The organism is Paenarthrobacter sp. PPS72 (genome assembly GCF_048537125.1).
GTDB lineage: Bacteria > Actinomycetota > Actinomycetes > Actinomycetales > Micrococcaceae > Arthrobacter > Arthrobacter nitroguajacolicus_E.
Map to the genome: position 1 here is coordinate 55,987 of NZ_JBLYIE010000025.1, position 55,646 is coordinate 111,632.

Below are 55,646 nucleotides of genomic sequence, written 5' to 3' on the forward strand. Positions count from 1 at the left end.
ACCTATCCCGTGAAGTCATCGTTATAAAATCGAGATGCCCGCAATGGCGCGCGCCACCTCCACTTACTGACTTCAGGGGATCATTTTCTTGCTTACTTTGCAGCCGCGCCAACGCGTGGGACACGACATCCTGCTTGCCCGCCATGGCAACCACATCAGCACCATGCGCTATGACCGAATCAACGATCGCATCATCGCCATGCTCGACGACGGCTCCTGGGACAGCGCTCCGAACATGATCTCCCCCAGCCTTGAGATGCCGGAGACGATGGGCAGCGTCTTCCGCAAGGATTGGCGCTTCCTGTCCCTGGCTTGCGTGGCCATGGTCACCGTTGCCGCCGTCGCCATGGGCATCAGCGTCGAGATGGCAAACCAAATGTCGACGACGGAACTTCAGGCGCTGCTGGTCAGTTACCCGGCGTTCTAGCTCCTAGAGCATCCACTCCCGCAGCAGCCACCACAGGCCGGCGATCACAATGCCGCCAAACAACGAGCCTGCAATAACCTGAGCGAGAGTGTGGGCGCGCAATACCAGTCGCGACCAGCCAACCGCCGGCACCAGGAGCAACAAAGGGAGCCACGCCGGCCCAAACATCATCACGGTAATCACGACGGCCGCCGCAAGAGCGGAGGCATGACCGCTCATTTTCCAGAATGCACTAACGACCGCCAGTACCCCGATCCCTCCGATGAGGGCGAGGATCATCACCGTGACACTCACCGGGCCACCGAGCAAACGCAGCACGAGCAGGCCAACCAACACGGACGCCAAGGTCAGCAGCAGCAACGCCGGCCGCTGACGTCTGTCGCTGACATGGTGATCCGTGATCTTGCCGAGCTTCACCATCACCAGCACATAAGCCAACGGCAGGACGCAGACGAACATCGCGGCGAGCAACCCGAACCAGACGGTCCCCGGGAAACCGGGTTCGCTGGCCGGACTGATTAGCAGCAGGACCAAAACGACAACCGGCGGCTGTAAAACTTCCGTCAGCACCCGGGCCACCGTGCGCCATGGTCCTGTCAATAGTTGTGGGGGCAGATGGCCGCGATCCTGGATTATTGTTTCTGTGCCACGGGCAGCGCCCGAGTCGGGTTGCTGGTCAGTCAAGCAGCAGGGCCGGTTCTTCAAGAATGGATGCGACGTCCGCCATGAAGCGGGCGGACAAGTCCCCGTCCACCACGCGGTGATCGAAGGAACCTCCAAGTGTGGTGATCCAGCGCGGGATAACTTCGCCGTCCAAGACCCAAGGTTTCTGCTTGATGGTTCCGAACGCAATGATGGCTACTTCGCCTGGGTTGATGATGGGTGTTCCCGTATCAATGCCGAGCGCGCCGATGTTGGTGATGGTCAGGCTTCCACCCTGCATCTCAGCCGGCTGCGTCTTCCCTGCCCTCGCTTTGGTTGCCAACTCGTTGAGGGCCAAGGCCAATTCCTTGAGGGAAAGGTCCTGGGCGTCCTTGATGTTCGGGACCATGAGCCCGCGGGGCGTGGCGGCGGCGATGCCCAGGTTCATGTAGTGCTTGACCAGAATCTCCGCGCTGCCCTTAGCGTCGGCGTTATCCACCCAGGTCGCGTTGACGCTGGGGTTGCGGGCTGCGGCCCAGATAACGGCCTTGGCAAGGATGAGCAGCGGCGAAACCTTGATGCCTTCAAAGTCGCGGGAGACCTTCAAGCGTTTGACGAATTCCATGGTGCGGCTGGCATCCACATCAACGAAAATGCTGACGTGGGGAGCCGAAAAAGCTGAATCCACCATGGCCTTCGCAGTGGCCTTACGGACGCCCTTGACCGGCATCCGTTCCACCCGCTGATCCTGGGGTTTCTTTGATGCGCCCCAGAAACTGTCCGCTTGGTCGTGCTCGGCATCGCGCTGGGCCTGATAGCTCACCAGGTCCTCCCGGGTCACTTCACCGCGTTCCCCGGTAGCCACGACGTCAGCGAGGTCAATGCCAAGGTCGCGGGCAAATTTACGCACGGGAGGCTTGGCCAGGACCCTGTTCACCAGACCGCTGATGGTTCCGCTGATGGCCGAGCCGCGTGAGGCCGCAGTCTGCGGCGCCTGCGGTTCGGGCGCGACGACGACGGGTGCCGTGGCCGTGCGGTGTGAAACCGGCGACTCGGCTGCCTTGGCCTCCACTACTGCTTGGTGGTCCTGAACGGTACCTTCGGCACTCTCGGCGACCGTAGCTGCCTCAACCACGGCCCCGGCCGGGCGTTTGCGCGCACGGCGCTTGACGGCGTCGGCCTTGGGTCCTGAACCGACCAACGGACCGCCGGCCGGGCGGTTGTCCTCAGCGTCATCATCGGCGGGCAGCTTGCCGTAAAGAGGCATTTCGACGGCGGGTGCTTCCGGCGCGCGGGGTGTCGCCGGCACTGCTTCACCATCCTGCCCTTCCGAAACGGCAATGATCGCCGTGCCGACCTCAACCGTGATGCCTTCCTCAACCAGGAGCTCCGTGACGGTGCCCGCAAAGGGCGAAGGGAGCTCGACGAGGGACTTGGCGGTCTCGATCTCGCACAAGACATCGTTGATGGCGACGACGTCGCCCGGCTTGACCTTCCAAGCCACTACCTCGGCCTCGGTCAGGCCTTCGCCGACGTCCGGCAGGTTGAATTTCTTTACAGTCACAGTGGTCCTCGGTTTCCGGTCACCCGGCGGCGAAGCCGGGCTGGATCAGGGCGGTTGGTAGGACGGCGGATGAGTAGGACGGTTTGGTAAGACGGTTTAGTAAGACAACGAGCGGTCGAGCGCCTCGAGGATCTTGTCGATGTCCGGCAGGTAGTCCTCTTCCACCTTGGCAACGGGGTACGGCATGTGGAAACCGCCAACGCGAATGACCGGCGCCTCCAGATGCAGGAATGCCCGCTCGCTGATGCGTGCAGCGATCTCGCCGCCGATGCCGCCAAAGGTGGGGGCCTCGTGGGCTACGATCAGGCGGCCCGTCTTCTTGACCGATGCTTCCACGGTGTCAAAGTCCAAGGGCGAGATGGAACGGAGGTCGATGACTTCAATGCTCCGTCCGTCTTCAGTGGCAGCATTGGCGGCTGCCAAGGCAACCGGCACCAGCGGACCATAGGCCACGATGGTCGCATCCGTGCCTTCTCGGACAACGTGCGCCTTGAAAGGATCCTCAGAAAGACCGGCGTTCTCGACGTCCACTTCGCCCTTGAGCCAGTAACGGCGCTTGGGCTCGAAGAAGATGACGGGGTCTTGGCACTCGATGGCCTTTTGGATCATCCAATAGGCGTCATGGGCGTTGGAGGGCGAGATGATGCGCAGGCCCGCAGTGTGGGCGAACAACGCTTCAGGAGACTCGGAGTGATGCTCGATCGAGCCAATGCCGCCGCCGTACGGAATACGGATGACCACGGGGACGGTCAGCTTGCCAAGGCTGCGGGAGTGGATTTTGGCCAGCTGGGTAGTGATCTGGTTGAAGGCCGGGTATACGAAGCCATCGAATTGGATCTCGCACACCGGGGAGTATCCGCGAAGCGCCAGCCCAATGGCGGTACCGACGATGCCGGACTCAGCCAGGGGCGTGTCCACCACACGTTCGTCGCCGAACTCCTTGATGAGGCCGTCAGTGACGCGGTAGACGCCGCCCAGGTGTCCAATGTCCTCGCCCATCAGTAAGGACTTCGGGTTGTTCGTCAGCGATGCACGGAGACCTTCATTGATGGCCTTCGCAATGGTCATGGTTGCCATCAGTTAGCTGCCTCCTCGTCGCTTTCGAAGCCCGCCGAGTATTCCTCGAACCAAGCCAGTTCCTCCGCGATCAGCGGGTGTTGTTCGGCATAGACATTGGCGAAGGCTTCGCGGATATCCGGGACCTCAAGGCCATGTGTTGTGCTGCGGACGTACTTGGCGAGCTCATCCCCGTCAGCCTTGACCTGGTCGAAGAATGCTTCATCCGCCAGCCCTTCGGCGCGCAGGTACTTCTCCAGCCGGTCCAGTGGGTCCTTCTCGCGCCAGGCAGCTTCTTCTGCGGATTCCCGGTACTTGGTGGGGTCATCGGCAGTGGTATGTGCGCCCACCCGGTAGGTGTAGGCCTCGATCAGCACCGGTCCGCGGCCCTCGCGGGCATGCTCAAGTGCCCACTCGGTAACGGCGTGGACGGCGATGACGTCGTTACCGTCCACCCGAATCCCAGGGAAACCGTAGCCTTTGGCACGGTTGGCCAGAGGAACCTTGGTCTGGACTTCAGTGGGCACGGAAATGGCCCAGTGGTTGTTCTGGCAGAAAAATACAACGGGGGCGTCGTACGACGCAGCAAAGACCATGGACTCGTGGACGTCGCCTTCGGAGCTGGCACCGTCACCGAAGTAGGCGATGACCGCAGCCTTGGGGTCAGTGGAGTCCGCGGCAGCCGCGAGCTTCTGGTCCCTTTGGATACCCATGGCATAGCCAACAGCGTGGAGTGTCTGCGCGGCGAGGACCAAAGTGTAGAGGTGGAAGTTGTTCTCCCTGGGATCCCAGCCACCGTTGGACACTCCGCGGAACTGCTTAAGCAGCTCAGCCAAGTCCACGTTGCGGACCAGCGCGACGCCGTGTTCGCGGTAGGTGGGAAAAATGTAGTCCTGGGACTGGCTTGCGTGGCCGGAACCGATCTGCGCGGCTTCCTGGCCGGTCAGCGGCACCCACAAGGCAAGCTCGCCTTGGCGCTGCAGGGCGGTGGCCTCCTGGTCAAAGCGGCGGATCCTGGCCATGTCCGTGTAGAAGACCCGGAGCTTCTCCGGGTCAATCCGCTTGGCGTAGTCCGAGAAGACAGGATCGGAACCCAGCTTCCCGTCGGGCCCGAGCAACTGCACCATTTCCACTGGTTCGCCTGGCGCGGCTGCTGCCGCGGTGCTTGCCGCGAGAGTTTCTTCCGTCCCGGGGGGCAGTTGTGTCGAGCCCATTCCGTCTCCTTGCTTGCCGTGGCGGGTCGCCAGGCAATGTCTGTCGCTGGGATATATGCCCGCTTCGGAATGCATTCCGAAGCGGGCATATATTTTGGCTTTCGTCCCTTACTTTATCGGCAGTAAGTAGTGAAGGCGCATTTGTTAACCGCTAGGAACCTTGCGGAGCCTTTGTATAACCTGCACAGAGAGCCAACAAGCGGGTGTTGGCTTCCTCCTCGCCGATGCTGACTCGTACACCCTCGTTTCCAAAGGCACGAACGGATAGGGCTTGTTCGGCCGCCAAGGCAGCAAACTCCGCGCTGTGCTCACCGAGATTCAGCCAGACGAAGTTGCCTTGAGCCTCGGGAACGAACCAGCCCAAGTCCTTCAGGCCCGTCGCCACGCGATCACGTTCATCCACCAGGCTTTGTACCCTTTCCACAACCTGATCGAAATTCTCTAAGGACGTAACAGCGGCGCGTTCGGCAATTTGGGAAACGGCAAAGGGAGTGGCCGTCACCCGGAGGTGCTGGGTAAGCAAAGGACCGGAGACGCTATAGCCAACGCGCAGGCCAGCAAGGCCGTGAGCCTTGGAGAATGTCCTCAGCACCACCACATTGGGGTATTTGCGGTAGAGCTTGATGCCGTCCACGGCGTCAGCATCCCGCACGAATTCCTGGTACGCCTCGTCGATGACCACCACCACGTTCGGCGGCACGGCCTGGATGAAGCGTTCCGTTTCCTCGGCGGTGAGGATCGGCCCTGTGGGGTTGTTCGGCGTGCACAGGAGGATCACTTTGGTCCGCACGGTAACTGCAGCAGCCATGTTTTCCAGGTCGTGCCGCCCGTCGGACAGCAGGGGGATTTGGACACTGGCCGCACCGGCAAGGCCGACGCAGATGGGGTACGCCTCGAAAGAACGCCAGGCATAGATGACCTCGTCCTGCTTGCCATCGTCGTTCTGTCCGGCGAACGTGGCCAGAATCTGGTTCAAGGCCCCAAGGCTCCCCGCGCCCGTGACGACATCGTCAGCGGGTACATCAAGGAAGCCGGCCAAGGCGTTGCGTAATTTTGTCGCCAGTGGGTCCGGGTATCGATTTATGTCGGTCTGGTCTGCGATTGCCTGCAACACTGCAGGAATCGGAGGCAGAGGATTTTCATTGGACGACAATTTGTAGCTGGTGAGGCCCTCAATTGCAGCAGGGGGTTTTCCAGCCGCATATTTGGGGAGCCTGTCCACGACCGGACGAGGGAGTACGCCCTCCGGTACGTTGTCAGTAGTAGTCATGGCTTCAAGCCTACTTGCCCATCCACGGCTGGCGCCGAGCTCTTGAAGGGGCACGTGTGAAAGCATGGCCACATGGGTTCCTTCATCATTCGTGTCCTGATCAACGGGCTTGCCCTATGGGTTGCCACCTGGCTCCTGCAAGGCATGGACATCTCCACAAGTGCCACCGAGTCGGCCGCCGCTAACGCAGGACTTACCCAGGGCGCAGATACAGCGGGCATCATTTTGGCGTATCTGTTCATCGGCCTGATTTTTGGAGTGGTGAACGCTTTCGTCCGTCCCTTGGTCAGGTTGTTATCCCTCCCCGTGACCATCCTGACGCTTGGCCTGTTCACCATCGTGATCAACGCAGCGATGCTGTACCTGACGGCGTGGCTAAGCTCTTTCACACCTGTGCACCTCACTATCGATTCCTTCTTCTGGACAGCCATCCTTGCGTCCATCATCATCAGCATCATTTCCATGGTGGCGGGCCTGATTCCGGGTACCAGGAAGCGCTAGCAGCTCCGGATCCTCGTCGCCTCCTCCTTTAGGGTTTTACCTTGTTCCGGCTCAAGCCCTCGTATCCGGAGCTCGGTGGAGCTGCGGGACGGATCACCGATGCTTGAACGGGGAGCGGCGCTCTTTCGAGCTTGAACCGAGTCACTTTGGCTACTCCGCCAGCCCCGACCACACCCGCGAACACCGCAGTGGATGCCGCGAGTGACTCGTCACTGCTTGCCTCAACCAGTTGCGCTCCTGCAGCGTAGTTCTCCTGATCGTGCCCAGGACCAATGCCGGGATCTTCCCCTTCGGGGGGCTTGACCTCATTGGACAACGTGACCGTCACCCTGTCCTTTGTATCGGCATTAACCCTCCCGTCGGCTCCGGGTACCCAATCTTGGACGTGTTCCAAATGGAGTGAACTGATGCCCGATTCAGCGGTGATACTTCCAACGGGAGCTCCTGCTGTCAGGACATACTTGAGATCGAATTCGCTGAGGAACGCCTTGTCCTGGCTCAAGTTCATGGCGTGGACACCTCCCTGGCTGTGTCCCACTGCCACAACCTGATCGCCAGCCGAAGCACCGGCTTCACGGAGGGCGTCACCAACAGCCGGGACAACTTCTTCAGAGTCATACCCCAGCGCTTCACCTATTCCTTGGATATCGAACGGATTCGTAGTGGGCGAATCAGGCTGTGTTCCTGGGATCAGCACCATCCATGAAGCAGAGCCGTTCTTGTCAAAGCGAATAACTTCAATCTCACCGTCGTTCCGGGCGTGAAGCCTCTCGAGACGACGAAGGCTTTCCGCCATGGACGGTTGCACGTCCTCGGCGGTCTCCTCCATCTTCTCGATGCTTATCGGGCGGGGTTGATAGGTGGCCAAAAGTGGTGAATCAAGAAAAGTCTGCAGCACGTCGGATACCTGATAGCCAACGGGGATGAGGCGGTTGTAGCCCTCCTCCGTGAGGTCCCGCCCCAACGCCAAAAGGCCATTTGCGCCAGAAAGGCGGTACTGGTCAAAAGCCAGTGCGTGCGGCAGGGCATTCCTGGCCTCCGCCAGCAGATAATCCCGATGGCTGGCACGCACGCTTCGGCTGACTTCCACCAATTCCTGCCGGACCTTTCCCACCTCACTCTGACCCTGGGCCACCGCGTTGAGGGCATTACTGCCGGTGTCATAGGAGTCGTAGAGAAATGGCTCCAGCCCCTCTTGTACCCGGCGGGCTTCTGCTTCGATGCCCAAGAGCTGTTGGACAAGTTCATCAAGGGTGCCTGCACCCCTCAGTAGCTCGTCCAGCTGAAAAGACATTCCTCCTATCCCTCCCCTGATAGCGAGAATCCCATCATTGGCCGGGAGAGAGGGGCGCGGTGCTGCGCCGGCCCCAACGGGGGCCGCATCCGCCATTACGGACCCCGTTCGCTTGACACGGAGACGTTTTGGGAGTGGCGGAGCACAGTGGCTACGGCTGCTTCCAAGCTCTCACGTGCACGCATCAGCGCTGATGCATGCAGGGCAATGGTGGTCCGGTATGCGCGACCCGCGGGAGAAAGCCAGTCATCCACCTGTGCTCTCCGCAGGGACGTGAGGACCATGTCCACTTGGTCTACGCACGCTTGTATTCGCCATGCGAGCCTTTGGACTTCGAGGCTTCGGGAAGCACACTCGGAAGGATCAAAAGTGGGCGGGGTGGGTGCGGGCATCAAGCCGACGCTCATTGTCTGTGTACTCCATTGATTGTTCTGCTGATCGGTAGGGTCGACGCTACGGAGCGGCCGAACCCAAAGGAAGTGCCGCCGTCGGCTATGTGGATAACCTAATCAGCCGTCCACATAGTCCAGTCACCGACTCTCGTCCCCCGCGCGGAACGTGAAAGAATAGACTTCATGGCTGAATCCCACCGCGTCTCCCTCGCTTCCGAACCCCTCGCCCTCGGCGCCCTTGACGGCCGATACCGCGCCGCCGTCGCGCCCCTCGTCGACTACTTGTCCGAGGCCGCACTTAACCGCGATCGCGTTCACGTCGAAGTTGAGTGGCTCATCCACCTGACCAGCCAGTCCGTTTTGCCCGGTGCGGGGCCGCTGTCCGACGAGCAGGTGGCCAAGCTGCGCGCCATCGTTAACGAATTCGATGCCGCATCTGTCAACGAACTGGCCGAAATTGAGGCCGTCACGGTCCATGACGTCAAGGCAGTTGAGTACTACATCGGCCGCAGGCTGCCAGCCATTGGCATCGAGAACCTCACCGCCATGGTGCACTTCGGATGCACCTCGGAAGACATCAACAACCTCTCCTACGCTGTGGGTATCCAGGGTGCCGTGGAGAACGTTTGGCTGCCCAACGCCACCGCCCTCGTGAGGCAGATCGAAGCCATGGCGGAAGCGAACCGCTCCGTGCCCATGCTCTCCCGCACGCACGGCCAGCCTGCCACGCCCACCACACTGGGCAAGGAACTTGCTGTCATTGCGCACCGTTTGAACCGCCAGCTGGCGCGCATTTCCAAAACGGAATACCTCGGCAAGATCAACGGTGCCACCGGCACCTACGCGGCTCACGTCGCTTCCGTCCCAAGTGCTGACTGGGAAGCCGTCGCCAAGTCGTTCGTGGAAGGCCTGGGCCTCACGTGGAACCCGCTCACCACGCAGATTGAGAGCCACGACTGGCAGGCAGAGCTTTACGCTGACATCGCGCGCTTCAACCGCATCCTGCATAACGTCTGCACGGACATCTGGAGCTACATTTCCATCGGCTACTTCCGCCAGATCCCGGTAGCCGGCGCCACGGGTTCCTCCACCATGCCGCACAAGGTCAACCCGATCCGCTTCGAGAACGCCGAGGCCAACCTGGAAATCTCCAATGGTCTCCTGGACACCCTGGGAGCCACGCTGGTCACCTCACGCTGGCAGCGCGACCTTACGGACTCTTCCTCACAGCGCAACATTGGGGTCGCTTTCGGCCACTCGCTGCTCGCGATCTCCAACGTAGCCAAGGGTCTCAAGGCCCTCGATGTCGCGGAGGAAGTCCTCGCCGGCGACCTCAACACCAACTGGGAAGTCCTGGGTGAAGCCATCCAGATGGTCATGCGCGCCGAAGCCATCGCCGGCGTCGAAGGCATGGAGAACCCGTACGAACGCCTCAAGGACCTGACCCGCGGCCAGCGCGTGGACGGCGCACGTATGCAGGAATTCGTTCAGGGTCTTGGCCTCTCCGCCGACGCCGAAGCCCGCCTGCTGGCCCTGACGCCGGGCAAGTACACCGGTATCGCCGACAAACTGGTGGACCACCTTCAGTAAGGCCACCTTCAGTAGAACAGAATGCTCGACGACGGCGGGCCGGGGCTGGGTGCCTCGGCCCGCCGTCGGCGTTAAGGCTGGAGAGCAGACGCGTATTCTCCCCTCCGCGTTCCTCTCCCATCACGCGTTCCTCCCAGTTGCTGTTTGAGCCAGTTACGCGAGCGCTAGCGTCACGGCGTGTCGGGCTGTCCCCCTACACGGGCGGCTGATTGGCTGGAAGCAACTGGGCGGGAGCGTTGGAAGCGACCGGAGCACACTGCCCGGCCCTCGGAACGTCACGACGAAAAGGAGCGGAGCATCCATGAAGCTCCTGTTGATCAGGCACGGCCAGACACCCGGTAACGTTGCAGGCCAATTGGACACGGCTTTCCCTGGGCCAGGGCTGACCGATCTCGGTGAACGCCAAGCGTCGGCACTGCCGGAAGCCTTGGCTGATGAAGCCATCGATGCCCTGTACACCTCAACACTGCTGCGCACGCAGCGCACAGTCGCACCTTTGGTGAAAGCCACAGGCCTGGAGCCGACAATCCTGGACGGCGTCCATGAAATCGAAGCAGGTGCACTGGAGAAGAAAACCGACCACGAATCCCATCGGCGCTACATGAGCACGGTCTTCGCTTGGACGGATGGCGACTTGGATGTGCGCATGCCCGGCGCGTTCGACGGGCACCACTTCTTCGCCAGGTTCGATGCTTGCGTGCAGAAAGTTGCCGCAGCAGGTCACTCGACGGCGGTGATCGTCAGCCACGGTGCAGCGATCCGCTGCTGGGCCGGGCGAAGGGCAACGGACATCGATACCGTGTTTGCCGAAACGCATCAACTCCCGAACACAGGGATCGTGGCATTGGAAGGCGACCCCGAAAGCGGTTGGCGGGTGCTCCACTGGGACCAAATCCCTGTTGGAGGCATGGCGCTGGCTGACCAAACCGCCGAGGACCCCACAGGCGAGGCGCTTCAGCCCTGATCCGGCTTATTCGTAACCTGTTTCGTTCGTGCCTGTTTCGTACCTGTTCGTGCCTGTTTCGTACCTGTTTGTGCCTGTTCAGGGACGTTACGGGGCCCGTTCTGCGCCCCAAACCTGCTCGGGAGAGCGCAAACCGGGCCCCGCAACGCGAGAATGAGTGCATTTCTCCCGACGCTTACGCGGAGGAAACACCACGGTAACCACAGCTCCGTAGGCTTGAGACGCATAGACACCTCCCCGAAAACCGGCGAAATGAGGCAAAGATGCAGACCAACCCACGGCTCAACATCCGGCAGGTTACTTGGGCGAATCCCGTGGGCGCAGACCTCCGCGCCGCACAACAGGCCGAGCTCGATGCGAGGTTCGGAACCACGGACCATGAGCCCGGTCCGCCGCCGTCAGAGGCTGACACCGCTGTGTTTGTTGTGGCCTACGAGAAATGCTCGGGCCAACCTCTGGGCTGTGGCGGCCTGAGAATGCTGGACGAGAAGACGGCCGAGATCAAGCGGCTTTATGTGGTCCCTTACGCCCGGGGCTCGGGAGTCGCGAGCTCCATCCTCGCAGCGCTCGAAGCGCAGGCGCATTCCCACGGCTTCAGCGTGATCGCAGCCGAGGCTGGCTCGGCCCAGTCGGATGGACGCAGTTTCTACGAAAGTGCAGGTTTTGCAGCCGTGCCAAACTTCGGCCCGTACATCGGCGTCAACGAATCATTTTGCTATTCAAAGCGGATCGACTCACACAGCGCCTCACACACAGCAATGGCATAGGTCACGGCTGCAATATCAAGCGAAGGTTGCACCAGTTCGATAATCTCGGATTATGGAAAAAGCAGACATCACCTTCCGCACCCGCAAATGGGTGCGGCCCGAGGACCTTAACGCCAACGGCACACTCTTCGGTGGCAGCCTGCTGAAGTGGATCGACGAAGAGGCTGCGATCTACGCCATCCTCCAACTGGGCAATGGCCGAGCCGTGACCAAGTACATTTCCGAGATCAACTTTGTCAGTTCCGCAGTCCAGGGCGACCTCGTGGAGATGGGACTGACCGCGAAGCGCTTCGGACGCACCTCCCTGACCATGCGCGCCGAGGTCCGCAACATGATCACCCGGGAGGCCATCCTGACCATCGAGGAGATCGTCTTCGTGAACCTCGGTCCCGATGGTCGCCCCCAGCCCCACGGCTACACGGAGATCACGTATGACCGCGACCGCATCCCCACGCATCACCTCACGGAAACCCTGGACGAGGACTGAACCAGGCGGGAACGTTGGGCAAACAACGCAGCCCGGCGTTGAACCCTCGGGCCGCGGAGGGTAGAACGGATAAATGACCAACGACGTGAACTCCTGGATGGATCAGTACGTACGCGCGTGGACCTCAAACGAACCCGACGACATCCGTGCGCTGTTTACCGAGGATGCCGTCTATTCCGACCGGCCGAACACTGAGAAACAATGGAACGGCCACGAGGAAATCGTCCAAGCGTGGGCCGACGCCGGTGATAAACCCGAGGACTGGACCTTTGAATGGACGCTGCTGGGCCAGGATGGTGACACCGCTTTTATCCAGGGCCTGACCACGTATCTGAACGGCGAGCCCACGTATGACAACCTCTGGGTGATCCGTTTCGCCGAGGACGGCCGGGCCCGCGAATTCACGGAGTGGTACATGGCGCGTAAGGGCTCCAACTAGCCAAGCAAAGGCTCAGTAGCTTTCCCGCTCCGCCGTTTCAGACACCGGAACGAACGTTGACGCGAAGCCCTCTGAAGCGCGGGCCAGCACTGCGACATCAGCGCCGACCAGCACAAATGAGGCCCCGGCGTCGAGATAGGCGCGGGCAGTTGCCTCATTGAAGGCGTTCACACCGGCCGGCTTCCCGGCGGCTTTGGCGGCTGCAAGGCAATGCTCGACGACGGCCCTCACCAAAGGATTCTCCTGCTGTCCCAGCAGGCCCATGGAAGCTGCGAGGTCAGATGGGCCAAGGAAGATGCCGTCCACGCCGTCGACTGCGAGGATCTCTTCCACGGCTGACGCTGCAGCCTCGGATTCGATCTGGACCGTGAGGCTGATGGACTCGGAGGCCGTAGCCAGGTAGTCAGGCACGCGGTTCCAGCGCGAGGCGCGGGCAAGTGCCGAGCCAACGCCGCGGACGCCGAGCGGCGGATATCGAACAGCCGCAACGGCGGTGGCTGCTTCGAAGGCCGAGTTCACCATGGGAATCAGCAGGTTCTGTACGCCGAGGTCCAAGTACTGCTTGATAACCACGGTGTCATTCACGGGAGGCCGCACCATGACCTGGAGCGGGTAGCCACTGACCGCATGGAGCTGCGCCACGATGGATTCGAGCCCGTTGGGACTATGCTCTGCGTCAATCAGCAACCAGTCCAAACCGGAGCCGGCACAGATCTCTGCCACCAGCGGACTTCCGGAACACACCCACATACCGGCCAGCGGGCGACCCGCGTCACCAAGGGCCGAGTAGAAGGTGGGGCTCAGCTGAAGTGACATGTCACAACTCCCAACGGTCCGTAATCCGCATGAACGGTATCACCTTTGTACACCCACAGGGGCCGCGTAAACGAGCCCGCGAGGATGATATCTCCGGCTTTCATCGAGTCCCCGTGTGCAGCGATCTTATTGGCCAGCCAGTGGACTCCGTTGGCCGGGTGATCGAGCACTCCGGCCGCCACTCCGGTCTCCTCCACGGTCTGGTTTTTGTACAGGATCGCGGAGACCCAACGGAGGTCGATCGCGTCCGGACGGACCGGGCGGCCGCCCACCACCATGGCACCCATAGCGGCGTTGTCCGAGATTGTATCCACGATGGTCCGGCCCTCCATTTCGATCCTGGAGTCCAGGATTTCGAGGGCCGGAACCACGTAGTCGGTGGCATTGAGGACGTCGAAGATGGTGCAGCCAGGCCCTTTCAGCCCGGATTTCAACACGAAGGCCAGCTCAACCTCCACCCGCGGATGGGTGTACTTGTCCCATTCCACGGAACATCCGGTTTCGAGGACCATGTCATCGAAAATGGCTCCATAGTCCGGCTCCGTGATACCAGTGGCAGCCTGCATGGCTTTGGACGTGAGGCCGATTTTCCGTCCGACCAACGTGCGGCCGGCTTCCTCGTTCCGCCGCATCCACAACTGCTGCACGGCGTAGGAATCTTCTACCGTCATGTCAGGGTAGCGGGCGGTGAGGCGAGGGACCGGTGTACGGGAACGGCCGGCCTCCAGCAGCTCGTCGGCAATGGCTTCGATCGTCTTCGCGTCCAGCATGGTTTAGACCTGCGCTCCGAGCTTGAAGCCCTCGGCAGCCGCACCGGAGGCGTCATCGGGGCGGGTGTAGGAGAAGCCGTCGGCTCCAACGGTGACCGCCATTTCGGACTTGTCCTCACGTTCGATCACGGGCTGCGGGTTGCCGTCGAGGTCCAGGACCAGGGAGGCCTCGGTGTACCAGGACGGCACGACGGAGTTGCCCCACCAGTCGCGGCGCTGGTTGTCGTGGACATCCCAGGTGACAGTGGGGTTGTCCGGATCGCCGGTGTAGTAGTCCTGGGTGTAGATCTCCACGCGGTGGCCGTCCGGGTCCAGGATGTAGAGGTAGAAGGCGTTGGACACACCGTGGCGTCCAGGGCCACGCTCAATCCGGTCCGAGATGCGCAGGGCGCCCATCTTGTCGCAGATCTGGATGATGTTGTGCTTCTCGTGCGTGGAGAACGCGATGTGGTGCAGGCGGGGTCCGTTGCCACCGGTCAAGGCGGTGTCGTGCACGGTCTGCTTGCGGTGCATCCACGCGGCGTAAGTGACGCCGTCGGAGTCCTTGATGTCTTCGGAGACGCGGAAGCCGAGGTCTTCGAGGTACTTGCGTCCGCGCGGGACGTCCGGGGTGACCTGGTTGAAGTGGTCCAGGCGGACCAGTTCGCCGGCGGAGTAGAGGTCGTAGCGCTGGGTGAGGCGTTCGACGTGCTCCACGTCGTAGAAGAACTCGTACGGGAAGCCCAACGGGTCTTCCACACGGACGGAGTCGCCCACGCCCTTGGTGAAGCCTCCCTTGCGGCGCTCCACCCGGCAACCCAACTCCCGGTAGTACGCTTCGGCGGCGTCCACTTCGGCCGGGGACTTTACCCGGTACGCGAACGCAGCGGCAGCGGCCACCGGGCCCTTGCGGAGCACGAGGTTGTGGTGGATGAACTCCTCGAAGGAGCGAAGGTAGATGGTGTTCTCGTCCTCTTCGGTGACGTGCAGGCCCAGGAGGTCCACGTAGAACGCGCGGGATTTGGCCAGGTCCGTGACCACGAGTTCCAAGTAGGCGCAGCGGACAATGTCCGGGGCAGGGACCGTGGGGGTGGGAATGGGGCCGGTGAAGGGGTTGCTCATGGGATTCTCTCTTCGTTGAAAGGGGTCATTTGGATGGAGTTTTTGTACAGATACGGCCCTTTAGGACGGGTTTTAGGGGCGTTATCTGTACAAAAACTCCGAGTTTAGGCGCCGAACTTGGGTGTGTGCACAGAGCCGAGCGTGATGTGCACGGCTTGCTGGTCGGTGTAGAAGTCGATGGAACGGTAGCCGCCCTCGTGCCCCAGGCCCGAGGCCTTGACGCCACCGAACGGAGTGCGGAGGTCGCGGACATTGTGGCTGTTGAGCCACACCATTCCGGCTTCCACGTTCTGGGAGAAGTTGTGGGCGCGGGTCAGGTTCTGGGTCCAGATGTAGGCCGCCAGGCCGTACTTGGTGTTGTTGGCCAAGGCGAGGGCTTCGTCGTCGTTCTCGAACGGCGTGATGGCCACGACGGGACCGAAGATTTCCTCCTGGAAGATCCGCGCGTCAGGCGCGACGTCGGCAAACACCGTGGGTGCGATGTAGTTGCCTTCAGGCAGGTGGTCGGGTCGGCCGCCGCCGGCCAGGAGCCGACCTTCCGACTTGCCGATCTCCACGTACGATGCCACCTTGCGGTAGTGCTCAGGGTGGACCAGTGCACCCACCTGTGTCTTGGGATCGTGCGGATCGCCCACCACGATGTTCCTCGCCCGGGCGGCATACTTTTCGCAGAATTCGTCGTAGATGGCGCGCTCAACCAGGATGCGTGAGCCGGCGGTGCAGCGTTCGCCGTTGAGGGAGAACACCCCGAACAGCGCCGAGTCGATCGCGGCGTCAAGATCGGCGTCGGCGAACACGACGCACGGCGACTTTCCCCCAAGCTCCATGGACAGGCCCTTGAGGTTGGCCGCCGCGTTGCGGAAAATCGTCTGGCCAGTGGTGGTCTCGCCGGTAAAGGAGATCAGAGGTACGTCCGGGTGCTTCACCAAGGCATCGCCGGCTTCTTCGCCCAGGCCGTTGACGAGGTTGAAGACGCCGTCGGGAAGGCCGGCGTCCTTGAAGATCTGCGCCCAGAGCGAGGCAGAGAGCGGGGTGAACTCGGCAGGCTTGAGGACCACGGTGTTGCCGGTGGCCAGCGCCGGGGCGAGCTTCCAGGATTCCAGCATGAACGGGGTGTTCCACGGTGTGATGAGTCCGGCGACGCCGATCGGCTTGCGGTTCACGTAATTGATCTGCGAGCCGGGGACCTTCATGGCGTCATCGAACTGGGCCACGATCAGGTCCGCGAAGAAGCGGAAGTTCTCCGCCGCACGCAACGCCTGGCCCTTGGCCTGGGTGATGGGCAGGCCGGTATCGAACGTTTCGAGTTCGGCGAGGCGTGCTTCCTGCGCTTCGACGGCGTCGGCGATCTTGTTCAGCACGCGGGCACGTTCGCGCGGCTTCATCTTTGGCCACGGTCCGTTCACGAACGCTTCGCGGGCAGCGGCGACGGCGAGATCGATGTCTTCCTTTTGGCCGGCCGCAGCAGTGGCGTAGTTTCCGTTGGATACCGGGTCCAGGACGTCGAACGTCTTACCGGACAGGGAGTCAACGAACTCGCCGTTGATGAAGTGCTGGATGTGGGACGGTAAGTTTTCCGGGAGGTAATGCTTGGCGGTCTCTACTGAGGTCGTCATCGTTGTCTTCCTTTTCTTCCAACGCGGGGTCACTTCTGGCCCGTTCGGGTGGTGTTAAGGGGCCATAAGTGACCCCGCGTTGCTCTTAAGTGGTGGTGGAGAGATAGGCGTCCAGCGTGGCTGCACGGTGCTGCCGGGCTGCTTTTTCGATGGTGTCGGCGTCTGCAGCGCCCTCAATAAGCTGCAGCAACGCCTCGTGTTCGCGCACGGATTCCTGGGCGCGGCCGGGGACGAACCGGAACGTCGACGACCTCAGCGAGGTCAGCCGGTTCCAGCCACGGTGCACCAGGTCAAGAATGTGCGGGTTGGGGCAATGCTCAAACAGGACGCTGTGGAAGTCCTGGTTCAGCGCGGTAAAACGGACAGGGTCGAAGTGCTCCAGGCACTCACGCATCTCCTCGTTCACCGCCCGGGCCCGGGCAATGGCTACCGAATCGATCAGCGGCGCTGACAAGGCGGTGGCCGCGCCTTCCACGATGCTCAAGGTCTGCATCGTGTACAGGTACTCGGTGGGATCGATTCCGGCCACCGTGGCGCCTACGTTCCGTTCGAACTTGACCAGCCCTTCGGCTTCGAGGCGGCGAATCGCTTCCCGGACCGGGACCACGCTGAAACCCAGATCCTCCGCGATCTTGGCGAGCACCAGCCGATAGCCGGGCGTGTAGGCACCCTCGACGATCCGCGCCTTCACGGCAGCATAGGCCTGCTGGGACTTGCTTTGGGCGGCGGCACCTTCGACGGTGGTACTTCCGACGGCGATACTTCCGACGGCGGTTTCAGTCACCTTGGGCTCCTTGCCGGCTCTGCCACTCCGCTGTGAGCCACTCCTCGAAGCGGGCCTGCCATTCCTTGTTCATCGGGTACAGCCCATCCACGCTGTTCCCCTCTTGGACCATCTGGAAGATGAAAGCTTCTTCCCTCTCCTGCTGGATGCAGTCATCTGCCAGTTCCTCGGCGATGGCCGGCGGGATAACCAGGATGCCGTCGGAGTCTGCCACGATGATGTCCCCGGGCTGGACCGTTGCTCCACCGCAGGCGATGGTGATATCCGTGTCCCACGGAATGTGGCGGCGTCCCAGCACTGCCGGGTGCGGGTTGGCGAAGTACGTGGGCATCTCCAGGTCGGCCACGGCCGAGTAGTCGCGGACACCGCCGTCGGTGATGATGGCCGCAGCCCCGCGGACCTGGGCACGCAGCGCCAGGATGTCCCCCACGGTGCCGGTGCCCTTCTCGCCGCGGGCTTCCATGACCAGGATTTCGCCTTCGTTCACGGAGTCGATGGCACGTTTCTGGGCGTTGAAACCGCCGCCATGGGTCTTGAACAGGTCCTCGCGATTGGGCACATAGCGGAGTGTCCGGGCCAAGCCCACCACCTTGCGGTCCGGCCGGGTGGCTTGCAGGCCGTCGATGCTCACGTTGTTCAGCCCGCGCTTTCGGAGCTGGGAGGAGAGAGTGGCTGTGGCAACGGATTCCAGCTTCTTCTTCAGCTCGGGAGTCAGCACTGAAGCCGGGGAAACCGGAGCCGGCAGCCCTGCGGCTTCCCGCGATCCGTAGGCCTCTTCGCGCTGGGTGTCGTCCGTCTTGGGCCGCGCGCCAAAGTCAGCGAACGGCGTCGTGCCTTCCGTTACTTTGGTGGCCAAGCGGCCGCTGCTGAGGTCCCCGCCGGTGACTTCGATTTCGACGACGTCGCCGGGCTTGGCCACCGAAGCGCCGGCGGGGGTGCCCGTAAGGATGACGTCCCCCTCTTCGAGCGTGAGCAGTTGGGAAAGGTCCGCGACGAGTTGCGCGAACGGGAAGAGCAGGTCCGCGGTGGTGTCGTCCTGGACCAGTTCCCCGTTGTGCCAGGTGCGGATCCGCAACCGTGTGGGGTCCACGGCGTCGGCCGGGATCAGCGCCGGGCCAACGGGAGTGAACCCGTCACCGCCCTTGGACCGGACGTTGGAGCCTTTGTCTGCATAGCGGAGGTCGTATACGCCGAGGTCGTTGGACGCGGTGACCCATTCGACGTGGCTCCAGGCATCCTCCAACCCCACGCGGCGGGTGGACTTGCCGATCACCAAAGCGATTTCGCCCTCGTAGCCGAGCAGTTCGCAGCCGGCAGGCCGTTCGACCGTGCCGGGTTCGTCCGCCGAACCGAGCGCCAGGGATGAAGACGGCTTCAGGAAGTACGACGGCTGCTCAGGAGTGCGCCCGCGCTGCGCCGCACGGCTGGGGTAGTTGATGTGGACGGCAATGACTTTGCGCGTCCGGGCCAGCATGTCCTGGCTGACTTCCTGGGTCCGGAACTCCAATGTCACGGCGCCTCCTCTTCTTCGAGCTGCATCAAGTACGAAATCGTATACGATAACTATGAACCGCGGACGTGACCCGCGTCAACCCCCTCCACAACCCCAACTGACTGGCAATGGTGGTTGTTATGAGCGCCCAAAACAACCACTATTGCGAGTTAGTTGGGCTAATCAGGAGGGGTGGCGGTGGGGAAGACAGAGCCGGAGCTACTGAGGTTCGCCAGCGGCGCAGAGTGGGAGGATTGGCTCTCCGCGAACCATGAGACCAAGGCCCAAGCCTGGCTTGTGATCGCGAAGAAGAACTCGGATGCCGGCCTTATCGAAATACACGACGCCTTGGACGGCGCCCTCTGCTTCGGCTGGATCGATGGGCAGCGCAAGGGGCACGACGAGAAAACCTTCCTGCAACGCTATTCGCGGCGCAGGCCCCGGAGTTCGTGGTCCCAAGTGAACGTAGGCAAAGTGGAAGCGCTGATACACGCAGGCCGCATGCAAGCAGCCGGGTATGCCGAGGTAGAGGCCGCCAAAGCCGATGGCCGCTGGGAAGCGGCCTACATTTCACAAGCCAACGCCGAAACCCCCGAAGACCTGCTGGAGGTGCTCGCAGAAAACCCAGCCGCCGGAAAAGCCTTTGAAGAGTTGGGCAAGACCGGGCGTTACCTCATCATCCTGCAGGTCCTCAAAGCCCGCTCCCCGGAGTCGCGCGCCAAGATCGTGGTGAAGGCAGTGGAGAAGTTGGCAGAGGGAAGCTAACCACTCTTACAAACTGTCAGTGGGCTCCCGTAGGGTACCGGCATGGACATCATCCTTGTACCCGGTTTCTGGCTGGACGCATCCTCATGGGAGGAGGTGACGCCGCCGCTGGAAGCAGCCGGCCACACGGTTCACCCGCTCACCCTGCCAGGGCTTGAGTCGGCGGATGCAATACGCGCAGGCATCGGCCTTCGGACGCACATCGACGCCGTCGTGGCGAAGGTTGACTCCCTGGACGGCAAGGTCATTCTGGTGGGCCACTCGGGCGGCGGCGCCATCATCCATGGCGTGGCAGATGCCCGCCCGGGCCGGGTGGCCCGCGCCATTTACGTTGACAGCGGGCCGCTCGGTGAGGGCGAGGTCATCAATGATGAACTGCCCGACGACGGCGACGACGTCCCGCTCCCGCCGTGGGAAATGTTCGAAGACGAGGACCTGGTTGACCTCACTGACGAACTGAAGGAAGCTTTCCGGGCACGGGCCATCCCGGAGCCCAAGGGTGTGGCCTTTGACCAGCAACGCCTCCACGACGTCCGTCGTTACGACGTGCCGGCCACGATCATTGCCTGCCAGTTCCCGTCGTCGCTCCTCAAGGAGTGGATGGATGCCGGGCACCCCTTCACAGGGGAACTCGCCAGGATCCGGGATGTCGACTACATCGACCTCCCCACAGGACACTGGCCGCAGTTCACCAAACCCAAGGAACTCGGGGAGGCAATCCTGACCGCCGTCGAACGCTCCAGCTAGACGTACGGCTAGTGGCGGGGCGGCGTGTTGGTGGCCGGACCTTCCGGTGCAGCGCCGCCTTCGTCCGTCCAGTCACTGCCCGTGGCGTCATCCAAGGCGGGATCGGACACCACGTCAGACTTGATGGTGGGAACGGTGGTGACGGTGGGCTTGCTGTTGGAAGTGGAATCAGAACGCTGTCCCGCCTTTGGGGACGTGACGCCCGGGAACATCGCTTCTGCCTTTTCCAGCAACTTCTTGCCAGCCACATACAGGTTGTCCAGAATATCCGGCACGGACTCTTGGACTGCTTCGGTGGCCTGGTGCACGTTCTCTTGAACTTCGGGGTTCTTCCACAGCTTCTCGGTGCCTCCGCGGACCCGCCGGTACACCTCCGGCCAGGACTTCGATCCCCACACGTAGCCGACAGCCACGCCCACGGCGAACAATGCTTTGCCTTTCACAGCGATCACTCCCTTCCGAGGTGTTATTCCTCGACACTAACCCTGTCGGGCACTGCCTGTCACCTGCTCATTGATTGCAGGCCGGTTAATAGTAATTTGCCGAAATAGAACATTCGACTAAACTCTTATGCCAACCTGCGGATAACCGCAGGAAGTAACATCATCACAACCGAGGAGTGAAAACCCATGGGACTGGGTGACAAGATTAATAATGCCGCCGAACAAGCAGGCGGCAAGGTCAAGGAAAAGACCGGCGAAACCACCGGCGACAGGGACCTGCAGGCCGAGGGCCGCGGGGATCAAACGAGGGCGGACCTCAAGCAGTCGGGCGAGAAAGTCAAGGACGCCGCCAGGGACGTTACGGACTCCCTCAAGGGCCACTAGAGCGCGAATCCGCAGCAGTCCGGGCCCGCAAGCAAGGCTTGGCTGATAGTCAGGTTACTTGCTACTTGTCCCGGGAGCCGCTAGCGTTGCTGGTGTAGTACCGAGTCCGACCCAATCGGCAGGAGTGCTCTATTGGCTGTATTTCATAAATTCATCGGGGTTTCACACTAGTTCCAATTCCCCACATTCCATAGGGCCTTCAGGGGCCCCATTAAGGTGCCTACAGCTTGGAACAGGCACCCGGTGAACTTACTCGCTTCATCACGTTCATGGAATTTCCATTAACAAGAAAGTAGGAGCAAAAATGGGTTTCTTTGGTTTTCTTCTGCTCGGTCTTTTGGCCGGCGCTATTGCAAAGCTTATTCTTCCCGGCCGCCAGGGTGGCGGCTGGCTGGTCACTCTCCTTTTGGGCGTCGTCGGCGCTCTTCTGGGCGGCTGGATCGGCGGCCTCATCTTCGGCGAGGGACTAACGGAGTTCTTCGCCATTCGAACCTGGCTCCTGGCCATCGGCGGCTCCCTCATCGTGCTGCTGATCTACGGACTCGTCACCGGACGCCGCAGGACAAACCATGGCTAATAACCAGAACCGCGACGCCAACGGCGACGAACTCGAAGGCCAGTACTCCGAAGGCGACTACGGCGACACCGGGGTGTCCCCGGAAACCCTGAAGGAAGACGCCGGTGGCGACTACACCGCAGGCGACTACTCCGAGAAGACCGTGCCTTCGGCTGACGCTGAACTGAACGAAAAGAATACGGAAGACGTCCCCGAGGACCGGCCTTTCTCGTCCGAACCGGACGACGAAGCTTCAGGCTCCAGTCGCCCGTAACATCTGAAGACAAGCAAGAACCCGGAGAACTGCAGCAGCAGTCTCCGGGTTCTCGCGTTAAAGGAGTTCTTGCGTTGTCCGGATTGTTGCGTTTCCAGGCCTGATACTTTCAGGCATGGATTGTTGGGGCATCGATGCGGAGGTCCGCGTAGCGTCTATGGAAAGGATGGAGAACAGCTTTGCGAGAGGGAGACACGATGCAGGGGTGGAATCAGGCCATAGAGCTCATCGAGCAGGACCTGACCGCGGACATCGAGGTGGGCGCCCTGGCGCGTGCCGCTTTGACGTCCGAGTATCACTTCCGGCGGATGTTTTCCTCCCTTGCCGGCCTGCCAATTTCCGAGTACATCCGCAGGCGGCGCCTGACAGCAGCCACTGCGGAAATCCTGGAGGGCGCCACCGTGCTGGACGTCGCCGTGCGCTATGGCTACGGATCGGCAGAGGCCTTCACCCGCGCTTTCAGGTCCCTGCACGGGCTAAACCCCTCAGAGGCGCGAATGCCGGGCGCTGTTCTCCATTCCCAACCTCAAATGAGGTTCCACCTCCGAGTCGAAGGAAACAGCGACATGAAGCACCGCATTGAAGACAAACCCGCTTTCCGCCTCCTGGGCCTGAAAGCCCGTGTCCCGTTGGTCCACGAGGGACCCAACCAAGCCATCATCGATTTCCAGCGCGCGTTGGACCCCGCTGTCACCAGGCAATTGTTGGAGCTTGCGGACATGGATCCTACCGGCCCGCTCTCAGTCACGGACAATATCGAAGAGCAGCGCACCGAGGGCAGCGAGCTGGATTACTGGCACGCAGTGGCCTCTACCAGGCCGGTTCCGGAAGGTTTCGAGTCCCTTGAGGTCCCGGCCGGCCTGTGGGTTGTCTTTGAAGCTGAGGGAAAATTCCCGGAAGTCCTGCAGGGCATGTGGGCTGACGCCGCCACGGAATGGTTTCCCGCCAACCCCTACAGGTGGGCGCCGGGACCGGAAATGCTCAGTGTCCAAGTAGAGCCCGGCGGAACACACGGCCGTGGACAACTATGGATCCCGACTGAAAAAGACCTACGCTGACGGAGCCGTTCCCAGAAGCTGGCGAATCTCGTCCAAGGGCAACACGTTCTGCCGGTATTCACGGGTAAGGACCCGGAGCACTGACTCGGCGGCCTCCGCATTCTCCGTTCCAATGGCCTCGGCGGCGTAAATCACCTTGATGTTGTGGGCAAAGGCGTCAGCGGCCGTTTGGGCGATGCAGTTATGAGCTGAAATGCCGGCAAGAATAACGGTATCCACGCCCCAGTTCCTTAGCCGCATGGCAAGGTCTGTCCCGAAAAAGGCGCTGTCCCGGGTTTTGATCAGGCGTGGATGGTCTTCAGTGAGCAGGCCGGGAACGAACTCGGCCTGTTCGCTGCCCCTGAAGATGAAGCCCTGGTCATCGTCAAGCATGTTCAGGCTCCACGTGGATTTGTCCCGTTCATGCACGGTTCCGATGAAGAGGACTTTGGCCCCGGCTTGGAGCGCTGCGCTGGTCAAAGAATTGCAGGCAGCAACAATTTCTTCCTGGCGCCCCTTCAATGCAGGATCTTCGAAGTAGGCGTTCTGCATGTCGATCACCAACACAGCAATCATTCGTGTCTCCTAAACCTCTGCCTCAACAAGCCCAACGACGGATCAGAGTCCCTTGCCGCCCGTAACGGGAAGTACCGCCCCTGAAATGTAGGACCCTTCGTCCGACGCCAGCAACACATAGGCCGGTGCCAGCTCAGCCGGTTGGCCGGCCCGACCCAGCGGCGTGTCCTGCCCAAAAGTGGGAAGCTTGTCCGGCCATTCGGTGGCTGGGATCAGCGGGGTCCAGATGGGACCGGGTGCCACTGCGTTGACGCGGATCCCCTTGGGCCCCAGTTCCTCGGCCATGGCTTTGGTGAAGGCCACCTGGGCGGCTTTGGTCATGGCGTAGTCGATCAACTGGGCGGACGGATTGAAGGCCTGGATGGATGCCGTGACAATGATCGAGGCTCCCGGGCGGAGGTGCGGAATGGCTGCCTGCGCCGTCCAGATGAGCGAGTACAGGTTGGTCTTGAAGACGCGGTCGAACTCTTCCGTGGGGATGGTCTCCAAGCCTTCGCGGTTCTTCTGGTACGCCGCGTTCAACACCACCACATTGAGCCCGCCAAGTTCCTGCACGGTGCGTTCCACAATCTCGGCCGCGAATCCTTCATCCCGGGCGTCACCGGGCAACAGCAGGACCTGCGCCCCGCACTCACGGATCCATTCCGCCGTCGACTGCGCGTCTTCCTCTTCCTCCGGAAGATAGCTGATGGCCACATTGGCGCCCTCGCGGGCGTAGGCAATGGCTACCCCAGCGCCGATTCCGGAGTCACCGCCGGTAATGAGGGCGGTCTTGCCTTGCAGGCGCCCGTGCCCCACATAGCTCTTCTCGCCGTGGTCCGGTTGCGGATTCAGTGGTTTGGTGAGTCCCGGCTGTTCCTGCTCCTGCTGGGGAAACTCGTCCGAGTGGTAACCACTGCGCGGATCCGATGGCGCGGAGGTCAGCCGGTTCCCGTCGGCTTGAGGCTTGTCAGTCTGGTTCGAATCACCTTGAGTCATGGTTCTCCCCCTTTTCAGAAGTGCACTACACGGTACCTTTGCCCTGTACCCAGCCTCCCAAGCTCCTAAACGGTGTTACCCGCAGAGAAGTCCCCTTAGCCCTGCGCCACTGGTTGCGGCACGTCTACCCTTCCGGAGTGGCACAGCTTGCCCGGTGCCCTGGATACGTAGTGCAATAGCCAAAGCGAACAAGATGAAGCACGGAGCCCATCATCCGCTCTGGCTTGTTCGAGATGCCGTTGATCCCAATCATGATGATCTGTCGACCATGGAAGAAGGGTAGGGATGATCGCAACATGGAGTGGGCCTCGCGTAACGTCCTGTACGTCATTTCCTCCATGTAGGTTCTGTGGGTGCTCTGGATTCAGGTAGGAGTGAACTAGGTCCGGAGAGTCCTCGCCTTGACCATCAGGAACAACCCATAAGCAATAAGCCCCAGCGCCACGGCAGCCAACAGATACGGTCCATAGGGCTGCTCCCTCAGGGCTTTCAAACTCCCGTCAAGACCGGTCGACTGCTCGGGCCGGGCTCGAACCGCGGCGATGATCACCAGCAGTCCCACAAGGAACAGGGCGATTCCCTTGGCGATGTAGCCCACCACTCCCACCCACAGCTGGAACTTGTGCACGCTCCGGTTGGACGACAGCGAAAGGTCTTTCGTGAACTTTCGACGGAAGCCCCTCACCGCAAAGACGATGCCTGTAATCGCAATGCCGGCACCGATGGCGATCAGGAGGAATACTCCCAACGGTGCCTTCAGGAGCGTGAGGGTGAGGTCGCTGCTGGACTCCCGACTGTTCTGCCCCTGTCCCACGACGAAGGACATGATGGTGGCCGCCAAGGCAGCGAATACCAGCGCCTGGCCCAAGGCTGAGAGCCGCTTGGTCAACTTGTTGTCCGAGGCCAAGCGGTAGCCCAGGATGGCATTTCCCAATTGCCACAAGGCCAGCGCCGCACACGCTGCGAAGCAGGCCCAGAGCAGGAGCGGGCCTGCTGGTTTGCTGGCCAACTCGGTGACCGCGCCACTGACATCGGCCTCCCCGCCGCGTCCCACTGCGAGCTGGACCGCGATGACGCCAATGAGCAGGTGCAGTAGCCCGCTCACGGCATAGCCGGCACGGGCCACCGCTGCGAAGCCCTGCGAATTCGCGGCTTCCTCAGCCACATCAGCGGCCTTTCTCATCTCTTCCTTGATGGCAAGCCTCCTTACTTTCGCGCAGGACTCCATCGTCCCTTAAACAAGGTCGGGCAGGTACTCGTCCTGATAACGAGGTACCCGCCCGAAGAGCTTTAGCCGCCCTAGAACCCAACAACCGATTGAGGCCAAATGCTCCGGAGTCCCGCGCCAAGCGGGTTGAACTGCTCACGGACGGTCACCACGGCACGGGTCTGGCCCACGGTTTCCCCAGCGGGGACCGCGGCATCCGCACTGCCTGCGAAGGCGTCGGAATTCGTGTGGGCGGCGCCGACAGTCATGGACTTGGCGGAGATCTGGTCAGTCATTTCGGTGGTCCTTCCTTGAAGTTCCCGTCAGCGGCTTGGCTGATGTTTCAACCATCGGACGGGGTCCTCAAGAAGGACGCCGGGTCATCTCAAGATTTCGTCAAGATTGTCCCCGCGCGCGTCAGAACGCGAACATCACCTCCAACGCCTGGCCTGAGCCCAGGGTGAGGCTCGCACTGACCCGGCGGTCGTCGTCGAGCAGGTCAAGGGAAGGCCCGACGGCGGAAGGAACCCAAGCGGGCGGCTCACCGCCCAAGTACACCAGTGAGGCGAAGCACTCGCGCTCACCGGATAGCTGACCCTCCAGGTAGCTGCAGGCGGCGTGCTCGCCGAGGGGTGAAACACCCTCCCCCCGGTAGATGCCACCACGTGAGTACCCGTGCAATGGCCAGATGGCCGTGTACAGCCCACCGGCCCTGAGCACGCCCTCACGTTCCTCCAGCGGGAGGGCATCGGCGAGCGCGTAACCACCTTCGCGGACAGTCAATCCGGAGCCGGCCTGCGCCACAACAACATGTACCCGCAGCTCGTACCCACCTGCGGCGGCGGTTCCGGTTGCTACGCGCCACGGGGAATCCGCGGGGTCATCACTGTCACTCCACACGGGGGTATGCCAACTGGCCGCTTGCTTGTGCCACGCCCTGAGGCGGTGGATCCTCGAGCGGCGACTGGGCGTGCCGAAGTCGTTGAGGACGCCGAAGTGGTTATCCACAGGATGCCGGGTGAACATCGGCGCTGTATGGCTGGAATACGCGAGGCGGCGGTAGAGGGGGTCATCGGGGCCGGGTCCGTAGTATTTGTCACTGCCGTGGTTGAGTAGCCGTGCGATACCGTCCGCGGCGGTGGAGTGCAGCAGGTAGTTAGGTCCCTCGGTGTGCTTGAGGGCATCGCTGATTTCCACCGGTGACTGTTCCTCCACAGCGGTCCACACAGGGTGGTCCGGGGGCAGCAGGAGCCCGACGAACGCCTTGGATGTCCAGTAAGGCGAGGCGGGGCCGGAGTATTCCTGCGTCATCGGTTCAAAAGCGCCGAGCCACCCAAGGGATGGCAGGCCGTCGTCGTAAGCGCCGCCGTCGAGGAAGTACTTGGCTGCACCGCTGGCGATCCGGCGGGTCTGGCCCGGATTGAGTGGCGTGGCGGCGATGGCCTCACCCATGAACAGCGGCGCGGCGGCCGCGTAGCGGTAGATCAAGGAACGGCCTTGGAAGATGGGGGCGCCGTTTGAGCCGAAGAAGCTGACGTGGTCCTCCAGGAAAGCGGCGAGTCGCGTCCGGTAGACCTCCAAGCGATCATCGGCCTCAGGGTGCCTGCCGGAGGCAAATTCAGCCCACAGTATCGGGTACAGGTGCATGGCCCAGCCACAGTAGTAATCGAAGAAATCACCGGTGCCGTGGTTGTCCCCGTCCCTGTACCAGCCGCCGTCGACGTACCAGTCCTCCAGCCTCTGCAATCCGTGCTCAATCTGTTCCGCGTTGTGCTCGAACCCGGCGCCGGCCAGGAATTCGGCGATCATCACTTGGAACAACACCCAGTTGTTGTCTACGCAGCTACTCCGCGAGGAACCCTGCAACCAGGCGGCAACCTGCTCCTGCTGGCCGGTGGAAAGCGTGTCCCACAGCCACGGCTTGGTGAGCTGGAGGCCCAGGGCGATGGACGCCGCTTCCACCATCGGTTGAGAGCGATCAGTGATGGGCAGCCACGCTTCAGGGCTGCCGGTCCGGGTTCCTTCCAGGAGCCCTTCCCGGTAGAGGTCCATATGGCCGTGGGGATCGCTGCCGTTCTCACCCGCCACCCGGAACGCCGCCATCAGGAAGGTCCGGGCAAAGCCCTCCATGCCGTCCGATGAAACTCCCGACGACGACGCGCGGCCACTGAGCTGTATGGTCGCCTTGCGCGCGGAGAAGCAGGGGCGCACCGCGAGGAGTTGCTGGTCTGCGAAGGCCACCCAATGCTCGCGCGTCCAGCCGGTGATGGGGCTTAGTTCGAAATCCGGGGCGGGCATGGTGAATCCGGTTGCCATGAGTCTCCTGCGGGGGCACGTAGTAGTAGCCCCACCACCGTAGGCTCCGGGACTGCTTACCGGGGCGAGGTGAACAGAATTGAACTCCCCTGCCCGGTGATGCACTCCGCTCCGGACTACCGGATCAGTGGGATCGTGGGTGCTTCCGCCGAGACTTAGCACAACGCCCTTGGCCGTCAGCTCATCTGCAATGTCCCTGGCATCAGAAGAGAGCGGGCCAGTCGGTGGAGCTTGGCCGCACGAGCGGATGGCCGTCCCGGCGAAGCCCCCATTGCTTTCACAGAGCCCAGGGCCACTTACCCCCGTCAGTCCGTGAGCAACGAAGAATCGCTTTTTCGTCAATGCCGAGGGTACGGAGCCTTTCGTTGCGCGGTCAGGTCCTGGTCGTTCGTCGTGAGCCGGGTATAGCCTTCTACGTGGTTCCGGTCATAAGGAACATGGTTGCAGTAATCCCCCGGTCACCGTGCATTTCATCGTGCGGGTCTTACGTACGTGCCCTTGGCAAGCAAGCGAGCGGAGCGTCTCGGAGGGAGTCCAAGGCACGGTGATCGACCGGCATACGGGCGGCGTTCCTTGCATCGGTAGGGTTGGCGGATGGATCAAGAAGGCGCGGGGTAGCCAGCGACGACGGCACGGTCATTTCGTCGTGAAGTGAACCTCTGGTCAGCGGCAGAGGATCGATACAGCTAGACTCTCAGCCCATGGGGACCGGGGGAAAAGTGCAGAGCTCGTTGAACATTCCGGTACTGCGCCGGCTGGAGACGGCGTGCCTGGCGCTTGCGGCCATGACGGCCGTGGCGCAACTTGGCGCGCTGCTTTTGGTCATCGGCGGGACTGTACTGACCTTCTGGGCCGTCAGCGGCATGCTGCTGGTCGCCTCCGTGACGCTTCGTATGGTCTCCAGTCGGGCAGCTCGCGGCACTGACGTGCCACCGTTTGCAGCGCATGTCCGGCTATTGCGCAGCATCGTGGCCTCTGCGGTGTGCCTCATCTGCCTGGGCGGTGCGTTCAGCGACCTGGGCGCCAGCTACCGCGTTCTGGATCCTCCTGCGGCCAACGGTTGCCGCGCCGTCGCGCGCGAGTTCTCTTTCCTCTTCGCTGGCAGGGGTGACGCGTACGCGGTCAGGTTCGGCTGGATCGGATTGCGCGCGAGCTCGTGGACCACCGACGACGGGTATGAACCGGTAGCCCGCGGCTCGTACACCCTGGACTGGGATGGGAACGATGGCGTCCTCAATCTCATCGGAGGCATTGACCCGGTATGGCCCGCGGCCCATGCCATCCCATGCAGCTGAAAGGGAAGTCAACACACGGCCCGCACGCTGGCGGGTCCGAGCATTACGCTGCGTACCTCATAAATTCTGATGGATTCGAGCTGGAGCTTGTAGCAACCACCTAGGCGATCGTGGCAACGCGTCCGGTAGAGGATCGGCTTACGGGCGCGCGTTCAAGTCCATTTGAGGGCTGTGGCCCCTTTAACACTGAGTCGGTAGGTGCCAACTTACGCCTTAGGATTGCTGGCATGTCCACGACGCCTTACGCGCTGCAGAAGTTGGTTGCCTACGACGGGTATTCGCTTGAGCCGATCCCGGAGGGGAACCGCTTATTTGTCACCGGTCCATGGAATCCTCAGGTTGAGGAACTGGTTGAGAGCGGGTCTGTGCACACGCTGGTGCTCAATATTGCTCATGGATTCAGCTCTCCCTCACTGGAGTTCCTAAGGTCGTGGCCGTTGAAAGAACTCGATATCTTGCTGCCGCCCCTCGATGATCTTTCGCCTGTAAGGAGACTGAGGGAATCGCTGACAGCACTGGCCATTGAGATCTTCGCGGATATTAGGACGCCTCTGGATCTTTCGGGTTTCGCCCAGCTCCGACACTTGTCAGTGCCGTGGGACATGGTGGAAGCCCAGGTCAGTAACTTGGTGGGTGTGGAAGATCTTTACCTTGATAACTATCAGGCGGCTGATCTGAGTACGTTATCGGCTCTTACTTCGTTGAAAAAGCTGAGAATGAAGGGGCGCGTTCGGATCAAGTCCTTGGAGGGTTTGCAGTCATTAGAGAACCTGGAAGAACTCTCCATCCATGGGGCCAGAGGGCTATCTGATGTCTCTGCCTTGCGGACGTCCCCGGCAGCTCAGTCTCTGCGTACACTTCAGTTTGAGTCCTGCCGCAAACTGACCACACTCGACGACGTGGCCTTTGCCTCCGGTGTTCGCTTCCTGAACATGGGAAACTGCGGCGACCTTGAATCCTTGGCCCCAATCCGCAACATGCAGGAACTACGCGAGCTGTTTCTGTACGAGTCGACAACATTCGTTGACGGGGATCTGTCCCCGCTGCTGGATCTCACCAAGCTGACAGATCTCAGGTTGATGAACCGAAAGCACTACCTTCCCAAGGTCACGGAAGTTGAACGTGTAGTTGAGGCCCGCGCAAACCAGCAGGCTTGATCTTCGATTGCGTTCCCTCGCCACTTGAAGCGATTCGAAGGATTACCTGAGCGACGATGGACCAGCACCAAATTATGAATGAACCTCTAGAAGGAGTGCACTGAACCGTGGGTACTTGGGACGTTTCTGTCTTCGGCAATGACGACGCCGCAGACTTTTCCTTTGATTTCGACGACGCCAACACCGTAGAGACAGTGGTCCCGATCCTAGAGACAGCCATGGACTCTGTGCTGAACACTGACGACTACATTGACGCAAGCGAAGGAGCCACCGGCCTTGTCGCTGCTGCCCTGGTGGTCGCCTGGGACCAACCAGAGTTGATGGGTGACGACGCCGCATATGCGCCGGAACCCTGGCCCCGGGCAACAGGCACCCTTCCCCAGCACTTGAGGGTGAAAGCAGCCTCCGCGATGGACCGCCTACTCAAAGAGGAATCGAACGAACTCGCCGAGCTCTGGAACGAATCCGGCGGACTCGAAGACTTCCGCGCCGAAATCATGCGCTGGCGCTCACGGCTTTAGGAGCCACCCTCGTGATGTTGCCTGGAAACGAATTGGTGAGCAATCACTAGCGAAGCGAGCGAGGCAACTTCCACCTCAGCAAGACAAAATATAGGACGGCTCGGCCGCGTCCGGTAAAGGATCCCTTAGAGGCACGGTTTCTGGACGCCGGGTGATGATGGAGTTCCTTGCGATCTAAGCGGGCCTTTGAATCAGGAGAGGCTTGGAGCCCTGCTCGCGCAGGGCCCCCGGACTCGGCCTGACTCGAACAGGCTGCCACCCTCTCCATCTGGGTGCGGTCATCCGGAGCCAGCGCACCTTGAGCGAGGACAAACCCATTCACTCATACTGCCGTGCGGGGTGCTAGCCAAGACACGATAATCACGACAGTTGAGGTGATGTGCGGCCGACGTCGATCCGACGTGCTACACCGCCCGTTCAGGGATCCCTCACCGGGCGCGTGCTACAGATCAGCAGCGGCCCCTTGCGAAGTAAGGATCGTGCCGTCCGAGACGAGTGCCGCACGGATGGATGCAGCCTGGAGGTCGATTATGCCGAGGTCCCCTTCAACGGTGTAGTGGTCTCCCTCGATGATGAGTGAGTGGATATTGCCGTAGTCAACTGACCCGTCAGGGTCACGCGAAGGCCGGGAACTGAGCTGACCCGTCCAGGTCAAATCTGTTACACCTTCGAACACCAGCACCCCCTTGCGGTAGCAGTATTGCTCTCCGGGGCGTGGCGGGGCATAAGAGGGGTGTTCGTCGGTCAGTACGAACTCCGCGGTGATGACAAGCTGTCCTCGGCTTGCATTGATGTCCAATACCCAGCTGTCTTCCAGGTAGAAGCCCCTTAGAACTTCATGCTCAAAGTACTTTCCCAACCTCGGCCTCCCTGTCTGCTATGTACCGATGAATCGCGCGGGTCCGGTCAACTGTAGCGCTGGGTGCAAAGCAGAGGACACGTAAAGCGATGGCCATCCGTACCTTTTGATACAACGTGCCCCTTGTATCGAACACAGCCCGGGGCCCGTGTGACGGACACGAAATGGCCTGCTCCGGGTGTACCGGCGCCGGCCATTCGTTGGTTCAGTAACCTTCCCCCGGGCTAGTCGCGGTAGGCGTGTGCCAGGGTGGACTCCAGGACGGTCTGGGCAGGGCGGCTTTCCTGCGTCCTTTTCTGGCGGCGGTCGATCACGATTTCATTGATCGTGAAGGGAATCAGCACAATCAAGGGCAGCATGATGCCTTGCCAGAAAGGCCAGAGAGAGCACGAGCGGGATGAAGGAAGCGACGAACAAGACACTGTGTACGTATCGGTACCACTTCATGTCATTGCATCCTTTCAGTGGTGAGTTTCATCAGAAGCCGCAGTCCCGGGCAGGCGTCGAGCGGGCCCCACCCCGGATTGGTTATGTACACTCCGTAGCAGCCTAGACGTCAGGCCCACTCAAAACTACTTCGAGAATGCGTTAGGACAAATAGTGGAGAAAGCACTGGTCGAAGAACGAAGTGTCAGGCAGCCCTCGATCATTGATCGCGTCTTTTCGATCATCCTCTTGGTCTTGCAGCCGTTCGTCGCCGTCGCGCAGTTCTTGATTGTCGCCCTCGGCGCGTCCGAGTGGATGGACGGAAGCCGTTCGATACCGCAATGGGCGGCAACGACTGCCTACGTTCTGATCTTCCTCATCCCACTCGCAGCGGCGATAGCCACGATCGTGATGCTCGCCAAGCGCCGGATCGCGTTCTGGGTACCGCTTCTCGGGATGGTGGTTACGTCCATAATGGTCCTCGTCCTCGACGGTTACGGGCAGACGTGACATCTTGTAAACCTGGTTCCTGAGCACACTACGAGGTGGAACCCTCCCGCCGTCCGGAACGGCAGCCGCCACTGATAGTTCATAATGAACAAACTGAACACAAGTGAACTTGATAGGCGGAATCTGCATGCTGTCCGAGGATCGTCAACAGCTCATCCTGAGGGAACTGGCCCTCCATGGCTCCCTCAATGCCGGCGAATTCGCGGCGAAACTGGGGACATCCGGCATGACGGTTCGGCGCGATCTTGCGATACTCGCAGAGCAGGGGCTGCTTGAGCGCGTCCATGGCGGGGCGATCGCCAGTGGAGGCAAGCCAACGGCCATGCCTGCTACCCGGCAGTCGACGTCGTGGCGTCCCGGCGGGAGGCGTCCGTTGGCGACGATCGGCATGATCGTACCGTCGGCGTCGTACTACTTCCCGGGCGTGATCCGCGGCGCCGAAGCTGCCGCGCAGGAGGCCGGAGTTCGGCTGGTGCTGGGGGTTTCCAACTACTCCGGCGCCGAGGAACGGAGGCAGCTGCGCCGGCTCTACGAGCACGGTGTGGACGGCATCTTGGTCACCCCGAGCGAGCAGTCGTTGGCGGGCACTGAAACGTTGGAGTTGCTGGCGGAGGCGGAGGTTCCGGTGGTGGTGGTGGAGCGGTCCATTGACGACGCCCTGGACCACGGCCGGCTCGAATCGGTGCGGAGCGACCATGTGCGCGGCTCGGAGATTGCCGTGAACCATCTGCTGGGGCTCGGGCACCGGAAGATCGCGATTTGCCTCAGGGAGAACAGTCCTACGGCGCCGCAGTTGATCGACGGCTTCCATTTGGCCATGCAACGGGCCGGGCATACGCGCGATGACTCGATGGTCCGTGCCATGTCCCGCGCTCAAAACGATCCGCAGGCACATCGTGAACTGGTGAACGGGATCCTGAACTGGTGCGCCGAATCGGAGGTCACCGCTGCGGTCGTCCACACCGACGAAGACGCGCTCCAGTTCGTGAGTGCTTGCCTTGAACGGCAAATACGGGTGCCTGAGGACTTTGCAATCGTCTCCTACGACGACGAGATTGCGGCTCTTGGTGCCGTCCCGTTGACGGCTGTTGCCCCGCCAAAATACGACGTCGGCCACCAGGCTTTGGTGATGTGCCTCAACCGGGTGGGCGGCAAGCGTGGAAGCACGTCCGCGCTGCAGCGCGTGAATCTGTCGCCCGCGCTGGTAGTGCGGGATTCAACACAGGCCTAGCACCCGCTTCTGTTTACTTCTGTTCATTTTATTGATGATGTTCACTTTTGTGGATTTCATAGTGCTTAGTCAAAGGTGCCCCCAGAGCACACCACGACTTCGCATCGTGAACTTCAAAGGAGAACAGAATGAAGCGTCGCCAGCTTCTGCTTGGAGCAGTCAGCCTGATGGCCAGTGCTGCCCTCATCACCGGCTGTGGCAGTACCCCGGCTGCCACGCCAACCCCCACCCCCACTGAAGACCCCACCGGCACCATCACTTTCTGGTCCTCCATGGCCGGAATGGACAAAGTTGCGGCAGCGTTCAACGCCAGCCAGAGCAAGATCAAGGTCAACTTCGAAACCATCCCCAATGGCGGTGCCGGTGGCTACGCCAAGCTCTCCACAGCCATCACGGCAGGCAACGGCCCTGACGTGGCCACCATCGAATACCCGCAGCTGCCCCAGTTCGTCAGCAACGGGCAACTTCAGCCGCTGGACGGCTACATCAACAAAGCCGAAACCGTGGACAAGCTCACGGACGAGACCAAGGCTTTGGTGCAGTTCGGCGACCAGACCTACGCCCTCCCCTACGACGCAGCGCCCATGATCATGTGGTACCGCAAGGACATGCTGGACAAGGCTGGAGTGAGCACCCCCACGACCTGGCAGGAATTCGAAGAAGCCGGCAAGAAGCTCAAAGCCGTCGCTCCCGAAGCACACTTGGCCAGCTTCAACCCGAATGAAGCAGCCCTCACTGCTGCGCTGTCCTGGCAGGCCGGCGGCAAGTGGTTCGGCACCGAAGGCGACAGCTGGAAGGTGGGCATCAATGACGAGCCGACACAGAAGGTTGCCACTTTCTGGCAGAAGCTGATCGACCAGAAAATCGTCAAGGTCCAGCAGTCCTTCAGCGACGAGTGGTCCGCAGACCTGGCGAGCGGCGCCGTCGTGGGTGTCCTTGGCGCCAACTGGAGCGCAACCGGCATCCAAAAGCGTACCGAAGCGAGCGGCCAGAAGGGTCAGTGGATTGCCGCCGAGGTACCCAATTGGGGCTCACCCGCGGACGCGTTCTACGGCGGTTCCAGCTTCAACATCACCAAGAGCAGCAAGAACCCGGCCGCGGCTGCCAAGTTCATCGAGTTCCTGGCCACCAGCAAGGACGCCATCACAGCACGTGGAAACACCGGCTCCGCTTACCTCGCCTTCCCGGGTTTGACCCCGGTTGCCCAGAAAGCCTTCGACGCCAGCTACTTTGGCAACGACATCTATGGAGTCTTCGACCAGGCCTACGCCTCCATCACGCCGGGCTGGCAGTGGGGTCCTAATTGGGACATCACCAACACCGCGCTGAAGGACGCTTACGGCAAGCTGACCAGCGGCGGCAAGGTCCTCGAAGCCGTGGAAACGGCCCAGAGTGCCACGGTGGCCGGACTCAAGCAGAACGGCCTCTCCGTCAAGGAGTAGGCCCGCAGGGCAGGGTGGCCCGCGTCCACGGGTCACCCTGCCAGCGAGGAGATTAATCATGGTTGCCCAAGAACCCACCAAGCCGTCCACCGCCGTCGAACCTTCAGCCCGCGTACCAAACCAAGAACGACCGCAACGTAAAACCCGCGCAATGTCAGGAACCGGGGGTCGCACAGCGGCACTGTTCCTGACCCCCTTCTTCGCTATTTTCGCCGTGGCCATGGTTGCGCCGGTCATCTACGCGGTAGTGCTGAGCTTCTTCGCGCAGCAAAAGTCCGGCTTGGGCTTTGGCGAGGCAAAGACCGCGTTCGTTGGACTGGAAAACTACCTTCAGGTCCTCCAATCCGAGAGTTTCGTGGGCGGAATCGGGCGCCTCGCCTTGTACTGCCTGCTTTACATCCCCTGCATGGTGGGCGGCGCCTTGGCTTTTGCGCTCCTGCTGGACGCGACCGTGGCCCGCGCGCGGAAACTCTTCCAGCTCCTGGTCTTCCTCCCCCACGCCGTTCCCGGCGTCATTGCCGCACTGATCTGGGCTTACCTTTACACCCCGGGGGTCAGCCCGATTGTCTCAGCACTGGAAACCGGTGGAATCTCACTGAACTTCCTGGACAACCAGCTGATCCTGCCGTCCATTGTGAACATCGCCGTGTGGGAGTGGACGGGCTACAACGTGATCGTGCTCTTCACGGCACTGCAAGCCGTCCCCCGGGAAATCCTGGAGGCAGCACGCGTGGACGGCGCCGGTGAAATCCGGGCGGCCATCAGCATCAAGCTGCCACTGATCCTCCCGGCGTTGAGCGTCATCATGCTCTTCACTGTGATCGGCACGCTCCAGCTGTTCACCGAGCCATCCATCATCTCCAAGGCAACTGCGTCAGTCACCAGCACCTGGGTGCCCAATATGTGGGCCTACGACGCCGCGTTCAACCGGCACAACCTCAACCAGGCCGCGGCGGCCTCCATCATCATCGCGCTCATGGCTGCCGTGCTGTCCTGGGCCGTTACCCGCTTCAGCTCAAGGATGAACAAAGCATGAGCACCCCCACGTTGACCCCGCCCCGGACCTCAACTCCAGCACTGCCAACCAAGCGCCGCAGACCGGTGGCACGTTCCGGCGGCTTCGGAAGCACTTTCACCGTCAACGCCCTGCTGATCCTGGGCTGCGCCTACATGGTCCTTCCCGTGGTGTGGCTGTTCTTCGCCGCCACCAAGAACACCGCGGACCTCTATGGAACAGCCGCCTACGCCTTGGGTGAACCTGCGTTCCTGGATAACGTCATGGCGGTCCTGAACCAGGACGGCGGCTTGTTCCTCCGCTGGATGGCCAACTCCATGTTCTACGCGGCGTTCGGTGCCATCCTGGGTGGCCTGATCTCCGTCATGGCCGGCTACGCGTTCGACAAATTCCAGTTCCGTGGCAAGGATTCCTTCTTCGGCATAGTGCTGGTGGGCGTCCTCATCCCCAACACGGCCACTGTCCTGCCCATGTACCTGCTGGCTTCGGTCTTCGGCATCACCAACACCATCTGGGCCATCCTCATCCCCGTGCTGTGCAACCCGTTCGGCGTGTACCTCGCCAGGGTCTACTCCGCCGCGTATGTCCCGGCGGAAACCTTGGAAGCGGCCCGCGTTGACGGGGCCGGCCCCATCCGTTCCTTCTTCTCCCTGGGCCTGCCCATGATGATGCCCGGCTACATCACCATTGCCCTTTTCCAATTCGTGGGCGTGTGGAACAACTTCATGCTCCCCCTGGTGATGCTCCAGGACCAGCAGCTGCTACCCGTCAGTGTCGGCATCTCCATCTGGCAGGGCTACTCCATCCCCCAGCCCGAGTTCACGCCCATGGTCATCACAGGCTCATTGCTTTCGATCATCCCGTTGCTGCTGGCGTTCATCATGCTGCAACGGTTCTGGAAGTCCGGACTAACAGCAGGGAGTGTTAAGTGAGTTTGAATGTTGCCTTGGCCATGCCGTCCCACACTGCGCGGGCGGTGTTTCCACCCAGGAGCCTGGATCCGTTGGAACCCGCGCTGACGTTGCTGAGCCGGGAGCCGATCCAGGACTTCACCAGCCAGGAGGGCCGTTCCCTCCTGGCCGAGGCGGATATCCTCCTCACCGGTTGGGGTTGCCCGATGATCGACGACGACGTCCTCGACGCCGCGCCCCGCCTCCGTTACGTCCTGCACGCCGCAGGCAGCGTGAAACACCACATCGGCGACGCCTGCTGGGAACGCGGCATCCAGGTCAGTTCCGCCGCGGATGCGAATGCCATCCCCGTGGCGGAGTACACCGTGGCCATGATCATCCTCGCCAACAAACGTGTCCTGCAGATCGCCCGGGCCCTGCACACCACACGTACGGACGTTCTTGCGGAGCATCTTTTTCCGGACATGGGCAACTACCGGAAGCGCGTCGGCATCATCGGTGCGTCAAAGATCGGCCGTCATGTCATCCGGCTGCTCGCTCCCTATGAACTCGACGTCGTGGTGGCCGACCCCTACCTCTCCCCCGCTGAAGCAGCGGGTCTCGGTGTCGGGCTTGTCAGCTTGGACGAGCTCGTGGCGGGCTGCGATGTGGTGAGCCTCCACGCGCCGTCGTTACCCTCCACGAAGAACCTCATCGACGCCGGACAGATCGCAAGGATGCGGCCGGGAGCCACGTTCATCAACACCTCACGCGGCGAATTGGTGGACCAGGACGCGCTGATCGCCCGGGTGGAACGTGGCGACCTTTACGCCATCCTGGACGTGACCACGCCATGGGTGCTGCCCGCCGAATCCCGCCTGTACACGCACCCCAACGTGCTGCTCACACCACATGTGGCGGGATCTTTGGGCAACGAACTCGAGCGTATGGCGGCGAGCGCTGTGGACGAGGCTTTGCGGTTGTCCCGTGGGGAGGCGTTGCGGTTTGGTGTGAAGGAAGCGGATTTGGCGTTTACCGCGTGACGCTTGGTTGTTCGTCCGGGCACAGTTGCAGCTGTTGGATGGTGACATCCCCGGTGAGTACCAGCCGAAGCGTTCCGTTTGAGGCCCAGGCAGGAAGAACAGAGGGGTCGACGTCGATGCGAACCTTGCCGCTGTAGCCGTCCTTCAGTTCGCACCGGCCAAGGTTGAGCCAGGTGTCGGCGGGCCCGGCGGCCTGGGCGCTGATGCTGCAGCCACCGAAGTTCCTGCCTGTAGTGGTGGAGAGGACCTCGCAGTGGACTGCGGTTATTGGCTTGCCCTCCCAGTTCCGGTAAACGGCCCATCCGGGCACGGAGGGGTCGGCCGGGGCAATAGCGGTACCTGCGAGGGGCGTCGCAGGTACCAGATCCATGTTTGAGTTCCCGTCGTAGAGACGCGCGGGCACCCATGCTCCCAAGGAACGTCGGTGCTGCTGCCCCTCCTGCGGGATCCGGACCGTCACGCTCACCGGCAGCATCGAGGCGGAGGAGCCCAGCAGGATCAGGTACTCCCCCGGCTCCACCACCATTGACGCTGTGACGGTACTGAAAGTAGCCAGACGTTCAACAGGAATACGCAGGGTGGCCGTTACACGGGCGCCGGGCGGGACCTCCACACGCTGGTGAGCTACCAAGAGCCGCCTTGGAAAGCTGTACTGATGGGCGGGAGCTGAGGCGTATGCCTGCACCAACTCATGGGCCATGCGGTCTCCCTTGTTGGTGAGAGTAACGTCCACGTCCATGAAGTGCCCGGGAACTTCGCTGGCGAGTACAGCATCCGTGTACCGGACACTCCCATAGCTGAGCCCGTGCCCCAGCGGATAGAGCGGTTCGGCGCGGGTGTACAGGTAGGTGGACTCGGAACCGATGATGTCGTAATCGAGGATGTCCGGCAGGTCGGCGTCGCGCGCGAACCACGTTTGCGGAAGCCGTCCTGTTGGTTCGGCGTCTCCGCTGAGCACATCCACTACTCCCGGTCCAAGCTCCTGGCCACCATGTGATGTCCAGGCGATAGCGGGAGTATCGGCCAAAGCCCCAAGAGCGTAGGGATAGGAGGAGACAACAAGCAGGATGGTTTTGGGATTTGCATCCCGAACGATCCTGACGAGTTCCTGCTCTGACTGCGGTAAGTCCAGGGACTCCCGGTCCAGGGTTTCCCTCCCGCCGAGGTGGGGATCGTTGCCCACCACTACCACTGCTACGTCGGCTGAGGCGGCCGCTGCGTGTGCTGCCTCGTGTCCGGATTTGATGGTCCTGACCACAAAGCGGTCAGCTGTGGACTCCAAGCCGGAGGCGAGCACCAGGCTTCCGGTCCCCGACTCCACCCGCACCCAGGTGGAGGAGGCGAGGTGCTGGAGGGCAACAGTCCCATCATGGAAGGGCACCAAGCGGAAGGTCTCCTGCACCACCCATCCCCCGATTCGTTCCGCGGAGGCCCTGAGGTAGTTGTCGCTGCCGGCAGCGACAAAACGCCCCGTCAGGCCCGACTGCAGGCTGAACTCTCCGCTTCCCCAATCCTTCACTGTGAAGTACTCCCCAACAGCGGGTGAGGTCTTGTCCGCAACCAGGACGCCGCCGTCGTCGGTGGTATCCGACGACGGCGGAAGGCCTACGTAGGCACCGGTACGGACGCATCGCAGGGCGACAACGTCCAGGCCGTCCTCGGCAACGACGTCCTGGTACCGCCGGGAAAATGCCTCGGCAAGGCTGCATTCGTTCTGCAGGGTCCCGCTGTACCAGTCACTCAGGACGCGCTGGCCCAGGGTTCCAATGACGGCGATTGATCCGGGGGTGTCACCTAAAGGAAGCAGCTGGGGATCTGCCTGGTTTCGAAGCAAGACCACGGATTTTCGGGCGGCTTCGCGGGCCAGCGCCGACGTTTCGGCTGAACCGGTTTCCGCTGAACCAGTCTCCCCCGAACCGGCCGTGGGGTTATCTGCCGGAGAAGAACCGCCGCGATCATCGTCGAATTCACCCGTCCTTGCCCGAAGCGTCAGGAGCCTGGCCACGCTAAGGTCAAGGTCATCCTCTGTCAGCAGACCTCGTTCCAAGGCCTCCTCAAGGTAGGTGGTGGACGGGCCCGGGTTGTCGCCGTCGTCGGTGAAGTTATCCACGCCGGCCCTGAGCGCGGCAGCGTAGGCGGTTGAGCCGTCGGCAAAGTACTTCTCGGCCCGGAAGAGCGCGGAGGGCGCACCGGCGTCACTCACGACTGCGACCGACCCGCCATTGACCCACGTGCGGAGATGCCGCTGGACCAGGTCCGAGACGTGTGCGGGGCGTCCGTTGACCAGGTTGTAGGAGAGCATCACTGCTCCGGCCACTCCGTCCTCGATGGGTTGACGATAGGCCGGAAGTTCGTACTCGTGCAGGACCCTGTCGCTGAGGTTGCTGGAGGTGAGGCTGCGGTCGTGCTCATTGTTGTATCCAAGGAAGTGTTTCAAGGTGGGAACCGTCAACCAGGTGCCGGCATCGGATCCCTTGAGGCCTGAGCAGAACGCGCTGGCAAAACGGGCCGTCAGGTGGGGGTCTTCGGAAAAGCCTTCCTCGTTCCTTCCCCACAACGGGTGACGCAGCGGATTGACCACGGGAGCCCATACGTTGAGGCTGACGTTCGGGTCCGCCGCCTTCTTTGCCCGGACCTCCCGGCCCACTGCCTCGCCCACCCGGGCGATGAGGTCTTCATCCCACGTTGCTGCCAACCCCACGGGCTGCGGAAAAACGGTGGCGGACCCAAGCCAAGCCACCCCGTGGGCTGCTTCAGTGCCTGTCCGAAAAGATGCCAGCCCGAGCTCGGGAATGGCCGGTGCGTGCTGATGCAGCATGGCTATCTTTTGTTCACGGGTCAGGAGGCGGAGCAGGCGCTGCACTGTCCGGGCATGGCTTTGAGTCACAAATTGTCCCGTCGTTGACTGTTGAATCGCTTCTACAAAGCGGCGTCGAAGTTCAGTCTTCCATCAGGACGATGTGATTCGCAACACCTAAACCATTGCGTGAAAGTCGAACCATAGCCTAGGGTGGACGCAATCGAAGCGTTTCGACGATTCTTGCAATGAAAACCATCACAAAGGAGTGTTTCATGCTTGGTCCCAGCATGCCCCCGCTTAACCGCCGATCCTTCCTTGGCGTCCTGGGTGGCGCAGTTTTCCTGGCAGCTGCACCGGCTGCCCTGACAGCGTGCAGTCCGGGAGCGTCGGCGCCACTGGCTACTACTTCCGGCGGCCTGGCTGAGGCGGTGGCCAAACTGGTCCCGAGCTACATCCCGCTGGATCTGGTGAAGCCGGACATCCCCTCAGTCAAGGGCTCCACCCCCGGATTCACCACACTCCCCGCAACCTTGGTCAAGTCCGTAAAGGGGACACCCGGCAAGGGCGGGACCTACACGGCGATGACGCCGGCCTGGTGGGCCATTCCCCCGTCTTTGCCGGAGAACAGCTACTACAAGGCCGTCAATGCCGAGCTCGGGACCACCATCAACTTCCAGGTCAACGACGGCAACAGCTACGCAGACAAGATTCAAACCGTCCTTGCCTCACCCAAGGACGTACCGGACTGGGTGGTCATCCCCTCCTGGAACCTGCCGCCGCGCTTCGGCCAGGCCGCCAAGGGTGTCTTCACCGATCTGTCAGAGTTCCTGGCCGGGGACAAGGTGAAGAAATACCCCAACCTGGCCAACATCCCCACCGCCTCGTGGAAACTCGGGTGCTTCGAAGGTGGCCTCTACGGACTCCCCTACCCCGGCGCCCTGATCTCCGATGCCATCTTCTACCGCGCCGACATCTTCGAGCAGCTGGGAGTGGAACCGCCAAGGTCGGCAGATGACTACCTCAAGGTGGCCAAGCAGCTTACCGATCCTGCCAAGAACCGTTGGGGCTCCGAAGACGTATGGAACGGCGCGCAGATCATGCACGGAGTGGTTCCCAAATGGAAGGAAGTAGACGGCAAGCTGCAGAACAAGTTCGAAACGGACGAGTACCGCGCCGCCTTGGAGTGGACTGCGAAGCTCTTCGCCGACGGTTCGGTGCACCCGGACGCGGTGGCCGGCAACGCCCAGCAATCCAAGCAGCGTTTTGAATCCGGCGCGTCGCTCATGGCATCGGATGGTGTAGGTGGCTGGCACGAAGCCCTGGCCCGGGTCCTCCCTTCCAACCCGGGCTTCAAAATGCTCCCCATGGACTACTTCGCACCCGACGGCGGCGCGCCCACCCTGTTCCGGGCACAGCCGGCAGCAATTTTCAGCTTCATCAAGAAGACTGACGACCCCGCCAAAGTGGAGGAGCTGCTCGCCCTGGCCAACTTCATTGCGGCCCCTTTCGGAACCCAGGAAAACCGGCTGATCACCAGCGGAGTAGAAGGCGTGCACTACACCAAGGACTCCCAGGGCATCCCCAAGATGACCGAAAAGGGAAGCCAGGAAGTAACCAGTACCTACGCGTTCCTCGTGGCGGGCCCGATCGTGAACTCCATGGTCCAGTACCCGGGCCTGGTGGAAGCCCAGTCCGGATGGGAAGCGCGCCAGGCACCCCATGTGACCGAGGATGCCTTCTTCGGCATGCAGATTGAGGAACCCACCAAATTCGCCTCGTTGGGCAAGCCCTTCAACGACCTCGCCAAAGACATCATCCGGGGCCGCAAGAGCATTAAGGACCTGGACAGCGAAGTAGCCTCCTGGCGGAGCAAGGGTGGAGACGAACTGCGCGACTTCTACGCAGGCTTCCTGGCGTAGGACGGCACTTCCATGACTATCGAAACTCAAAAACCCACGCCCGAAGCGGGGGCCCATACAAGCGGAGCCCTACCCGCCGGGTCCACCAAACAATCAAGAGCCGGCAAGCAACTACGCACAGGCAGGCGCCTTCAGGAGCCGGGCACCGGAAGACCCAAGGCCGGAATGCTGGCCCGCTTCATGCGCGACCGTTCCTTGGTGTTCATGGCCTTGCCTGCGGTCCTGCTCCTGGCAGTGTTCGCCTACCTCCCCATGCTCGGCAATGTGGTTGCGTTCCAGGAGTACTCGCCCTTCATCGGCATAGCCGATAGCCCTTGGGTGGGCCTGGATAATTTCTCCAGGGTTTTCAGCGATCCCGATTTCTGGATGGCCGTCAAGAACACGCTGGTCATCACTGCTTTCCAGCTGGTCTTCTTCTTTCCGATTCCCATCGCTTTGGCCATCCTGCTCAATTCGCTGATCAACCCAAAGCTGCGGTCCGCCATCCAGGCCGTGGTGTACCTGCCCCACTTCTTCTCCTGGGTGCTGGTGGTATCGGTTTTTCAGCAGCTCTTCGGTGGAGCCGGCCTGCTGAACCAGTCCCTGCGCGCCAATGGCTGGGAGGCCGTTGACGTCATGACCAACCCGGATACGTTCCTTTTCCTGATCACTTCCCAAGCCATTTGGAAGGACGCAGGGTGGGGCATCATCGTCTTCCTCGCTGCACTGAGTGCCATTGATCCGGCGCAGTACGAGGCTGCCGCAGTGGACGGAGCCGGGCCGTGGAAGCGGATGTGGCACGTCACGCTGCCGGGGCTGCGCAGCGTGATCGTCCTGCTGCTCATTCTTAGGTTGGGAGACTCCCTGTCCGTGGGATTTGAGCAACTCATCCTTCAACGGGACGCCGTGGGCGCGGAGGCGGCGGAGGTCCTGGACACCTTCGTCTACTACACCGGCGTTCAGAACGGCGACTGGAGCTACGCAGCCGCAGCCGGCCTCATCAAAGGCGTCATCAGCCTGGCCTTGATCCTTGCGGCCAACAAAGTTGCCCACATATTTGGCGAGAGCGGTGTGTATTCAAAATGAGCATCCTGGTCAGAAATACCAGAAAACCGGTCAGCAGTCCCCAACGCGCGGCGTGGGAAGAGGAACCAGGAGTAGTGGCGAAGGCCGGGAAGTTCCTGATCCTCAGCGCAGTGGTCCTTGCAGTGGTGGGACCGCTCTACACCATTGTCCTGACCAGCGTTTCTTCCCAAGCCACCATCACCCAGGCCGGAGGATTGGTGCTGATCCCCGGGGAGATCACCTTTGCCGCGTACCAACAGATCCTCAGCGGTGGCGTGGTCACCAGGGCGGTCCTGGTCAGCGTGGGGGTCACTGCGACGGGCACGGCCTTGAGCATGGTGGTTTCGGTGCTGTGCGCTTATGGATTGTCCCGCCCGGGCTCGTTCGCCCACACACCCATCCTGTTCACCCTGTTGATCACCATGTTCTTCAGCGCGGGCATCATCCCCGCCTACCTGCTGGTGTCCAGCCTGGGCCTGATCAACACATACTGGGCGTTGATCCTGCCCAGTTGCATCTCCGTGTTCAACATCATCATCCTTCGCGGATTCTTCATGGGCATTGACCGCGGCATCCTGGACAGCGCTCGCATGGACGGGGCCAGCGACTGGCGGACCCTCACGCAGATTGTCCTGCCCATGTCCAAGGCCGTCACAGCCGTCATTGCACTGTTCTATGGCGTTGGCTACTGGAACGCGTTCTTCAACGCCGTTCTTTACATCAATGACAGCGCCATGAATCCGCTCCAGGTGGTTTTGCGCTCCTACGTCCTCCAGGGCGTGACGGTACCCGGACAGATCGACGTCGGCCAAGGGGCAGCGGCCTCGCCCGCCCTCCAGATGGCTGTCATCGTGCTGGCCATGGTGCCCATCCTGATCGTCTACCCGTTCGTCCAGAAGCACTTCACCAAGGGCGTCATGATAGGCGCGGTCAAGGGATGAGCGCGATTCAAGGGATGAGCGCGATTCAAGGGATGAGCGCGGTTCAGGGTGCTTCGGCCGTTGTTTCACCCAAGGTCAGCGACGGCGCAATGAGCCTCAGTTCAGCGGGCTTGTCACGGCTCAGCCGGTCCATCACCATCTCCACGGCGGACCGCCCAATGTCCATGGCCGGGATGGAAACCGCGGTCCACGGACGGACCGCCGCCTTGGCCACATCCGCCGGAGCAATGACCACCACTGAGATATCTCCGGGAATGGTGAGGCCCCGCAACGAAAGCTCTTCGCGGAGCATGGGCAACAGGGCCTCGTTGTGCACCACCAGCGCCGTGGCAGGCTGCTTTCCCGAAAAGACGGCGTCCAGCGACTTCGCCAGTTGCGGGGAATCTGCCTCACACGCCACTGACTTGTTGGCAGCACCCAAGCTGTTGGCGGCGTCCGTGAAGCCTTGGAGGGCGCGGTCTGCATACGTCGCATGGCGTTTCAGGGAGGCAGGCGGAGAACCGATGAACGCAATGCTTCGGTGTCCCAGGTCCCGGAGGTGGCGCACTGCAAGGCGGGATGCGCCGGAGAAGTCGAAGTCCACGCAACTAAGTCCCCGGGGTTCATCCGGCATACCGATGAGCACAGCGGGCTTCTGCAGGCGAGCGAGTACGGGAATGCGGGGATCGCGGGCTTCGATGTCCATCATCAACAACCCGTCAACCATCGATTGGGAAGTGACTCTTTCGATGCTTCCGGGGTCGTCCTGCGTCAACAGCAGGACGTCCTGGTTGAAGGTCCGCGCCGTGGTCACCACGGCAGTCACGAACTGCATCACCACGCCAACATTCACGTCCGGCCGGAGTGGAACCACCAGCCCCAAAACGTTGGATCGGCTTGACGCCAAGGCCCGGGCGCTGGAACGGGGGCTGTAATGCAGCCGGGCCATGGCGGCCTCGACGACGTCGCGTGTTTCTTTCGAAATGGTCCGCTTACCACTCATCACATAAGACACAGTGCTGGTGGATACACCGGCCTCCCTGGCGACATCAGTGATGGTCGCACTTGTTGAAGCCCTTCGATTATCCATAACCCCCATTTAACCAAGGAAAACAATGCAACTCCGTAGCCACGGCCTGAAGAACGTGACTGATGGGACCGGCCTGCTCTTCGGTGCGGACTACAACCCGGAACAATGGCCGGAACAGACCTGGCCGGAAGACATCGCCCTTATGAAACGGGCGGGCGTCAACATAGTGACTGTCGGGGTGTTCAGCTGGGCCCGATTGCAGCCTGAAGAGGGACAGTGGAACTTCGGCTGGCTGGATCGTCTTTTGGACCTGCTGGCGGACAACGGCATCCGGGTGTGCCTGGCTACACCCACCGCTTCTCCCCCTCCATGGCTTGGCCACCACTACCCTGATTCGCTGCCCACCACCCCGGACGGCACCACGCTCTGGTACGGCTCCCGGAACCAGTTCTCGCCGTCGTCCTCCGCCTACCGGGCAGCAGCGCTGGCCGTGACCTCCCGGCTCGCTTCGCGCTATGCGGGCCACCCGGCGGTTGCCATGTGGCACGTGGGCAACGAACTTGGGCAGATCAGTTACGACGACGAGACCGCAGTGGCCTTCAGGTCCTGGCTTCTGCGCCGCTACGGATCGCTCGACGCCGTCAACACGGCGTGGGGGACGGCTTTCTGGAGTCAGGGCTACAGCAGCTGGGAAGAGATCCTTCCGCCACGTACTGCGCCGTATATGCATAATCCCACCCAAGTCCTGGACTTCCACCGGTTCACCTCTGAGGCCCTCCTCGAGCTGTTCATGGCAGAACGTGATGTGATCCGGAGCCGTGCTGAGCAGCCGGTCACCACCAACCTGATGGGATTTTTCCGGGGTGCTGACTACTTCCGTTTCGCCAAGGAAACAGACTTCATCGGCAACAACCACTACGTTGATCCGGCGCAGCCGCAATCCTGGGAAACAGCAGCCCTGACCCACGATCTTTGCCGCGGTTTGGCCGGGGGTGCTCCGTGGATGCTGATGGAGTCGGCAACTTCGGCTGTCAGCTGGCGGGGTCACAACGTGGCCAAGGACCCCGGCGCCCTCCGCGTGGACTCGCTCTCAGCCATAGCGCGTGGCTCCGATGCTGTCTGCTACTTCCAATTCCGCCAGTCCGCTTTCGGAGCCGAGCGCTTCCATTCCGCCATGGTGCCCTTGGCGGGAGCGGACACCAGGGTCTTCCGTGAAGTCTGTTCCCTGGGCGCCGATCTCCAAGAGCTTCGCCTCCTGGCCGGAACGCCCGCCCCCTCCCGGATTGCTGTGCTGTTCGACTGGGACAGCTGGTGGGCCTCGGAATCTCCGGATCGCCCCAGCAACCGGCTTGGGGTCATGGATCAGCTACTCGCGTATTATCGTCCCCTGCTCCGGCGGGGGCACTGCGTGGAAGTCATTCACCCCTCAAGTCCCCTGGGACGCTTCGATCTGGTCCTGGCACCGAGCCTGTTCCTGCTGGGCGAAAAGGACGCAGAAGCACTGGGCGCGTGGGTCAGCGCTGGAGGCACCGCCGTCGTAGGTCCTTTTAGTGGAGTGGCCGACGCCAACGGCCACCTTCGCAGTGGCCGGCATCCCGCAGTGCTCGCAGACATGCTGGGTGTGACGGGCGAGGAATGGCGTCCTTTGGCCAACCCGGTGCGCGTCGCCTTCGCGCATGAGCCGTTGGAGGCAGAGGCGCTCAGCTGGTCCGAAGACCTTCGCATCCACACCGCCAGCGCCTCCCCCGTGGCATCCTTCGCCTCAGGTCCCCTGTCCGGTCAGCCGGCCGTGGTTCGCAACAACTACGGCAAGGGGTGGAGTTGGTATGCCGGAGCCGACCTGCCGCAAAGTGCCGTGGCTGTGATCATCGAGGGTGCGTTGAGGGATGCAAGGCTCACCTCCGCGGTGGCCGGAGAACTGCCGTCCGACGTCGAGCTTGCCCAACGCGGTGACTACCTTTTCCTGCTCAACCACGGCGACGGGAGCCGCCGCGTGGAACTCAACGAGCACCTAAAAGCCGGCGGACCCTCCCTGGACCTCCTCAGCGGCACCACCCACGAAGCCGAGCTGACCCTGCCTCCCTACGGCGTCCTGGTCCTGAAGAACAGCCACACCACCGAAGACCCCACATCGCAACAGCAGAACGGAAACTGAGTCGCCATGAAATTCACTGACGGATACTGGCTCTACCGCAAGGGCTTTTCCGCCCTTCGACCCCAAGATGTATCGGACGTGGTGGTGGTGGACGATGCCCTGACGGTCTACGCACCTACCAAGCGCATCAGCACGCGCGGGGACGCGCTCAACCTTCCCCAGATCACTGTCACCTTCGACGCTCCGATGCCCGACGTGATCGGCGTGACCATTGAGCATTTCCAAGGGGGCCTGGACAAGGGACCCCGCTTTGAGGTCAAGCACGACGGCGCCCTGCCAAGCTTCCGCATGGACGAAGACTCTGCGCAGATCACCTCGGGCGGCCTCACGGCGAAAATCAACACCAGTGGCGAATGGGGCGTCGATTTCATCGGCGACGGCCGGCTTCTGACCAGCTCCACGCCCCGAAGTGTCGGCGTCATCACCGATGACCAGGGACGGACCTTTGTCCATGAGCAACTCAGCCTCGGAGTGGGAACCAACATTTATGGGCTCGGCGAGCGCTTCGGCGCCTTCGTCAAGAATGGCCAATCCGTGGATATCTGGAATGAGGACGGCGGAACCTCCAGCGATCTTGCCTACAAGAACGTGCCCTTCTTCATGACCAATGACGGCTACGGGGTGTTCGTGAACCATCCCGAACTGGTTTCCTTCGAAGTTGGCTCGGAGGTGGTGTCCAGGACGCAGTTCAGCGTGGAGGGCCAGAGGCTGCAGTACTACGTGATTCATGGGCCGTCCCCCAAGGACATCATCCGCCGGTACACCGAGCTCACGGGCAGGCCGTCCCGGATCCCTGCGTGGTCGTATGGCTTGTGGCTCTCCACTTCCTTCACCACGGACTATGACGAGGCGACGGTGACATCCTTCATTGACGGAATGGAGCAGCGGCAGCTGCCGTTGTCCGTGTTCCATTTTGACTGCCACTGGATGCGTTCTTTCCACTGGAGCGACTTTGTGTGGGATCCGGCTACTTTCCCTGACCCGGAGGGGATGCTCCGGCGCCTGCATGACCGCGGGCTCAAGGTCTGTGTGTGGATCAACCCCTACATAGCGCAACGTTCGCATCTCTTCCGCGAGGGCGCGGACCTGGGCTATTTGGTGAAGCGTCCGGATGGTTCGGTGTGGCAGTGGGACATGTGGCAGGCCGGCATGGGCCTGGTGGACTTCACCAATGGTGACGCGGTGCGCTGGTACCAGGACAAGCTGCGGGTGCTGCTGGACCAGGGGGTGGACTCCTTCAAAACGGACTTCGGCGAGCGCATTCCCACCGATGTGGCCTGGCATGACGGCTCGGATCCGCAGAAGATGCACAACTACTACTCCCAGCTGTACAACCGCACGGTCTTTGACTTGCTGAAGAAGGAGCTGGGCGAGGGTGAAGCCGTGGTTTTCGCCCGATCGGCTACTGCGGGTGGCCAGTCCATGCCGGTGCACTGGGGCGGGGATTGCGAATCAACCTTCGCTGCGATGGCGGAGTCCCTGCGCGGCGGACTGTCCCTTGCAGCTTCGGGATTCTCGTTCTGGAGCCACGACATCGGTGGTTTCGAGGGGACGCCTGAACCGGAAATCTTCAAACGCTGGATCGCATTCGGTCTCCTCTCCTCCCATTCGCGACTGCACGGTTCCAATTCCTACCGTGTTCCCTGGCTTGTGGATGAGGAGTCAGTGGATGTCCTCCGCCATTTCACCGAGCAGAAGATGCGGCTCATGCCCTATTTGCAGATGGCGGCGGAAGAGGCTTATTCGCAGGGCATTCCGCTGATGCGCCCCATGTTCCTGGAGTTCCCGGAGGACCCCGGCTGCGCACCTTTGGATCGGCAGTACATGTTGGGACCGGATCTCCTGGTTGCTCCTGTGATGAATCCGGGTGGCGAGGTGTCCTTCTATCTTCCCGAGGGCGTGTGGACGCACCTTCAAACGGGAGAAACCCTGAGCGGGCCGCGCTGGCACCACAAGGAGTACACGGTGATGGAGGCGGCGGTTTGGGTCCGTGAAGGTGCCATCATCCCAATCGGCACGGTGTCCAACCGTCCTGATTACCAGTGGGCCGAGGACATGGAATTCCACGCGTTTGAAGCCCCGGACGGCCTCGAGCGCAGGGTCTCGGTTCCTTCTCCGGACGGAGGCAGCAAGGACTTCCACGTGCGTGTCCATGGCGGGAAGGTTACCGCGACGGCCATCTGAGGCGCGGTTGTAGCCTCAGCGCCACAACAGCAAACGCACGACGGCGACCTCCCGCCGTCGTGCGTTTGCCGCTTTTGCTTGTTGGGCTTAGCGGGCGTCCTTTTTCGCCTGGCGCTGGGCGCCTTGTGAACGGCTGGAGGCGTCCCGTTTCACTCCACCCGTGGTTTTCTGGTGCGAGCGCGCCCGGCCCGAACTGTTGGTGGACTTGGTGCCGGTCCCGGAGCTTTCAGGCCCGGTGGACTTGCCTGCGTTGGCGCGTTCCAGCCGCTCATCCTTGAGTTCTTCGGCGGCCTCATGGGCTACGCGGGCGAGTTCCTTGCTTACGATGGAGAGGGCTTCCTCGAACACGAATGCGCGGGCACGCGCTTTGTCCGATTTGTTCGCCGCGGCTCCCCGACCACCAGCTTCAAGTACCTCGTCCGCCGCTTTGCGTCGATAGTTGGTGGTGTATTTGTTCCGGGCTTTGCGCACCCGTTTATGGAGTTGGAGGAGGCCTTCCTCGTCGAGGAGCTCAAGTCTGGCTGGCTCCAATTCGCGAATCAAATCAAGTTGATCTTGTTTCAACACCCACAGATATTGGTCCATCCGCCGATAATTCCACACCTCCTGTTTGAGGGATAGAGCGTTTGGGAGTTCTCACTCAAAGAGGGCGGGAATTCCCTCTATTCGAAGAGTTCGGGGGCGGCCGTGAGCGCCACGAAGGCCCAGACGTCCAGGCCCAAAGGCTCAAGTGCAAAGCTTCCGTCCCGTCCGAGCCCGGTGCCGCACGACGCATCCACCAGGCCACCATGAATCCGATCGCGGCGGTGGCCGCACCGTAGATGGCGATGATGACGGGGCTGACCGGGGAACCGCCGTCGCGAAAGACAAGCACGGCATCACCCGTAGCCACAAGCAGCGTGGCGGCCACAGCGATTCCTTGGATCAAAACCACAAGAGGCGTGAGCGCGTCCCGCCCAAAAGGGAAGCGCCGGGTTGGACCGGCAGCCGAGACGTACGACGCCTTGAGGGAAACGGCGGACAGGATCAGGCCGATTCCCATGTAGGCGCCAGGTTGAAATAGCCCACCGGGAAGAACAGCAACAGCCCTATGGCCAGGCCTGCAACCACCGCTGCGGAGGCAGCGGCCAGGAGCGCCTCGGACTCGCTTGCCATCCTGCTCTGCTGGTGCGAGCCGGTGAGGGCGGGCCCGGTCTTTGTTCTTCTCCTCACGGCCGGCGTGGTCACGGTAGGGATCCTCCCGGCGGGCCGGCTTCCGTCTCCGGCTCCACAAGCCAGGCCCTTGCCTCCGCTTCGGAGGTGAAGAACCGGGTGGGGCAGGGTGCCGGCTGGGCGGCCAACTGGTAGTCGACGAGGATCCGGTCAACGGCGTTTTCACCCAGCAACGCAATTCTCGACGCCGCACAGGGCTCGACGAAAACGTCACGAGCCGAGCGGCTCAAGTGGCTCGCATTCGCCATCTTTACCAGCAAAGGATAGCGGCTGCCGTCCGCAAACTCATTGACGGCGTTCACTGCCGCCCGGGCATTGCCGGCTTCAATCCTGACGCCCGGGTCCCAAGCCAGAGACAGGACATTGTCCGGCTCAAGGTGGATGGTGTAGTCGTCGTGGTCCGCCTGAGCCATAGAACCGTCCCCATCTCTGCAGGATTGCAGGACTGCCCGTGTGCCACGGGCTGACTCCACCCTGCACCACGCGGCGCTCCCGCCGTCTCATCCGAACAGAGTGATTTTTGCGCTGATTTCCCACCGCCTCACAAGCCGGTCAAGCGGTAAAACGGCGCCTATAGTCCGTGGGCGAGGTGGAAAAAGCGCCGGCAAAGTTCTGCCTCAGGGTCACGGCACTGCCGAACCCACAGTCAGCCGCAACCTGGTCGATGGACAAGTCGGTGGTTTCCAACAGACGGCGGGCAGCATCCAGTCGGCGGCTGCGTATCCAGGCCGACGGCGTGGTCCCGGTTGAGGCGCGGAACGCGCGCACGAAGGTTCGTCGGCTCATGTGGGCCTGTGCTGCGAGCCGGTCGATGCTAAGTGGTTCACCCAGCCGACCCATCGCCCACTCAAGCAGCCGGGCCATCGGGTCACCTTCGGCCCGCGGCGGAAGGGGGTGCTCAATATACTGGGCCTGCCCACCTTCACGATGAGGAGCAATGACCAGGCTTCGCGCCACCCGGTTGGCAGCCTCCGCCCCTAAACGGCCCCTTACAACATGGAGGCACGCATCGAGCCCCGACGCTGTACCGGCGGAGGTCAGGACGTCACCGTGATCGATGTACAGCACCGTTTGATCGAGGGAGACGTCCGGGTGCCGGGCAGCGAGGGAATCGAAGGCTTGCCAGTGGGTCACGGCGGATCGTCCATTCAGGAGGCCGGCGTCGGCAACAGGGATGGCACCGAGACAGAGACCCACGATGGTTGCCCCCTTGCCGTGGGCTTGCCGGAGGACGTTGCTGAGGTTTTCACCGCTCTCGCGTTCGTCGTCGAACCATGACGGCACCACCACGACGTCGGCCCCTTCCGCCGTCGACGGTCCCTGCACCTCCCCCAAAACGTAACCCTCGGCCGTTGTGATCCGGCCCGCCTGATCGGAGAAAAAGACGGTGTTCCAGTCGGCCAAACCTTGGCGGGTGACCTCGTCGAAGACCATTTGGGGTACGGCAAGGTGAAACATCGTGACGCCACTGAATGCGTACACCGCGATCCGCATACTGCCCTCCGCTGTTCTTTGGCCTGAACTTCTTTGGCCTGAATCAATCGTATATGGGCATTCGTGCCACTGGTGCTCAGCGGACAACGGACGAATGATAAAAGGGACCGCCAAAAGGCCCCCAAGCAAACCACCACGGGAGAACACCATGAGCACACCCCGCCGCGCCCTCATCCTTGTCGACATCCAGCAGCAGTACTTCAGCGGCCCGCTGGAAATTCAGTACCCGCCACACCGGGACTCGCTTCCGATGATCGCCAAGGCCATCGACACTGCAACTGCCGCCGGCATTCCCATCGCCGCAATCCAGCACAATGCCGGAGAAGGCGCACCCGTCTTCGCCCCGGGAACAACGGAATACGAGCTGCATCCGGAGGTTGAAGCCCGCCGGGCCGCCTCCTGGAAAGACGTAGTCAAGCAGTACGGCTCGGTGTACGCCGGGACGGACGTTGCCGCCTGGCTGCGGGAGCACGACGTCGATACCGTCACCTTGGTGGGTTACATGACCAACAACTGCATCCTGGCCTCGGCCGTCGAAGCAGAGTTCCTTGGCTTCGCCAGCGAAGTGCTTTCAGATGCCACGGGAGCCATCAACCTCAGCAACGACGCCGGAACCGCTGATGCCAAGACGGTGCACACCACATTGATGGCGCTGCTGAACTCCAACTGGGCCGCTGTGGCTCCCACCGAAGCCTGGACCAAGGCCGTGGAGTCCGGGCAGGCCTTGGAAAAGAGTGATCTGGGTAGCTCCGCCATGGCAGGAGCCGCAATGGAAACAGCGTCCTGAGCAGCTTCCTGATCAGGCCCGCATCATCGTTGCCCCAAAGTGGGGACGCACTTCAAAGTGTCGACGGTGAGTCCGCATCCTGGCTGTCCCGTTCTTCCGCCGCTGTCTGCGCATACGAGGCAGACACGCGGCGGTAGACCGGAGTCAGGAAGGCGATCAACGCCACCAAGATCATGATGATGCCGGCGGCCAGGAACACCAGGGCGATGCCACGGGAGATGCCCTCGCCAAGAAGCGGAGCAAGAGTGGCTGCTCCCTCTTCGGATCGGGCATAGGGGATGATCCAGAATTGGGCTATCGGTGCAATAAGAAAAGCTGTGATGGGCGCCGCTGCGGACTCGAACGCCATGGCGAAACCAAACACCCTGCCCTGCCGAGGTAGTGGCACTACCTTTTGGATGACGGTTTGTTCAGCGGCTTCCACCACAGGTACCAGCGCCATGTAGAGCCAGATTCCCACAATGTAGAGCCAGGCCCACTCGCGGACAGTGAAGACCGCGCCGATGAATCCCATGACCGCCACGGCAATGAGCATGGTCCGCAAGGGATTGGAGCCCAGGCCGAACTTGCCGATCAGCGCGCCGCCCACGATGAAGCCCGTGGCACCGATAGCGAAGACGACTCCCCACATTTCCACGGAGAACATCTCCAGGCCGTATGGGTCCATCAACGCCATGTAGACGCCGCCGATGAAGTTGTTGAAGGTGGAGAAGAGAATCAGCGCAAACAGCCCGGATATTGCCATGACGGCAGCCCATGATCCGCGCAGGTCGAATCCGCCTTGCGCGTCGGAGGGCGCTGCCTTCACTTCCTCAGGCAGGCGCAGCGTGAGCAGATGCCCGAAGGCCAATGCGGTCAGCACCAGGGCGACAACTACCGTCCATCCCATGCCCAACAGGCCCACCGATAGCCCGGAAAGGACAGAGGTGACAATGAACATGAGCCCCTGCACCATGCCCACGAGTCCGTTGGCGTTGGCCCGCCGATCAGGTTCGATCAGGATGGTGACGGTGGTGGACAAGGCGATATTCCGCATGTTCTCCACCACTGCGCCGATCAGGATGATCATGGTGAAGATCCAGAACCACGGCTGCGTCAGGTCAAGCAGCGCCTGCTCGGGGGTCAGCAGGAACATGACGCCCGAGAGGACGAACATCACCATGGTGAAGGCTGCGGCGAAACGCATCACGGCCAGTTTTCGGTAACGGTCCACGAAGGTCCCGAAACTGATGCTGGAGAGGGC

Annotated in this window: 57 protein-coding genes (1 of these 57 running past the window's edge); 28 read left to right on the plus strand and 29 right to left on the minus strand. The window is 61.8% G+C overall.

From position 1 onward, the window contains the following. Positions 1-115: 115 nt before the first annotated feature. Positions 116-427: a hypothetical protein gene (locus tag ACLRGI_RS12845; protein ID WP_419202119.1), complete on the plus strand. Its 312-nt coding sequence runs from the start codon at positions 116-118 to the stop codon at positions 425-427. Positions 428-430: 3 nt separating this feature from the next. Here the strand turns inward: ACLRGI_RS12845 and ACLRGI_RS12850 are convergent, their stop codons facing one another. The 5 genes from ACLRGI_RS12850 to ACLRGI_RS12870 form a co-directional block, all read right to left on the minus strand. After that, positions 431-1,027 (minus strand): phosphatase PAP2 family protein, encoded by a 597-nt coding sequence (locus ACLRGI_RS12850; RefSeq protein WP_419202120.1) that lies wholly within the window; start codon positions 1,025-1,027, stop codon positions 431-433. Between the two features lie 76 nt (positions 1,028-1,103). Next, the gene (locus ACLRGI_RS12855) at positions 1,104-2,633 is read right to left on the minus strand and encodes a dihydrolipoamide acetyltransferase family protein (RefSeq protein WP_419202031.1); all 1,530 of its coding nucleotides are present in this window, start codon (positions 2,631-2,633) and stop codon (positions 1,104-1,106) included. Positions 2,634-2,729: 96 nt separating this feature from the next. After that, entirely contained in the window at positions 2,730-3,710 is a 981-nt protein-coding gene (locus ACLRGI_RS12860) for an alpha-ketoacid dehydrogenase subunit beta (RefSeq protein ID WP_062072602.1), read from the minus strand. Continuing rightward, complete coding sequence (gene pdhA / locus ACLRGI_RS12865; protein WP_419202032.1) at positions 3,710-4,903, minus strand: pyruvate dehydrogenase (acetyl-transferring) E1 component subunit alpha; 1,194 nt, start codon at positions 4,901-4,903, stop codon at positions 3,710-3,712. Before pdhA ends, ACLRGI_RS12860 begins: the two co-directional genes overlap by 1 nt. 151 nt (positions 4,904-5,054) lie before the next feature. Beyond that, entirely contained in the window at positions 5,055-6,173 is a 1,119-nt protein-coding gene (locus ACLRGI_RS12870) for a histidinol-phosphate transaminase (RefSeq protein ID WP_419202033.1), read from the minus strand. A gap of 72 nt (positions 6,174-6,245) precedes the next feature. Here ACLRGI_RS12870 and ACLRGI_RS12875 point away from each other — a divergent pair, with 72 nt between their 5' ends. After that, complete coding sequence (locus tag ACLRGI_RS12875) at positions 6,246-6,674, plus strand: phage holin family protein (RefSeq protein WP_419202034.1); 429 nt, start codon at positions 6,246-6,248, stop codon at positions 6,672-6,674. 28 nt (positions 6,675-6,702) lie between these two features. Here ACLRGI_RS12875 and ACLRGI_RS12880 read toward each other — a convergent pair whose 3' ends face one another. Next, positions 6,703-7,968, minus strand: a complete 1,266-nt coding sequence (locus ACLRGI_RS12880; protein ID WP_419202035.1) for a hypothetical protein — start codon at positions 7,966-7,968, stop codon at positions 6,703-6,705. Positions 7,969-8,063: 95 nt separating this feature from the next. Continuing rightward, complete coding sequence (locus ACLRGI_RS12885; protein ID WP_419202036.1) at positions 8,064-8,375, minus strand: hypothetical protein; 312 nt, start codon at positions 8,373-8,375, stop codon at positions 8,064-8,066. A 168-nt stretch (positions 8,376-8,543) separates the two neighbouring features. Between ACLRGI_RS12885 and purB the strand changes: the two genes are divergently transcribed. The 5 genes from purB (at position 8,544) to ACLRGI_RS12910 (ending at position 12,607) form a co-directional block, all read left to right on the plus strand. Next, positions 8,544-9,950 carry an adenylosuccinate lyase gene (purB, locus tag ACLRGI_RS12890; protein WP_419202037.1) on the plus strand — a complete coding sequence of 469 codons (1,407 nt, stop codon included), beginning with the start codon at positions 8,544-8,546 and terminating at the stop codon, positions 9,948-9,950. A gap of 301 nt (positions 9,951-10,251) precedes the next feature. After that, the gene (locus ACLRGI_RS12895) at positions 10,252-10,914 is read left to right on the plus strand and encodes a histidine phosphatase family protein (protein ID WP_419202038.1); all 663 of its coding nucleotides are present in this window, start codon (positions 10,252-10,254) and stop codon (positions 10,912-10,914) included. A gap of 263 nt (positions 10,915-11,177) precedes the next feature. After that, positions 11,178-11,681, plus strand: a complete 504-nt coding sequence (locus ACLRGI_RS12900) for a GNAT family N-acetyltransferase (protein WP_419202039.1) — start codon at positions 11,178-11,180, stop codon at positions 11,679-11,681. A 52-nt stretch (positions 11,682-11,733) separates the two neighbouring features. Next, positions 11,734-12,168, plus strand: coding sequence for an acyl-CoA thioesterase (locus tag ACLRGI_RS12905; protein WP_011776502.1), 435 nt, complete (start codon positions 11,734-11,736; stop codon positions 12,166-12,168). A gap of 73 nt (positions 12,169-12,241) precedes the next feature. Further along, positions 12,242-12,607: a nuclear transport factor 2 family protein gene (locus tag ACLRGI_RS12910; protein ID WP_419202041.1), complete on the plus strand. Its 366-nt coding sequence runs from the start codon at positions 12,242-12,244 to the stop codon at positions 12,605-12,607. A 12-nt stretch (positions 12,608-12,619) separates the two neighbouring features. On the opposite strand, the gene ACLRGI_RS12915 is transcribed toward ACLRGI_RS12910, so the two are convergent. From ACLRGI_RS12915 to ACLRGI_RS12940, 6 genes are all read right to left on the minus strand, one after another. Then, the gene (locus tag ACLRGI_RS12915; RefSeq protein ID WP_419202042.1) at positions 12,620-13,423 is read right to left on the minus strand and encodes an HpcH/HpaI aldolase family protein; all 804 of its coding nucleotides are present in this window, start codon (positions 13,421-13,423) and stop codon (positions 12,620-12,622) included. After that, positions 13,408-14,193 (minus strand): 2-oxo-hept-4-ene-1,7-dioate hydratase, encoded by a 786-nt coding sequence (gene hpaH, locus ACLRGI_RS12920; RefSeq protein ID WP_419202043.1) that lies wholly within the window; start codon positions 14,191-14,193, stop codon positions 13,408-13,410. The genes ACLRGI_RS12915 and hpaH overlap by 16 nt, the downstream gene beginning before the upstream one ends. Positions 14,194-14,196: 3 nt before the next feature. Continuing rightward, a complete protein-coding gene (gene hpaD / locus ACLRGI_RS12925; RefSeq protein ID WP_419202044.1) occupies positions 14,197-15,294 on the minus strand; it encodes a 3,4-dihydroxyphenylacetate 2,3-dioxygenase in 1,098 nt (365 codons plus the stop codon). A 104-nt stretch (positions 15,295-15,398) separates the two neighbouring features. Continuing rightward, the gene (gene hpaE / locus ACLRGI_RS12930) at positions 15,399-16,910 is read right to left on the minus strand and encodes a 5-carboxymethyl-2-hydroxymuconate semialdehyde dehydrogenase (protein ID WP_419202045.1); all 1,512 of its coding nucleotides are present in this window, start codon (positions 16,908-16,910) and stop codon (positions 15,399-15,401) included. A gap of 85 nt (positions 16,911-16,995) precedes the next feature. Beyond that, positions 16,996-17,694: a GntR family transcriptional regulator gene (locus ACLRGI_RS12935; RefSeq protein ID WP_419202046.1), complete on the minus strand. Its 699-nt coding sequence runs from the start codon at positions 17,692-17,694 to the stop codon at positions 16,996-16,998. Next, positions 17,687-19,207, minus strand: coding sequence for a fumarylacetoacetate hydrolase family protein (locus ACLRGI_RS12940; RefSeq protein WP_419202047.1), 1,521 nt, complete (start codon positions 19,205-19,207; stop codon positions 17,687-17,689). Before ACLRGI_RS12940 ends, ACLRGI_RS12935 begins: the two co-directional genes overlap by 8 nt. A gap of 177 nt (positions 19,208-19,384) precedes the next feature. Here ACLRGI_RS12940 and ACLRGI_RS12945 point away from each other — a divergent pair, with 177 nt between their 5' ends. Next, complete coding sequence (locus ACLRGI_RS12945) at positions 19,385-19,951, plus strand: YdeI/OmpD-associated family protein (RefSeq protein WP_419202048.1); 567 nt, start codon at positions 19,385-19,387, stop codon at positions 19,949-19,951. 42 nt (positions 19,952-19,993) lie between these two features. Continuing rightward, on the plus strand, positions 19,994-20,698 hold the full coding sequence (locus ACLRGI_RS12950) for an alpha/beta fold hydrolase (protein ID WP_419202049.1): 705 nt from the start codon (positions 19,994-19,996) through the stop codon (positions 20,696-20,698). An 8-nt stretch (positions 20,699-20,706) separates the two neighbouring features. Here the strand turns inward: ACLRGI_RS12950 and ACLRGI_RS12955 are convergent, their stop codons facing one another. After that, a complete protein-coding gene (locus tag ACLRGI_RS12955) occupies positions 20,707-21,141 on the minus strand; it encodes a hypothetical protein (protein ID WP_419202050.1) in 435 nt (144 codons plus the stop codon). A 186-nt stretch (positions 21,142-21,327) separates the two neighbouring features. Between ACLRGI_RS12955 and ACLRGI_RS12960 the strand changes: the two genes are divergently transcribed. From ACLRGI_RS12960 to ACLRGI_RS12975, 4 genes are all read left to right on the plus strand, one after another. Continuing rightward, on the plus strand, positions 21,328-21,525 hold the full coding sequence (locus ACLRGI_RS12960) for a CsbD family protein (protein ID WP_419202051.1): 198 nt from the start codon (positions 21,328-21,330) through the stop codon (positions 21,523-21,525). Positions 21,526-21,829: 304 nt separating this feature from the next. Continuing rightward, complete coding sequence (locus ACLRGI_RS12965; RefSeq protein ID WP_419202052.1) at positions 21,830-22,102, plus strand: GlsB/YeaQ/YmgE family stress response membrane protein; 273 nt, start codon at positions 21,830-21,832, stop codon at positions 22,100-22,102. Continuing rightward, positions 22,095-22,355 (plus strand): hypothetical protein, encoded by a 261-nt coding sequence (locus tag ACLRGI_RS12970; RefSeq protein WP_419202053.1) that lies wholly within the window; start codon positions 22,095-22,097, stop codon positions 22,353-22,355. Before ACLRGI_RS12965 ends, ACLRGI_RS12970 begins: the two co-directional genes overlap by 8 nt. A 197-nt stretch (positions 22,356-22,552) precedes the next feature. Beyond that, positions 22,553-23,413, plus strand: coding sequence for an AraC family transcriptional regulator (locus ACLRGI_RS12975; protein ID WP_419202054.1), 861 nt, complete (start codon positions 22,553-22,555; stop codon positions 23,411-23,413). Here ACLRGI_RS12975 and ACLRGI_RS12980 read toward each other — a convergent pair. From ACLRGI_RS12980 to ACLRGI_RS13000, 5 genes are all read right to left on the minus strand, one after another. Then, positions 23,405-23,968 carry a cysteine hydrolase family protein gene (locus tag ACLRGI_RS12980; RefSeq protein ID WP_419202055.1) on the minus strand — a complete coding sequence of 188 codons (564 nt, stop codon included), beginning with the start codon at positions 23,966-23,968 and terminating at the stop codon, positions 23,405-23,407. The two genes, ACLRGI_RS12975 and ACLRGI_RS12980, sit on opposite strands and share 9 nt — an antisense overlap. Before the next feature lie 42 nt (positions 23,969-24,010). Then, entirely contained in the window at positions 24,011-24,946 is a 936-nt protein-coding gene (locus ACLRGI_RS12985; protein WP_419202056.1) for an SDR family oxidoreductase, read from the minus strand. 379 nt (positions 24,947-25,325) lie between these two features. Continuing rightward, positions 25,326-26,129, minus strand: a complete 804-nt coding sequence (locus ACLRGI_RS12990) for a DUF1206 domain-containing protein (protein ID WP_419202057.1) — start codon at positions 26,127-26,129, stop codon at positions 25,326-25,328. Between the two features lie 116 nt (positions 26,130-26,245). After that, complete coding sequence (locus ACLRGI_RS12995) at positions 26,246-26,449, minus strand: hypothetical protein (protein ID WP_419202058.1); 204 nt, start codon at positions 26,447-26,449, stop codon at positions 26,246-26,248. 121 nt (positions 26,450-26,570) lie between these two features. Beyond that, positions 26,571-28,469, minus strand: a complete 1,899-nt coding sequence (locus tag ACLRGI_RS13000; RefSeq protein WP_419202059.1) for a DUF2264 domain-containing protein — start codon at positions 28,467-28,469, stop codon at positions 26,571-26,573. Between the two features lie 701 nt (positions 28,470-29,170). Between ACLRGI_RS13000 and ACLRGI_RS13005 the strand changes: the two genes are divergently transcribed. The 3 genes from ACLRGI_RS13005 to ACLRGI_RS13015 all read left to right on the plus strand — a co-directional run bounded on the left by ACLRGI_RS13005 (position 29,171) and on the right by ACLRGI_RS13015 (position 31,442). Further along, positions 29,171-29,764 (plus strand): hypothetical protein, encoded by a 594-nt coding sequence (locus tag ACLRGI_RS13005; RefSeq protein ID WP_419202060.1) that lies wholly within the window; start codon positions 29,171-29,173, stop codon positions 29,762-29,764. Positions 29,765-29,991: 227 nt separating this feature from the next. Further along, entirely contained in the window at positions 29,992-30,921 is a 930-nt protein-coding gene (locus tag ACLRGI_RS13010) for a leucine-rich repeat domain-containing protein (RefSeq protein ID WP_419202061.1), read from the plus strand. A gap of 107 nt (positions 30,922-31,028) precedes the next feature. Next, a complete protein-coding gene (locus tag ACLRGI_RS13015) occupies positions 31,029-31,442 on the plus strand; it encodes a DUF4259 domain-containing protein (RefSeq protein WP_419202062.1) in 414 nt (137 codons plus the stop codon). 442 nt (positions 31,443-31,884) lie between these two features. Here the strand turns inward: ACLRGI_RS13015 and ACLRGI_RS13020 are convergent, their stop codons facing one another. Continuing rightward, a complete protein-coding gene (locus tag ACLRGI_RS13020; protein ID WP_419202063.1) occupies positions 31,885-32,301 on the minus strand; it encodes a hypothetical protein in 417 nt (138 codons plus the stop codon). Between the two features lie 224 nt (positions 32,302-32,525). Then, entirely contained in the window at positions 32,526-32,660 is a 135-nt protein-coding gene (locus tag ACLRGI_RS13025; protein ID WP_419202064.1) for a hypothetical protein, read from the minus strand. A 241-nt stretch (positions 32,661-32,901) separates the two neighbouring features. Between ACLRGI_RS13025 and ACLRGI_RS13030 the strand changes: the two genes are divergently transcribed. The 6 genes from ACLRGI_RS13030 to ACLRGI_RS13055 all read left to right on the plus strand — a co-directional run bounded on the left by ACLRGI_RS13030 (position 32,902) and on the right by ACLRGI_RS13055 (position 38,858). Continuing rightward, on the plus strand, positions 32,902-33,237 hold the full coding sequence (locus tag ACLRGI_RS13030; RefSeq protein ID WP_419202065.1) for a hypothetical protein: 336 nt from the start codon (positions 32,902-32,904) through the stop codon (positions 33,235-33,237). Positions 33,238-33,364: 127 nt separating this feature from the next. Next, positions 33,365-34,468: a substrate-binding domain-containing protein gene (locus ACLRGI_RS13035; protein WP_419202066.1), complete on the plus strand. Its 1,104-nt coding sequence runs from the start codon at positions 33,365-33,367 to the stop codon at positions 34,466-34,468. 128 nt (positions 34,469-34,596) lie between these two features. Continuing rightward, on the plus strand, positions 34,597-35,910 hold the full coding sequence (locus ACLRGI_RS13040; RefSeq protein WP_419202067.1) for an ABC transporter substrate-binding protein: 1,314 nt from the start codon (positions 34,597-34,599) through the stop codon (positions 35,908-35,910). 58 nt (positions 35,911-35,968) lie between these two features. Then, entirely contained in the window at positions 35,969-36,946 is a 978-nt protein-coding gene (locus ACLRGI_RS13045; protein WP_419202068.1) for a carbohydrate ABC transporter permease, read from the plus strand. Further along, the gene (locus ACLRGI_RS13050; RefSeq protein ID WP_419202069.1) at positions 36,943-37,857 is read left to right on the plus strand and encodes a carbohydrate ABC transporter permease; all 915 of its coding nucleotides are present in this window, start codon (positions 36,943-36,945) and stop codon (positions 37,855-37,857) included. The genes ACLRGI_RS13045 and ACLRGI_RS13050 overlap by 4 nt, the downstream gene beginning before the upstream one ends. Then, positions 37,854-38,858, plus strand: coding sequence for a hydroxyacid dehydrogenase (locus tag ACLRGI_RS13055; protein ID WP_419202070.1), 1,005 nt, complete (start codon positions 37,854-37,856; stop codon positions 38,856-38,858). The genes ACLRGI_RS13050 and ACLRGI_RS13055 overlap by 4 nt, the downstream gene beginning before the upstream one ends. On the opposite strand, the gene ACLRGI_RS13060 is transcribed toward ACLRGI_RS13055, so the two are convergent. Then, complete coding sequence (locus ACLRGI_RS13060; protein WP_419202071.1) at positions 38,848-41,745, minus strand: glycoside hydrolase family 3 C-terminal domain-containing protein; 2,898 nt, start codon at positions 41,743-41,745, stop codon at positions 38,848-38,850. The two genes, ACLRGI_RS13055 and ACLRGI_RS13060, sit on opposite strands and share 11 nt — an antisense overlap. Before the next feature lie 185 nt (positions 41,746-41,930). On the opposite strand from ACLRGI_RS13060, the gene ACLRGI_RS13065 reads away from it, so the two are divergent. Genes ACLRGI_RS13065 through ACLRGI_RS13075 form a run of 3 tightly spaced genes read left to right on the plus strand, consistent with a single transcriptional unit; the run spans position 41,931 to position 45,562 of the window. Then, positions 41,931-43,577: an extracellular solute-binding protein gene (locus ACLRGI_RS13065; RefSeq protein WP_419202072.1), complete on the plus strand. Its 1,647-nt coding sequence runs from the start codon at positions 41,931-41,933 to the stop codon at positions 43,575-43,577. A gap of 12 nt (positions 43,578-43,589) precedes the next feature. After that, the gene (locus ACLRGI_RS13070; RefSeq protein ID WP_419202073.1) at positions 43,590-44,642 is read left to right on the plus strand and encodes an ABC transporter permease; all 1,053 of its coding nucleotides are present in this window, start codon (positions 43,590-43,592) and stop codon (positions 44,640-44,642) included. Beyond that, positions 44,639-45,562, plus strand: a complete 924-nt coding sequence (locus tag ACLRGI_RS13075; RefSeq protein WP_419202074.1) for a carbohydrate ABC transporter permease — start codon at positions 44,639-44,641, stop codon at positions 45,560-45,562. The genes ACLRGI_RS13070 and ACLRGI_RS13075 overlap by 4 nt, the downstream gene beginning before the upstream one ends. Positions 45,563-45,605: 43 nt before the next feature. On the opposite strand, the gene ACLRGI_RS13080 is transcribed toward ACLRGI_RS13075, so the two are convergent. Further along, positions 45,606-46,631, minus strand: a complete 1,026-nt coding sequence (locus ACLRGI_RS13080; protein WP_419202075.1) for a LacI family DNA-binding transcriptional regulator — start codon at positions 46,629-46,631, stop codon at positions 45,606-45,608. Positions 46,632-46,656: 25 nt separating this feature from the next. Here ACLRGI_RS13080 and ACLRGI_RS13085 point away from each other — a divergent pair, with 25 nt between their 5' ends. Beyond that, positions 46,657-48,726 carry a beta-galactosidase gene (locus ACLRGI_RS13085; RefSeq protein WP_419202076.1) on the plus strand — a complete coding sequence of 690 codons (2,070 nt, stop codon included), beginning with the start codon at positions 46,657-46,659 and terminating at the stop codon, positions 48,724-48,726. 6 nt (positions 48,727-48,732) lie between these two features. Next, entirely contained in the window at positions 48,733-50,910 is a 2,178-nt protein-coding gene (yicI, locus tag ACLRGI_RS13090; protein WP_419202077.1) for an alpha-xylosidase, read from the plus strand. Between the two features lie 87 nt (positions 50,911-50,997). Here yicI and ACLRGI_RS13095 read toward each other — a convergent pair whose 3' ends face one another. From ACLRGI_RS13095 to ACLRGI_RS13115, 5 genes are all read right to left on the minus strand, one after another. After that, entirely contained in the window at positions 50,998-51,477 is a 480-nt protein-coding gene (locus tag ACLRGI_RS13095) for a hypothetical protein (RefSeq protein ID WP_419202078.1), read from the minus strand. Between the two features lie 73 nt (positions 51,478-51,550). Next, entirely contained in the window at positions 51,551-51,952 is a 402-nt protein-coding gene (locus tag ACLRGI_RS13100) for a cation efflux transmembrane domain-containing protein (protein WP_419202079.1), read from the minus strand. Beyond that, positions 51,937-52,137, minus strand: a complete 201-nt coding sequence (locus ACLRGI_RS13105; RefSeq protein ID WP_419202080.1) for a hypothetical protein — start codon at positions 52,135-52,137, stop codon at positions 51,937-51,939. Before ACLRGI_RS13105 ends, ACLRGI_RS13100 begins: the two co-directional genes overlap by 16 nt. Next, positions 52,134-52,535: a DUF7793 family protein gene (locus ACLRGI_RS13110; protein ID WP_419202081.1), complete on the minus strand. Its 402-nt coding sequence runs from the start codon at positions 52,533-52,535 to the stop codon at positions 52,134-52,136. The genes ACLRGI_RS13105 and ACLRGI_RS13110 overlap by 4 nt, the downstream gene beginning before the upstream one ends. A gap of 139 nt (positions 52,536-52,674) precedes the next feature. After that, positions 52,675-53,616 carry a GlxA family transcriptional regulator gene (locus ACLRGI_RS13115; RefSeq protein ID WP_419202082.1) on the minus strand — a complete coding sequence of 314 codons (942 nt, stop codon included), beginning with the start codon at positions 53,614-53,616 and terminating at the stop codon, positions 52,675-52,677. Positions 53,617-53,764: 148 nt separating this feature from the next. Here ACLRGI_RS13115 and ACLRGI_RS13120 point away from each other — a divergent pair, with 148 nt between their 5' ends. Then, a complete protein-coding gene (locus ACLRGI_RS13120; RefSeq protein WP_419202083.1) occupies positions 53,765-54,403 on the plus strand; it encodes an isochorismatase family protein in 639 nt (212 codons plus the stop codon). 52 nt (positions 54,404-54,455) lie between these two features. Here ACLRGI_RS13120 and ACLRGI_RS13125 read toward each other — a convergent pair whose 3' ends face one another. Beyond that, positions 54,456-55,646, minus strand: the 3' portion of a protein-coding gene (locus ACLRGI_RS13125; protein ID WP_419202084.1) for an MFS transporter. Its footprint extends 225 nt past the window's final position; the window shows 1,191 of its 1,416 coding nt (coding positions 226-1,416); the start codon falls outside the window, past its right edge — the gene reads right to left on this strand; the stop codon is at positions 54,456-54,458.

Excerpts from the sequence above, each read along its gene's own strand:
- ACLRGI_RS12860 (WP_062072602.1), bottom strand. The coding sequence starts at position 3,710 with ATGGCAACCATGACCATTGCGAAGGCCATCAATGAAGGTCTCCGTGCA.
- pdhA (WP_419202032.1), bottom strand. The coding sequence starts at position 4,903 with ATGGGCTCGACACAACTGCCCCCCGGGACGGAAGAAACTCTCGCGGCA.
- ACLRGI_RS12870 (WP_419202033.1), bottom strand. The coding sequence starts at position 6,173 with ATGACTACTACTGACAACGTACCGGAGGGCGTACTCCCTCGTCCGGTC.
- ACLRGI_RS12875 (WP_419202034.1), top strand. The coding sequence starts at position 6,246 with ATGGGTTCCTTCATCATTCGTGTCCTGATCAACGGGCTTGCCCTATGG.
- ACLRGI_RS12880 (WP_419202035.1), bottom strand. The coding sequence starts at position 7,968 with ATGTCTTTTCAGCTGGACGAGCTACTGAGGGGTGCAGGCACCCTTGAT.
- ACLRGI_RS12885 (WP_419202036.1), bottom strand. The coding sequence starts at position 8,375 with ATGAGCGTCGGCTTGATGCCCGCACCCACCCCGCCCACTTTTGATCCT.
- purB (WP_419202037.1), top strand. The coding sequence starts at position 8,544 with ATGGCTGAATCCCACCGCGTCTCCCTCGCTTCCGAACCCCTCGCCCTC.
- ACLRGI_RS12895 (WP_419202038.1), top strand. The coding sequence starts at position 10,252 with ATGAAGCTCCTGTTGATCAGGCACGGCCAGACACCCGGTAACGTTGCA.
- ACLRGI_RS12900 (WP_419202039.1), top strand. The coding sequence starts at position 11,178 with ATGCAGACCAACCCACGGCTCAACATCCGGCAGGTTACTTGGGCGAAT.
- ACLRGI_RS12905 (WP_011776502.1), top strand. The coding sequence starts at position 11,734 with ATGGAAAAAGCAGACATCACCTTCCGCACCCGCAAATGGGTGCGGCCC.
- ACLRGI_RS12910 (WP_419202041.1), top strand. The coding sequence starts at position 12,242 with ATGACCAACGACGTGAACTCCTGGATGGATCAGTACGTACGCGCGTGG.
- ACLRGI_RS12915 (WP_419202042.1), bottom strand. The coding sequence starts at position 13,423 with ATGTCACTTCAGCTGAGCCCCACCTTCTACTCGGCCCTTGGTGACGCG.
- hpaH (WP_419202043.1), bottom strand. The coding sequence starts at position 14,193 with ATGCTGGACGCGAAGACGATCGAAGCCATTGCCGACGAGCTGCTGGAG.
- hpaD (WP_419202044.1), bottom strand. The coding sequence starts at position 15,294 with ATGAGCAACCCCTTCACCGGCCCCATTCCCACCCCCACGGTCCCTGCC.
- hpaE (WP_419202045.1), bottom strand. The coding sequence starts at position 16,910 with ATGACGACCTCAGTAGAGACCGCCAAGCATTACCTCCCGGAAAACTTA.
- ACLRGI_RS12950 (WP_419202049.1), top strand. The coding sequence starts at position 19,994 with ATGGACATCATCCTTGTACCCGGTTTCTGGCTGGACGCATCCTCATGG.
- ACLRGI_RS12960 (WP_419202051.1), top strand. The coding sequence starts at position 21,328 with ATGGGACTGGGTGACAAGATTAATAATGCCGCCGAACAAGCAGGCGGC.
- ACLRGI_RS12965 (WP_419202052.1), top strand. The coding sequence starts at position 21,830 with ATGGGTTTCTTTGGTTTTCTTCTGCTCGGTCTTTTGGCCGGCGCTATT.
- ACLRGI_RS12970 (WP_419202053.1), top strand. The coding sequence starts at position 22,095 with ATGGCTAATAACCAGAACCGCGACGCCAACGGCGACGAACTCGAAGGC.
- ACLRGI_RS12975 (WP_419202054.1), top strand. The coding sequence starts at position 22,553 with ATGCAGGGGTGGAATCAGGCCATAGAGCTCATCGAGCAGGACCTGACC.
- ACLRGI_RS12980 (WP_419202055.1), bottom strand. The coding sequence starts at position 23,968 with ATGATTGCTGTGTTGGTGATCGACATGCAGAACGCCTACTTCGAAGAT.
- ACLRGI_RS12985 (WP_419202056.1), bottom strand. The coding sequence starts at position 24,946 with ATGACTCAAGGTGATTCGAACCAGACTGACAAGCCTCAAGCCGACGGG.
- ACLRGI_RS12990 (WP_419202057.1), bottom strand. The coding sequence starts at position 26,129 with ATGAGAAAGGCCGCTGATGTGGCTGAGGAAGCCGCGAATTCGCAGGGC.
- ACLRGI_RS12995 (WP_419202058.1), bottom strand. The coding sequence starts at position 26,449 with ATGACTGACCAGATCTCCGCCAAGTCCATGACTGTCGGCGCCGCCCAC.
- ACLRGI_RS13000 (WP_419202059.1), bottom strand. The coding sequence starts at position 28,469 with ATGGCAACCGGATTCACCATGCCCGCCCCGGATTTCGAACTAAGCCCC.
- ACLRGI_RS13005 (WP_419202060.1), top strand. The coding sequence starts at position 29,171 with ATGGGGACCGGGGGAAAAGTGCAGAGCTCGTTGAACATTCCGGTACTG.
- ACLRGI_RS13010 (WP_419202061.1), top strand. The coding sequence starts at position 29,992 with ATGTCCACGACGCCTTACGCGCTGCAGAAGTTGGTTGCCTACGACGGG.
- ACLRGI_RS13025 (WP_419202064.1), bottom strand. The coding sequence starts at position 32,660 with ATGCTGCCCTTGATTGTGCTGATTCCCTTCACGATCAATGAAATCGTG.
- ACLRGI_RS13035 (WP_419202066.1), top strand. The coding sequence starts at position 33,365 with ATGCTGTCCGAGGATCGTCAACAGCTCATCCTGAGGGAACTGGCCCTC.
- ACLRGI_RS13040 (WP_419202067.1), top strand. The coding sequence starts at position 34,597 with ATGAAGCGTCGCCAGCTTCTGCTTGGAGCAGTCAGCCTGATGGCCAGT.
- ACLRGI_RS13045 (WP_419202068.1), top strand. The coding sequence starts at position 35,969 with ATGGTTGCCCAAGAACCCACCAAGCCGTCCACCGCCGTCGAACCTTCA.
- ACLRGI_RS13050 (WP_419202069.1), top strand. The coding sequence starts at position 36,943 with ATGAGCACCCCCACGTTGACCCCGCCCCGGACCTCAACTCCAGCACTG.
- ACLRGI_RS13065 (WP_419202072.1), top strand. The coding sequence starts at position 41,931 with ATGCTTGGTCCCAGCATGCCCCCGCTTAACCGCCGATCCTTCCTTGGC.
- ACLRGI_RS13070 (WP_419202073.1), top strand. The coding sequence starts at position 43,590 with ATGACTATCGAAACTCAAAAACCCACGCCCGAAGCGGGGGCCCATACA.
- ACLRGI_RS13075 (WP_419202074.1), top strand. The coding sequence starts at position 44,639 with ATGAGCATCCTGGTCAGAAATACCAGAAAACCGGTCAGCAGTCCCCAA.
- ACLRGI_RS13080 (WP_419202075.1), bottom strand. The coding sequence starts at position 46,631 with ATGGATAATCGAAGGGCTTCAACAAGTGCGACCATCACTGATGTCGCC.
- ACLRGI_RS13085 (WP_419202076.1), top strand. The coding sequence starts at position 46,657 with ATGCAACTCCGTAGCCACGGCCTGAAGAACGTGACTGATGGGACCGGC.
- yicI (WP_419202077.1), top strand. The coding sequence starts at position 48,733 with ATGAAATTCACTGACGGATACTGGCTCTACCGCAAGGGCTTTTCCGCC.
- ACLRGI_RS13100 (WP_419202079.1), bottom strand. The coding sequence starts at position 51,952 with ATGGGAATCGGCCTGATCCTGTCCGCCGTTTCCCTCAAGGCGTCGTAC.
- ACLRGI_RS13110 (WP_419202081.1), bottom strand. The coding sequence starts at position 52,535 with ATGGCTCAGGCGGACCACGACGACTACACCATCCACCTTGAGCCGGAC.
- ACLRGI_RS13115 (WP_419202082.1), bottom strand. The coding sequence starts at position 53,616 with ATGCGGATCGCGGTGTACGCATTCAGTGGCGTCACGATGTTTCACCTT.
- ACLRGI_RS13120 (WP_419202083.1), top strand. The coding sequence starts at position 53,765 with ATGAGCACACCCCGCCGCGCCCTCATCCTTGTCGACATCCAGCAGCAG.